The following is a 57,671-nucleotide window of genomic DNA, read 5'->3' as shown; positions in this document are numbered from 1 at the left end:
AGCATAGATCAGCCCGCCAAATCCACCCGTTCAGCTCGTCCGATTAACTCAATGCCCCTCAAGGAACGCCGCTGCCTGATCCAGCAACAGCATGGGATTTTCGGCCTTGTGTATATCAACCGACAGCAACTGACGGAAACGCCGTGCGCCGGGGAAACCCAAACCAAGCCCGAGCATGTGCCGAGTGACATGGTGCATGTTGCCACCGCTGGCAATATGCGCCGCAATGTAAGGCCGCATCGACTCCAACGCATCGTAACGACTGATAACCGGCGCAGTGCTGTCGAACAACTGCTGATCAACATGCGCCAACAGATACGGGTTGTGATAAGCCTCACGCCCCAGCATGACGCCGTCGAAGGTCTGCAAATGCTCGCCGCACTGGTCCAGCGTCTTGATGCCGCCGTTGAGTACAATCTCCAGGTCAGGAAAGTCAGACTTCAGTTGCGCGACCACGTCATAACGCAGCGGCGGAATATCGCGGTTTTCCTTAGGCGACAGGCCCTCCAGAATCGCGATGCGCGCGTGAACCGTAAAACTCTCGCAACCGGCCTCATGAACCTTGCCGACGAAATCAGACAACTCGGCGTAGCTGTCACGGCCGTTAATGCCGATCCGGTGCTTGACCGTGACCGGGATACCGACCGCATCGCGCATCGCCTTCACACAATCAGCCACCAACTGCGGATGCGCCATCAAGCATGCGCCGATCATGTTGTTCTGCACCCGGTCGCTTGGGCAACCGACGTTCAGATTGACCTCGTCGTAGCCCGCCTCCTCAGCCAACCGGGAACAGGCAGCCAAGTCCGCCGCCGTGCTGCCGCCCAGCTGCAACGCCAACGGGTGCTCGGTCTCGTCATGGCGCAAGAACCGCTCACGGTCGCCGTGCAGCAAGGCACCGGTGGTGACCATTTCGGTGTACAGCAAGGCATGCTTTGAGAGCTTGCGCATGAAGTAGCGACAATGGTGGTCGGTCCAGTCCATCATCGGTGCAACAGAGAAGCGTCGGGACAGCGAAAACGCTGATTTTTCAATGTCTGCGGGGGTATCTCGTTTTTCACTGATCATAATTACTGGTCTTTTATACAGCCATTTTTACCCGTTTTTGCTTGTTTTTCATGGGCTTTTGCTACAATGTAGCAAATCGATTATGAAATGTAGCAAATGAAATGGGCACGATCACAGCACGGAAACGCAAAGACAAAACCACTGGCTTCACTGCTCAGATTCGGATCAATAGGGTCGGTTTGCCAGTTTATCAGGAAACCCAAACCTTCGACCGTAAGCAGGTTGCCCAAGCCTGGATCAAGAAACGTGAAGCAGAGCTAACAGCACCCGGTGCGATCGAGCGCATAAACCGCAAAACCGTCAGCATCAAGCAGATGATCGACCGATACCTTGATGAGTACGAGAAGGTTCGCCCGCTGGGTAAGACCAAGCGGGCAACGCTTACGGCCATAAGCGAGAGCTGGCTGGGAGAGGTAGCCGATTCAGCATTGACCAGTCAGAAGCTGGTTGAGTATGCGCAGTGGAGAATGGCCAAGGAAGGCGGCGGAGTCCAGGCGCAAACCATAGGCAATGATCTGTCGCATCTGGGAGCGGTGTTGTCTATAGCAAAGCCAGCATGGGGGTATGAAGTCGCCCCTCACGCAATGTCGGATGCGCGGATCGTCCTGCGTAAGCTAGGCATGGTCAGCAAAAGCAAGGAGCGTACTCGGAGACCCACGAAAGACGAGCTCGATGCCCTTTTTACCCACTTTTTTGAGATGCAAATACGTAAGCCGTCCTCTATCAATATGCCTAAAGTATTGGGGTTCGCGATATTTGCCACGCGAAGGCAGGAAGAAATTACTCGTATTCGCTGGAACGATCTGGACGAAAAACGCCAGGCTGTGCTGGTCAGAGACATGAAAAATCCTGGACAGAAGATCGGCAACGACGTCTGGTGCCACCTTCCTGACGAAGCTTGGGCGATCCTGCAGAGTATGCCTAAAGGGTGCTCAGAGATTTTTCCCTATAACTCAGATTCGATCTCTGCCGCATTCACACGAGCTTGTAAGTATCTAGAGCTGAAAGATCTGCGCTTTCATGACATGCGACATGACGGAATAAGCAGACTTTTCGAGATGGACTGGGACATCCCTAGGGTATCGAGCGTCTCAGGCCATCGTGACTGGAATTCGCTACGCCGGTACACGCACCTGCGAGGACGAGGTGACCCCTACCAGGGCTGGGGGTGGCTCAAAAAGATTGTGAACGCAGAAGTTGACCTTGGCGTACGCGTAAAACAGCACTAGCACAGCAATAAACCTCGCGGCGACGTTCCCCCGGCGAACCAAAAAAAATTGAAGAAAGACTTTTATTTTAAAAGTCTTTTTAATCTTGCGTAAATTTGGCTTAACTATAACGCGATTCACGCAGTTAAAAGCGCTACACCTCATTTGTCCTGAGAATGGAATCCCTCCAAGTAGGAACCATGGCATCAGTTGGCAGAGATGAAATCAGCATATTCACTTTTCCTCTGACCATAAACGTCAAGCAAAGCTCGACCAATTTACTGATGCGCTTTTCAAACTTAACCTAACTGACTATATTGTGCAGCCTAGCTCCTTAGCACCTTCGCTGAAACTAGGCTGCAGCATATATTAACTTACGTGATCTACAACATTCTCATGGGAATTAATCCCAATCAAATCTATCAGCTGAGAATCTGTCATATTACTACCGTCTGAAAACTGAATCTGCTTAACACCATTGTTAGGATAAAGAAGACTGTAGTCCAGCACGACCTGATCTCCTTCGATGCCGTCGGTAATCACCATACTATTGCCGGATGGAGTGGTTGTAACCGTCAATGACGCCGCTGTGATACCGGCGCCGAACTTCAGAACGGGCACCTCACCGGCGGCATATGCGTTATCTATCTCCAGGTAGCCATAACCAGCATTGTAGATAAAGGTGTCATTGCCACCGCCACCGTGGATCACATCCTGGCCGCCCATGCCATCAAAGGTCTGGGCGCGAGCCGATCCATTCAGCGTGTCATTCCCAAAGGTCCCGGTCGAATTCTTGATCTCCAGCAGCTGATCCTTCATCGTGACAAGATCCTCAAACGCCAAGGAGCTGCCGTCAGAGAACTCAGCTTTCTTAACACCATAGTTAGGGTAAAGAAGACTGTAGTCCAGCACGACCTGATCCCCTTCGATGCCGTCGGTGATTATCAGACTGTTACCGGATGGGGTGGTTGTAACCGTCAATGACGCCGCGGTGATACCGACGCCGAACTTCAGAATAGGTGCCTCGCCGGCGGAATATGCGTTATCTATCTCAAGGTAGCCATAACCGGCATTGAAGATAAAGGTGTCATTGCCACCGCCACCGTGGATCACATCCTGGCCGCCCTTGCCATCAAAGGTCTGGGCGCGGGCCGATCCGTTCAGCGTGTCATTCCCAAGGGTCCCGGTCGAATTCTTGATTTCCAGCAGCTGATCCTTCATCGTGACAAGATCCTCAAACGCCAAGGAGCTGCCGTCAGAGAACTCAGCTTTCTTAACACCATAGTTAGGGTAAAGAAGACTATAGTCCAGCACGACCTGATCCCCTTCTATGCCGTCGGTGATTATCAGACTATTGCCGGATGGGGTGGTTGTAACCGTCAATGACGCCGCCGTGATACCGGTGCCGAACTTCAGAATAGGTACCTCCCCGGCGGCATATGCGTTATCTATCTCCAGGTAGCCATAACCAGCATTGTAGATAAAGGTGTCATTGCCACCGCCACCGTGGATCACATCCTGGCCGCCCTTGCCGTCAAAGGTCTGAGCGCGAGCCGATCCGTTCAGCGTGTCATTCCCAAGGGTCCCGGTCGAATTCTTGAGCTCCAGTAACTGATCCTTCATCTCGACCAGATCCTCAAATGCCAAAGAGCTGCCGTCAGAGAACTGGACCTTTTTTACACCATAGTTAGAGTTAAGAAGGCTATAGTCCAATACGATCTGATCCCCTTCGATGCCGTCGGTGATTATTAGACTATTGCCGGATGGAGTGGTTGTAACCGTCAATGACGCACCCGTGATACCGGGGCCAAACTTAAGTATCGGAACATCACCCACCAAATAAGAGTTGTCAATCTCTAAATAACCATAACCACCATTATAAATAAATACATCATTTCCACCATCGCCTTTAACTGTATCACCACCACCACCACCATCAAAAACTACATCTTTATTGCCACTTGAAATAAGCTCGCTCTTTGCGCTACCAAAAACCCATTGATCAGCTGTTGCAACGAGAAAGTCAAAGCCATTACCATCACGACTTCCTGCAGACCTGAAACCATCCACAAGTAACTCTCCTGATCTGCCAGACGCTCCAAGCGCATGATAGAGTACAGTTAAAAAGTCATACGCTTCATCTGGATTTTTCTCATATATTTTTTGTACCTCCGATACTGCTGAGTCTACATTAAACGCGGCACCATCAACGCCAAAGCCCACCGAAACATCAGAAATTATTTTCAAGTAATCTTTTTTCTGCAGTATTAGCGCATCCGCAACATAACTCTTTAACGAAGAGTACATCTCCTCTAGCACAACAGCTGAGTTCAAAGCAGGATTATTTGTTGAAGCGTTATCTCCATACTTTTGAAAGAATTTTTCACCTAGAAAAAACTCTATAGAGCTTAATTTTCTAGCATCAAAAAAACCTCCACGACTGCCAGGATCTATGTTTGCACTTCCTGTCCATGAAAAAACAATATCATCAACAACCGACATACTGCCAGAGGTAGTAGAATCACTGTAAAACTTATCGACTAATAGCGCAAGACCACCACTAGAATCCAGCGCCATAGCTTGATGCAAGTCATGCGCAAAACCAAGGCCTTTAACGTTCGGAAGCCCTGCTATGTACTCATTAATAATAACGGGATCTTTCTCTACCGAATCCACAAAATTAGTAGCAAACCAAACATCATCTATAGCCAAAACCGAACCGTCAACCTTAGTATAACTACCCAGTTGCCTATGATCATTACCACCAGCATCTAAATTAGAAGAAACCTTATAATCAACATTTATACTCGCAACACCTACATCATACAATTTGTGGATTTCAGAAGCCTCAGAAATACCGTTAGAATTTGAGTCTATCCAGACACCAACCTTACTAAACAAACTGTCACTTGAACTGAAAACCCCATCGCCATTTGAGTCTAATTCTTTTAAGGCCTCAAATCCATTTGAAGCTCTGGCCCCGCCGACCAAAACCATTTGGTCACCGAAAAGCTCTTTACCATTATCGATTACTCCATTTTCATTCCTATCCCAAACCAATAGACCATCAGCTCCGGCAATCCATCCTGTCGCTTCGGCACGATTATCTGCGTTATGGTCGAAATGAGTACCTGAAGATACTGAAGTAGTGCTTACTCCATCTCCGTTCAGATCCAAGATTAAAGGCGAAGATGTATCTGAGGCACCATCAAACTTTTCTTGCAGCCCCTGGTAAAAGCCTTGAAACTTACTTCCAAGATCCTCAGCAATTTTACTTAAAAACTCTCCAGCATCTGATACTTGCTTTACTACTTGATCATACGCATCGCCTAAGGCCTTAGAAATATCATCCTGAAAGTAGTCCAAGGCTTTACCAATTGCCGCTAGGGACAACCCCAGACCTAGCGCCAACGGACCAAACGTAGCCCCGCCTATACCTGCAAGAACAACTCCAGTACCTAGAGTTGCCATAACAGCAAAACTTGATGCAATTCCTATTATGCCAGATGCCAACCCTAAAATTTGACTTGGCTGAATATTTCCTGACTCAGCAGCCTCGCCAAGCACCGCCACAGCGGTGGACGCTTGCCCAAGAGTTGCGGGCACACCCAAAATCGGATGCTTTGTAAGAAGTGAAACCACAGCTTTAGTCCCTGTCGCGGCTAAAGCTAACGTTTGCACATCAGTCATAGACGCGATGTTTTCGGAAGTACTTTTATATGTTGACTCAAGGGCATCATATACCGCCTGAGCGTCATCAACGCCCTTGCCGAACATGAAAGGATCAACAGTAATATTAACGTTTTGTTCTGATGCCATATCAACACTCCCTATAATAATTTTTTAACTTTTTCGCGCAACATATATCATCACAAGCAGCCCAACACCAACAACTACAAGAAAAAACTTCAGCACATAAAAACCCACGCCAAGGGGTTCCCCCTTTGACTCTTTTTCATTTTCATGCAACTGCATCAACAACCCCACCCCCACAAGAAGCGCGAGAAATATCGCCATCACATTACCGCCTCACATTAGTTTTCTTAAAAGCAACTATCAAACTGCAATCAGCCTAAAACATTTCCAAATACCAAGCCATAAAACAAGAAGCTACAGAGCTCGCACCTAAAGCGCAGCAGCCCGAGAACATCAAAGGTTTTTTTGACATTCAATATTTCGGAAAGCATATTACTTACAGAGACAAAAAGTAAATGGCACTACCTATAGATTTTGGTCATATTTTCTTTTTAGTAGCATTTGAGCGTCCGGAGCTGAACGAGCCTTTTGGTAGCTCTGGCTCATCATTTGCCGACGCATAGCAAAATCTGGATGAGTGACACGCTTCCCTTCTTTAGCGTCCTCTTTCCCTAAGGTGACGCTGTATCGCGTCGTCCAAAACCACCTTGAAGAATTCGTCCGTCAGTTCAAATGGGCACTCAGCTCGCGCCAGGTATTTGAGTGGCAGAAGATGACCCGCCCCGAAACCCTCACCGACATCCAGCGCGCCGCTCGGTTCTTCTACCTGCAGCACCACGCCTTTGCAGGGAAGGTCAGCGGGCAGACTTTCGGGACTGCAACGACGGGTCCAGCAATCAATCTGCTGCGGATCGAGGAAAACCTTTCCGCAGCCTGGCAGCGTTTGTCAGGTACGTACGTGGAAAACCTTCCGTGGCTTGAGTGCGCCGAGCGCTACGACCGGCCTCAAACGTTTCATTACATGGACCCGCCTTACTGGCAAACGGCAGGGTACGGTGTTGACTATCCTTTCGAGAATTATGAGCGGATGGCTGATTTCATGCGGACGTGCAAAGGGAAAGTGATGGTCAGCATCAACGATCACCCTGACATACGCAGAGTATTCGAAGAATTTCATTTTGAAACGGTTGACATTAGGTACACCTCCTCAAACCAGCGGCGGGGACGGACCGATGTGGTAGGCGAACTAGTTATCATGAATTGGGAGCCGAAAGCTTTAGGTGGTTTGTTCTGACCAACGGTGTAGAAGTGGGTATCAGGTATTACTTGGCCATTACAGTTTAAGGCGTAGTTGTGATCGGCAGGAAGCCGTAGGCTGAGTTCTAGGCTCATACCAAGCTGTACCACTGTGCGAGTTTTTGGGATTTGAGTGTGTTCGCGAAACTGTTAAGCCAATGTTTTTATTGATTTTTATACTCTATGCAATACTGGTAACCCCTCAAGCAGTGGTGGAGTTGTTGTCGCTTCACATTCGTCAGCTAGGCGAATTCATGGGTGATCTTTTCATGGCTTCGCAGCCGGTCGCTGCGGAGAGGCTAACGTGGGGTACTGGATCAGTTCAATACGCTTTAGGGAAGGTCTGAAGTAGCCGGATGTTTTCCGGCTACCGAGTCCTCAGCACTTTTCAAAAAACGATGCATGTCGAAATTTGCTCAATTATCTTCGCTTTTCAGCTCTTTCGGCCGCTGCAAAGCCTTTTGCGGTAACCATTTCCTGCATTACACGCGCACCTCTCCTGCGCTCGCCAACAAATGTCGGCGGGCCATCCACAGGTTTGACAGGGCGAACAACGTCACCATCTGCGCGGTGTTCTTGGCCAAGCCCCCGAAAGCGCACTTTTTCATAGCCAAACTGGCGTTTGATGACCCGAAACGGATGCTCGACCTTGGCGCGAACCTGAGCCTTGGCCTTCTCGATTTTGCGGATCGCCTTGTACAAAACACTGCGTTTTCCGTGCTTTTTGTAAGTGCTGCGGCGGGCGGCAATCTGCCAAATGACCTTGCGCCCAGCATGTTCTTCGCGCTTCTCAACCCCGGTGTAACCTGCGTCGGCGCAGACTACGTTTTCCTCGCCGTGTAGCAGTTTGGCAACCTGCGTGACGTCTGCCACATTGGCCGCTGTTACTACCACGCTGTGCACCAGGCCTGACTCGTCGTCGGCGCCGATGTGAGCCTTGGCGCCGAAATAGTACTGGTTACCTTTCTTGGTTTGATGCATCTCAGGATCGCGTTTGCCATCCTTGCTCTTGGTCAAACTGGGCGCGTGGATCAGCGTGGCATCGACGATGGTGCCTTGACGCAACGACAAGCCACGGTCGCCCAGATAACCATTAATGACGCCGAGAATCCCGGTCGCCAACTCGTGCTTTTCCAGCAGACGACGGAAGTTGAGAATGGTGGTTTCGTCTGGAATTCGCTCCAGGCTCAGGCCTGAAAACTGACGCAGGATGGTCGTCTCATACAGCGCTTCTTCCATCGCCGGATCGCTGTAGCCGAACCAGTTCTGCATCAGATGAACACGCAGCATCGCCATCAGTGGGTAGGCGGGCCGGCCACCTTCTCCTTTTGGATAATAGGGCTCAATCAGGGCAATCAAACCTTTCCAGGGCACCACCTGATCCATCTCGATCAGGAACAATTCCTTACGGGTCTGCTTGCGCTTGCCGGCATACTCGGCGTCGGCGAAGGTCATCTGTTTCATCATCGAAAAGCTCGGCGACTGGTGTCCGGAGATTTTGCCAAATCAGGAAGTCTTTTTCAGAGTTTCCCCAACAGAGCTCATCGTGGGTTTTCTGCTTGGAACCATTCCCTTTCTGGAGTATTCAAGCACGGAAAAAGAAATTGAAGATGCCTTCTCTATGCTCTTGGCACCCGAAGTATTGATAAAGCATTATTTCATACTTTTAATCCCCTACTTTTTGGTGTGCGCTTTAAAATTCGTGCTGCGTTTTAGGTCAGACGCCGCGGTGGAAAGATTCCGATTCATCTACAAGGTTTTTGCAGAAGTTGGCGCAAGCTTTTTGACAATGCTAAGGACAGGACTGGGCGCACTCATGGGCTTTTACGCAGTCGTTTTGTTTAAAAACACCGTTCAACTTTTGCCTAACCAGCACGTCGAGGTTATTGGTTATATCATCATGACGTTAATGTTTAGCGGTGCGCTTTCCATAGTTCATGATTTTTTGGCAGCTGCGGAAAAAAATATCGACAATAAAAACCCGATCACATTGGGCAGTCGTTTGAAATACTGAGTCATGCTTGCCACGAAAGCTTCAGTGGCGCGACGAATAGGCATCTGAAAGACGCTCATTGAAAGACGACGAATAAAAAATGGCGCATTTGCATCGCCGTAGCGTGTGGGTCCATACAAGGACCTTCACGCACAGACGCGCCGCTGGAGTAGTAAGCACTTGGAAGGCAGCTACCATTAAGGCAGTGGCACAGGAAGCAAAAAACAAGTCGGCAGAAACCATTCTTCTCATCAGCCGACGCACGTACGACAAAGTGAATAAAAGCATTTCATATGCGCTGCCTTTTGCCTGCTCAACCTTTGTAATTCCCTTCAACTTTTTAATCCTGCCCATTGTGAAAGGTACTCACATTGCGCTCTCAGGGAGTCGCCATGAACACTACTCAAGCATTCAGAAAACCACATGAACGCGATGAGTTATTCGTCATGCCCAATGCGTGGTGTGAGGGAAGCGTGCTGCCAGTTAGGCAGTCCATGCGCCTAATGCCTATTTTATCGTCACAGCCAGGACAGACTATCTGCTTGGAGCGCATGAGTATTCGTTGAGTGAGGTTGTTACACTTATTTGGCTTGGAGAACACCTGGCTTTGCAAAACTGCACAGGTGGTAACTAACACGGTAAGCGCACTCCATCTGTCGAGGGCTCACTCCGCATTCAACGGAATAAACACAGCAAACGTAGTTCCCAGATCCGCTTTTGACGTCACTTCAATACGCCCGCCATGGGCATCGACGATCTTGGCGACGATGAACAAGCCAAGCCCAAGGCTTGAGTAGGGACCGTTGTCAGTCATTTTCTCGGGCGAGTAGCGATCCATCGGGTTGAAGATAAAAGGAAGCACGTCTTCGGGAATTGGACTGCCTGTGTTGTGCACGGTGAACTGAAGCGTGCCGTCAGACGCTGCCAGCGTTACCTCAACAGGGTCGCGGCTGTTGCCGTGTTGTATGGCATTGCCAATGAGGTTCGAGAAGACCTGCTCCAGGCGATCACCATCAAAATTGCCAATGACCGGATCGTTAGAGGTCAGGTGAATATCTGCCTCTGGATTGACCGTACGCGATTCGTCAACGATGCGAGCACAGACGGGCTGGATGTCTGTCTGAGTCTTTTTCAACGGAATGCCGGGACCGATCTGTGACCGTGTGAAGTCGAGCAGATCGCCAACGATCTGATTGGCTCGTTTCACGCTTGAGTAGATCCTTGATGCCACCTTGGTCGGCCGCGCGCCCAGGTCATTGGTACGCAACAGCACGTCTGCACCCAGCAATATGGCACTTAACGGTGTGCGCAAGTCGTGCCCGAGGATACCCAGAAAGATATTGCGCGAGGCCTGAACCGCACCGGTATAGCTGGAGATGGATTCCGCGAGAGCCTGATCTATTGCTTCGTTGAAGCGGATCATGTCCTCCATCTGCTGCTGGGTGTCCGAGGTCGCGCGCATCATCCATTGTTTTATCACGCTCGCGCGTAACGCTCGAAACTCGGAGACCACCTGATCAATGGTGAAACCTGACATCAAACGAGTGATCGCATGGCTTTTCGCAGCGGTCTCTTCTTGCGATACGACCTGGCCCTGAGATTTTTCGACCTGTTGCTGCGATGACTGATCAGTCCTCAAATCGGTGGCAATGGCTCGAAGCATCTGCTCGGCGTGATCTCTGAGCTCCTTGGTATCCAGAGGCTCGCCGAGCGTGGACATGGTGCGCGCGAAGTCGGTCCACTCCAGTACAATAGGCTCGATGTTCTCAAGGATGAAGCCCGATAACCGCATAGCAATTAAAACCCGAAAATGAACCCCGCGAATTGCAGATTCGTGGGGCGAGTTAAACACCAATTCCGATCAAAAAGACGGATACATTTGTTAAATGAATTTCACGCAGACCAGGAAAATATCGAGGCCCGGAGCTAATCGGAAAGCGCTTGTAAACGAGCCTGAACTGCGTCGTCAAAAATGATGTAGAGCGCCTCGGCATCGGCGGGACGCAGTTTTCTGCTTGTCTCAAGACCGTGAATGTATTCGATCTGCAACGCCCCTTCGGCCTCCACGTCAGCGCGGGTGCTAGTTGCCTCGAGCGCTCTTACCAGATCACTGATAGCCCCCTGGACAGCCTTGGGGAGCCGTAACTGGTCAAGTTGTTCCTGCATTCGCTCAATTTCCGGGTTAAACCATAGGGTCGGCAGCAGATCACGGTGAAGCGTGCAATGCAAGGCCATGAGCCCGCTCATCGATGAGCTGAAGAGGCGGTGCGCCCTTCAAGAAGGTTTTTCAGGCTGTAGGTCACCACACCCAGAATGATCAGGTCGTCATGGTCAGTGACATGCAGTGGTGGATAGTCCGGGTGTTCGGACTTGAGGATCACGACGTCGCCACGCATGTGCAAACGCCGACACATCTGCCTTGCGTTGAGTGATGCGACGACGATGTCACCGTGCTCGGCGTACTGACTGCGGTCGACAACCAGCATGTCACCGGTGCGCATGCCGCCTCCCTGCATCCCCTCATCCTCGACCCTGGCCAGATAAACGTGCGGCTCACGGACCTCACAAAGCTCTGCGATAGAGACATGCTTCTCGACCACTGGCGACCTGGAACCGACGGATGACAAGGATAGCAAAGGGAGCTTGATGCCCCCTGCCGACAAGGGGCCAAGGAATGTGACACTCATGGGACGAGCCTTTTATGATTAACTGTATACATATACAGTTAATCGTTTATCAGGGGCCAGGTCAATCTCCACGACCTGACACATCGACAAATGGTGTGGACTCAACCCGATGCACGGTCAATGCTCGCGTACTGTCACGGCGCTTTGTCTTGCGACAACCGGGTAATCAGCGCCACTGTCAGGTAAAGCCTGGGCGCGATGCTCGACAGTTCGATGTACTCATCGTCCGCATGCAAGCCGGCCCCGACAACGCCCATGGTTTCCAGCACGGCAGGCTTTGCGCTGCCCGGTACGTAGGCGTAGCCCGCATCGGTGCCGAAGCGCATGGCGATCGGCTCGATACTGCGACCTATTTTTTCATAGAGCGCCTGCGCGGTTTTCGCCAGTTGCTCGGAACCAGGGTTCCTGGCCAGTGGCGGACGGCCTTTCTCCATGCGCAAGGTCACTTCGGTGCCATCAACGAGGGTTTTCTTCACAATCCGCTGACCGTCAGCGAGCACCCTGTCGCTCTCGCTCAGATCGGAGTAGCGCATGTCCGCCTCGGCCGAAGCGCTGGACGGGATGATGTTGCGCTTCTCACCGCCTTTGACAAGCGTCCAGTTGACGGTCGTACCCTTGCCCGGATCGCCAAGGTCCTTGAGCTGCAGCAGTTGGTGCGCCAGCTCGATGGCCGCGTTGCGCCCGGCTTCAGGGGCCGAGCCTGCGTGTGACGACTTGCCTTTGACGTCGAGGAGCAAGCCATTGATGCCATTGGTGGCGACAGTCACGGCGTCTTTGTCAGGCGGCTCATAGGAAAACACGTAGTCATGCTGGCGAGCGAGTTCGGCTATGACTTTCTTCGACCCGCTGGAGCCGGTCTCCTCGTCCGGGTTGAAAAGCACGGTGAGCGTGCCGAAATCCTTGAAATTCTGGTCCTGCAGCAGTTGCAGCGAATGCAGAATCATCGCAACACCGCCCTTCGCATCTGCCACACCGGGGCCATAGGCGCGTTCGCCGTCGAGCCTGAACGGGCGTTTCGCGGCAGTGCCCGGCCCGAAGACTGTGTCGTAGTGGACCATCAACAGAAAGGACCGGCTGCCATTACCTTTGAACCTGCCGACGATGTTGTCACCCGCAGAAGGGTCTGCCGGCGTGGTGGAAACTTCGGCACCCAATGCCTTGAGACGCTCCACCAGCATCGCGCTGACTGTTTTCAGTCCGGGTGCCTGACCAGTGCCCGTATCGATATCCACGAGTTGCCGGACGGTTTTGAGGTAGGACTGTTGTTCGGCCTGGGCTTTTTTCAGTAACAGATCAGATGGCAGCTCGGCGGCGATGACGCCCATGGAAAACAATGAAAAGCCGATTGCGGCAGTGATGGGGAAACGTCGTGAATGCATGCTGGTTCCTTCAGATCATCGCGAGTTGAACAGCATCTTTACCCCAATGCACTGCTCGACGCCACAAGCGAGTCTCATCAGACAAATATGTATGAGAATGTAACTGATAGTGATTAGCATTTAATAAAATGTGAAAAATTTGTTAGTCTCGCCCTCCGCTGCCGTCTGTCACGACCTGCCAGCCAGCACATCATCATCCAGGTGTCCCGCCACGTCCCAGTTCCTGCAGGAATTACCCCAATGCTTCGTCCGCTTCTACCTTCGTTGGCCAGCCTTGTGACTCTCGGTCTGTCGGCCGCCGCTCTGGCCAGTCCCGTTCAACTCGATCTGCCTGCACAGGCGCTTTCCAGATCGCTCGCACAGCTGAGCCAAGCGAGCGGTATGCAGATATCAGTGGATGACAAATTGATTGCAAGCAAGCAGGCTCCAGCCATTAGCGGCAGCCTGGAACCGGCTCAGGCATTGAATCAGCTACTGTTGGGCAGCGGCCTAGATACGCAGGTACAGGGCAATGCTGTGAGGGTGTTCCAGCCATCGAGCGGTGGCTCGATGACGCTGGGCAACGTGGACATCAGCGCTCAGGCGGGCATTGCAGGAATGGCCGCCACAGAAGGCAGCGGTTCGTACACCACGGGCTCGATGAGCAGCGCGACCGGGTTGCCCCTTTCGATTCGCGAGACGCCGCAGTCGGTAAGCGTGATCACTCGCCAGCGAATTGAAGATCAGGGCATGAACGACCTCAATGATGTCGTCAAATATGCACCCGGCGTGACACTGCGCAAATTCGGCTCGGACCGTCAGCAGTTTCTGGCGCGCGGCTTTACCATCGACAACCTGATGTATGACGGTCTGCCGACCATCGTCAGCACCTTTACACTGGACACCATCTCCGGTGCTGACCTGGCCTTGTACGACCGCGTTGAAGTGGTACGCGGCGCTACGGGGCTGATGACCGGTGCAGGCAGCCCCTCGGCGACACTGAATCTGATTCGCAAGCGCCCTACTGCTACCCCGCAAGTCAGCGTGACCACCAGCGCCGGGAGCTGGGACCGCTACCGTACCGAGGTGGACGCGTCGAACAGGCTCAACGATTCCGGTACGTTACGTGGCCGGGTGGTGGCAGCCTATGAAACGGGCAACAGTTTTGTCGATGAGCGCGATAAAGAGCGTCAGACGTTCTATGGCGTTCTGGAAGCCGACCTTAACGAGTCGACCACCTGGACCATCGGGGCCTCGAAGCAGCGCGATGATGCAACGTCGGACTGGGGCAGCCTGCCATCCGGCCCTAACGGTGAAAACCTTCACCTGCCACGTTCCACCTTCCTCAGTAACGACTGGGCGTATTGGGACAGGGAAAACGTCAGTGTTTTCACGGACCTGACTCATCGCTTCGACAACGGCTGGAGCAGCAAACTGGCGGCGACCAGAATCTGGGCTGAATCCGACATGTACTCCAACTACCTGACCGCCAGTGGCACCGGTTACGGCCAGGCGGCTGGCGAGTACGACACCACAGACGTGCAGACCAGTCTGGATGGTTCGCTGTCCGGTCCATTCCAGCTGTTTGGCCGGCAGCACGAGCTGATGCTCGGCGTCAGTCGGCGCGAAGAAAAGTTTGACCAGAAAGGCGGCTTTTACGGCTCCACACCGGTCGATATCTACACCTTCAACCCCAATCTCATTGCAAAACCGGACCCTGCCACGCGTACCGCTTACGTCAATCAGAACACCGCCACCGAGGAAGGCGTCTACGCCGCCGCACGTTTCAACCCGATTGATCCAATGCACGTTATCGTCGGCAGCCGGGTAAGCTGGTACGACTATCAGAATCGTTCGGCCAGCAATGGTGACTACAAAGTCATTCGCGAGGTCACGCCTTATGCCGGCATCGTCTATGACCTGAACGATACCTACTCGGCCTACGCAAGCTATACCGAGATCTTCAAGCCGCAGAACCAGCTGGACGTGGGAGGCGGCGTGCTGGACCCGATGACGGGCGAAAGTTACGAAATCGGCCTGAAAGGCGAATACTTCGACGGTGGTCTGAACGCATCGCTGGCAGTCTTCGACATGACCCAGGAAAACCGCGCGTACGCCATCGTCAATCCGCCAGTCACTTGCCAGCAGCAGAATCGCGTCTGCTACGAAGCAGCCGGTGAAGTGCGCAGCCGAGGGATCGACGCAGAAATCAGCGGCCAACTGACACCTGACTGGCAAGCGTCGGCCTCCTACACACTGGTGCTAAGCCAGTACGTCAAGGACCGGACCAATGACAAGGGCGACCTGTTTGCGCCCAATCAACCGAAACATCTGTTCAAGGCAGCAACGTCCTATCACCTGCCCGGCAACCTGAACAAATGGCGCGTGGGTGCCGACGTTCTGGCGCAAAGCGAGACGTACAACCGGGTCGGCACCGGTCACTCCGAGCAGGAGGCCTATGCGGTTGTGGGACTGATGGCAGGCTACCGCTTCGACGAGCACTGGGACGCGCGGGTCAACCTCAACAACGTATTCGACGAAAAATACTGGCAGGGCATTCCCTTGGCGACCGGTAGCGGCGTTTACGGTGACCCGCGCAACCTGATGGTCTCGCTGAAGTGGTCGCTCTGACTCTTGCACGCTGCAAGCTACCTGATAGCCGTTAAATTCACATCAAGGGAACAAGCAGTGCGTGCGAGGCTCAAAAACAGTCTCGACAAAGGTATTCACGACAATGCCGTCCCTCAGGGCCTATCATCGGCAGCAGGAAACGCTGCGGCCTTGAGTGGTCGGCAGCGCTCGGGTAATGTCATCCAACCGCACAGGACAGAGCACGCTCATGACTTCCAAGCTGGATCAACTCAAGAAATTCACTACCGTTGTTGCTGACACCGGCGACTTCGGCGCAATCAAAAGCCTCGAACCAGAGGACGCGACCACCAACCCTTCGCTGCTGCTCAAGGCCGCATCCGACGTAAACAACGCTCAGATGCTCGCCGACGCATTCAGCGGTGCCAAGGGTGACATCGGCCTGGCCTGCGACCGCTTTGCAGTCGCCATTGGTCAGGAAATTCTCAAGGTCGTCCCGGGCCGCGTATCCACTGAAGTCGACGCACGCCTCTCTTTCGACACCAATGCCTTGATCGAGCGCAGCGAGCGCTTGATCGGCCTTTACGATGCCGCCGGCATCAAACGTGATCGGGTGCTGATCAAGCTGGCAGCCACGTGGGAAGGTATCCGTGCCGCTGAGAAGCTAGAGAAGGACGGCATTCAGACCAATCTGACGTTGCTGTTCTCCTTCGCCCAGGCAATTGCCTGTGCCGAGGCTGGCGTGTTCCTGATTTCGCCGTTCGTGGGCCGTATCTACGACTGGTACAAGAAATCTTCAGGCACCGACTACGTAGGCGCAGAGGATCCGGGTGTGCAGTCCGTGACGCGCATCTACAACTATTACAAGGCCAACGACTTCAAGACCGTGGTCATGGGGGCAAGCTTCCGCAATCTGAACCAGATCGAACAGCTGGCGGGCTGTGATCGCCTGACCATCAGCACCGACCTGCTCAAGAAACTGGCTGAAGATACCGGTACGCTGGAACGCAAGCTTGCACCGGGCAATGCCGGTGAGGCTCGTCAGAGCCTGACCGAGAGCCAGTTCCGCTGGGCCTCCAATGAAGATGCCATGGCCACTGAAAAACTGGCTGAAGGCATTCGTCAGTTCGCTCGCGATCAGGAAAAGCTGGAAGCGCTGCTCTCCGCAAAAGCCTGATAACGAAAAAGGGCGACACCTTAACGGGTGTCGCCCTTTTTGCTGCCTGTCGTTCAGTGATCAGAAGGACAGACGCCAATGGTGCCTAGCGCTGACCTTCCAGTGCATTGACCAGATCATGGAATGCTTCACGATTCGAGTCGTTAAGGCCCATGAGGATCTTGTGCGCCTCAAGTACCTTGGCCTTGACCACTTCCTCGCACTGATCCTGCGAAGGCAGGTCAGTCAGGCTCTCAGGCCGCGGCAGGGGCCGGTCAACGATGTTGAACACCTGATCAAAGCCCATCGACTGCAACAGGCGCGTGATGTCCTCGTGAGTGGTCACGAGAGTCGGCAACAGTCCGACCTTCTGGCGCGACAGGATCGAAAGTTTGGCCAGCAAGCCAAGCGTTGTGCTGTCAATGCTGCGCGTCTCGGTAAGATCGATGACCACCGCCGAGAAATTCAACGCAGTGAAGATACGCTCGATAGTCGCATCCAGGGCCGAACACAGCGTCAACCGCACTTCACCCACGAACTTGAGAACGAAGGTGCCTTCCTGCTCGGCGAACTGGATTCTACCGGTACTCATTCAAGATTCCTGCTTAACACTAACAAGGCGATATCATCCGGCATCTCCCCTAGCGTTGCCAATTCAAAAACCCGCTGCAAGCCATCCAGGCTGCCGCCAGCCGTCTTGACCAACTCGGGAAGGACGGCTTCTTTCTCTTTGAGTGTATCACCGGGCAACAGATCCAGTATGCCATCAGACAACATGGTCAGACTGAAGGATGCTGGCAGGTCGATTTCGTGATCCTGATAGGTCGCTTCGTTAAACAAACCGACCGGAAGCCCGCGGCCTTCCAGATACCGCGCCTGCCCTTCGGAATACAACACCGGCAGTGGCAGATGACCACCCACGGCATACGTCAGTTTACCTGACTCTTCATCAATAACACCGCCGACCATCGTAACGTGCTTGCCCAGCTTGCAACTGATAAGCCCGCGGTTGATATGCCCCAGCACATCAGACGGTTTGAATTCCGGCAGCGTTCCGCCGCGCCTGGACTCAAACAGCAGCCGCGTGGTCATGAACTTCAGCAGCACCGTGATGAATGCCGATGACGCACCGTGACCTGAAACATCTGCCAGGTAGAAGGCAACACGCCGTTCGTCGACCCTGAAGTAATCGACAAAATCGCCGGACAGGTACAACGACGGAATGATCTGATGCGCAAACTTGAATTCGTCAATCGACCACGGGGTGATCGGCAACATGTTCATCTGCACTTGCCGACCGGCATCCTGATCTTCCTGCAACAGGTGAAGACTGGCTTCGAGTTCGCGATTGGCCTTTTCCAGCTTTTCGCGGTAGACCTGGTTTTCAGTGAGAAGACGAGCCCTGTCCAGCGCCCGACGCACTGAATGCTCCAGCACGGCAAGATCTTCAAGGGGCTTGATCAGATAATCGGCAGCGCCGAGGCGCAAGGCCTCTACCGCATCGCTCATAACGCCCGCACCGGATACAACGATGACAGGCGTCTGCGGAGCAATGGCGGTGACCTGACGGATCAGCTCAAGACCGCCCATCTGAGGCATGCGTAGATCGCAGACCACCAGATCGGGGTTCTCTTGCTCGAACATCTGAATTCCCTGCAAGCCATTACTCGCTTGCAGAACGCTGAAGCCACTGTCTTCAAGGTAGGCGGCAAGGCTCGCGCGCACTACGTCGTCGTCATCGATAATCAGCAGCTTGGCACTGGTTTTTGGCATGGGGGCAAACGGCGCCAGATCAGGTTGGCGTAGGCGGCCCGGTGTTTCCGGAACCAGCTTACTGGATTCGCTTCTAGCCTCTCCGTAATAACACGCGACAACTGGATGTGCGTGGCGTGTCTCAGAGGTGCCCTTCAAGGCGCAGACGGTACTCCCATCCGACGGGTGTTTCAAGCATGCTCCTATCCTCACTTTGCGCTCTTTACATCGCAAATCACCCGGAGTTATAAGAACTCACAAATCAGCAACTAAAACGAAGGACTGTACATGAGTGGAAATGATCGCAACTACGAGGAAAAGCGGGATTACATCCGCATGCGCGTCGAAGCAGACGTCAACCTGATCCACGCGGGCCAGGTGATTCCCGCCGTATGCATTGACCTTTCCAGCTCAGGCATGCAGGTCCAGGCACCACGCTCATTCCAGGTCGGGGACAAGCTTAGCGTGAGCATCGACTCTGATCATCCTGCGCTCAAGGGACTTGAGGCCGAAACCGAGGTGGTGTGGGTCAATGACGAAGAAGGCGGCGGACAGAAACTGGGGCTTTCCATCGTCTCGATGCGCTGACTGCAGGCGGAATTACTTCACACTTTCAAAAAATAATAAAGGCGACCCAGGGTCGCCTTTATTGATTCACGCAGAGGTAAAGTGTCGATTAAAAATCGTCTTCGACCTTTCCGTCCTTGACCTTGAACTCGCGGTTCTGCAGGTAAGCGTTACGGATGAACGTGTAACGATCACCGCTGACCATACGCTCGGCAGACAGCAGGCTGGCACGCGTATCGATGAGGTTGACGCCCAGCGCCGTGTTACGGGTCGGCACATGATCGATGTAGCGGTACGGAGACGTGTAGGTGTCCGGGTATTTGGCGAAGGCATCACGCACGGTGCTTGGACCCAGCAGCGGAATCACCACGAACGGGCCGCTCGGCACACCCCAGTAGCCCAGTGTCTGGCCAAAATCTTCATCGTTGCGTTGCAGGCCCATGCGGGTACCCACGTCAATGAAACCCAGCAGCCCGAACGTGGTGTTGACGATCAGGCGCGCAGTGTCGACACCGGCCGCTTCAGGCTTGGCTTGCAGCACGTTGTTCGCCAGGTTGCCGACATCGCCGATGTTGTTGAAGAAGTTATGGATACCGTCTTCGACAAATTGTGGCGCGATGTACTGATAACCCTTAGCCAGCGGCTTGAGCGTATAAGCGTCGAGGGTATCGTTGAAGCTGAAAATGGAGCGGTTGATGCCTTCCCACGGGTCATCTTCGGCGGCCTGAACGGCTACCGGCACCAGCGCAATGCCGGCACAGAGGGACAATTGCAGCAAACGCTTGATAAAGCCTGCACCGGTCACGGGCATAGCTGACACTCCTGATCGAGATATCGAAATAATGACGCGGGTGCTACGCCCCACACGCTAGGACAGGGAGTATAAAGCCTTCTGTCATGAATAAGGCAGGTCTGTCAGCAAAGGGTTCCGGATAAACCCCGTCATCGCACATTCATCGAAGTGTCACAAAATACCGGTAGCGTTTCTGGATATTTCAGAGAGTTCCTCATGCTCGCGCCGGTCCTCACGCCTCTGCCAACCTTCCCCGCCCTGCTGTTCGGCCTTAGCGGCTGTCTGGTGGACTTCGGTGCACAGGCCGCGACCTCGCTTGCACCAGGCCATGAGCACACACAGCTCACACCTGGCGCAACGGATATTCTGCGAACTCTACGTGATCAGGGAATGCCTTGCGCCTGGCTTGACGAGCTGCCTGAAACCGTCAGCGCTACTCTGGCTGAGCCAGTAAGTGACTGGATGATTCCCGCCCCTCGCCCAACCGCCAAATGGCCCGCCCCGGATGCTTGCTGGATGGCGCTGATGGCCCTGAAGGTCAGCCAGCTGGATGGCTGCGTGCTGATCAGCGGCGACCCGCGCTTGCTACAGTCAGGGCTGAATGCCGGGCTGTGGACCATTGGCCTGGCGTCTTGCGGGCCACTGTGCGGACTTTCGCCTTCGCAATGGCAGGCACTGAGTGACGCCGAACGCGAGCAGCGACGCGCGCAGGCCACGCTCAAACTCTATTCGCTGGGAGTACACTCGGTCATTGATCACCTTGGCGATCTGGAGTCCTGCCTGGCCGATATCGCATTACGCCGCAGCAAAGGTGAAAAACCCTGATACACATGCAGCCAGGCACTGACTGGATTAGTCTGGAGTGATCATGGACCTTTAGCTCTTCGGCGAAGTCCATGAGACAGACTTATCAATCAAGGAGCACGTCATGCCCGCCCGCGAACTGCAAGAACAACTCAACACCCTGCGCGAGCAACTGGAGCATAACCCCCCGCTTTCGGAGTCTGAGCGGGAAAACCTGCACGAACTCATGCAACAAATTGAAACTAAAATTCAGCTGGAACACGCCACCCATGAACAGGACAGCAGTCTGGCTGACGGCGTGAACCTGGCCGTCGAGCGTTTCGAGCTGGAGCATCCGACCATCGCTGGCACCTTGCGCAACATCGTGCAGACGCTGGGCAATATCGGAGTCTGATTAGGGAATGCCGCTCTGCTGGCTCTGCGTCCGGCCGCTGATGCATTGTGAGGCGTAGAGTTGTGACGCAGAGCGTCACCCAACGCATGCCGACGCGGAGCGTCGGCACGATAATCCTGAACCTGGAAATATCAGTCAGTGGGTAACGACGCGCTGCATCGGCACTGATGGACACAGACAACTATCGTTCCACACGCTCCGCGTGGAAATGCCGTTGCGGACGCTCTGCGTCCACGCCCTGAGCACCAGATGATACTACTGCCGCGCCAGCCTGCGATTGTTCACGTCCAGCGTTTCTGTGCTGCGATACGGGTTGATATCCAGACCACCGCGGCGCACGTAGCGTGCGTAAACCGTCAGTTTTTCCGGTTTGAGCAAACGCTGCAGGTCGAGGAAGATTCTTTCCACACACTGCTCGTGAAAGTCCGAATGCTGGCGGAAGCTGACGATGTAAGCCAGCAGGCTGCTGTGATCCAGCGCCGCCCCGCGATACTCGACCACCACACTGCCCCAGTCGGGCTGACTGGTAACCGGACAGTTCGATTTGAGCAAATGACTGTGCACGCTTTCTTCGATAATTTGCGACTCATCGCAGCGCAGCAGCTCTGGCTGAGGGCGATCGTAGCTACTGACCGTGATATCCAGATCGTCGATGCAAACGCCCGGCATAGTCGCCACACCCTCCCCCTCAATGTCGCTCAGGCTGCGAATGCGCACGCCAACCGGCTTTCCGGCCGCAGTTGACAGATCCTGTTCGAGGGTTGTCTGCACCTGCTCAACGGTAGCGAAGGCGGTCTGATTCAACGAGTTGAGGTACAGCTTGAAGGACTTCGATTCGATGATGTTCGGCGAATCGGCCGGAATGCTGAACTCGGCAATGGCCACCACCGGCTTGCCGGATGGCAGCAACCAGGACAACTCGTAACAATTCCAGAAATCGACACCCAGATAAGGCAGCGTCTGAGCCGTCAGCCCAAGCTCGGCCCACTTTGCAGCACGGGGGATCGGGAACAACAGAGAAGGCGTATAGGTGGCGATGTACTCACTGGACTTGCCCAGCGGCGAGTGTTCGGCTGCGGGATGCATGGCGATACCTGGATCATGAATTAACGCGGCGAGTTTATAGCGTTTGCGACGGGCTTTCAGCGAAAATCCGCTTCAGCCCGCAGCCGTCGCGGGCCGCAATGCGGCCTCGGCGAGGACACTCGGTTCTGATCACTCATAACGCAATGCATGCGCAGGCTGGATCTGCGCGGCGCGCCAGGCTGGGTAGATCGTGGCCAGAAAGCTCAGGATAAACCCGGCACTGCAGATCAGCAGCACATCGCCGCCCTGCAATTGGGAAGGCAGGTTGCTGATGAAGTACACGTCGGAACTGAAGATGTGCTGACCACTGACCCGCTCGACCCAACCGACCAGACTGCTGACGTTCAGCGCGGCAATAATGCCCAGCACGCCGCCGATCAGGGTGCCTACAATACCGATCACCGTGCCCTGGACCATGAAGATCGCCATGATTTGCCGGGGCGTGGCGCCGATGGTACGCAGAATGGCGATGTCCGCGCCCTTGTCATTGACCACCATGATCAGCGTGGCAATGATGTTGAACGCCGCAACCGCAACGATCATCAGCAGCAAAAGGCCGATCATGGTCTTTTCCATTTTCATGGCGCTGAACAGGCTGCCCTGAGTGTGGGTCCAGTCATCGGCGTGATACCCGGCACCCAGACCGGCAGCAATGGCTGTGGACACCTGAGGCGCCTTGTACAGGTCCTTGAGCGCCAGCCGCACGCCTTGAACCTGATTGGGTTGCCAGCGTTGCATCTGCGCGGCGTCGGCAATGTTTATCAAGCCCATCGATCCATCCAGCTCGGCACCGACCTTGAAAATACCCACGACGGTCAGACGTTGCAGGCGCGGCGTGATGCCGCCCGGCGCACTGCTGACTTCCGGTACGATCAGGGTCAGCTTGTCGCCGATGCTCAAGCGAAAGCGACGCGCGGTTATATCGCCAAGTACCACACCAAATTCGCCCGGCTTCAGGTCTTCAAGACTTCCACGCGTAATGTGTTGAGTGACGATCGACACCTCATGCTCCAGCGCAGGGTCAACGCCGCTGATCTGGATCGGCTGCATCGAGCCCTTGTAGGACAGCATGCCTTCCATGTCGGTAAACGGTACAGCAGCGGTGACTTCAGGATTTTTCAACGCTGCGTCGGCCAGCGGTTTCCAGTCATCCACCGGTGTGGCACCGGCGATAACCGCATGCGGCACCATGCCCAGGATTCGCGAACTCATTTCCCGCTGGAAACCGTTCATGACCGACAGCACCACGATCATCGCCAGCACACCGAGTGCCAGCCCGATCATCGAAGTCATCGAAATGAACGAGATGAAGCTTTTGCGGCGTTTGGCGCGGGTATAGCGCATGCCGATGAAGATGGGTAACGGTCTGAACATTCGCGAAGCACCGTGGGAAAAAACACCGTATAAAAAACGTAGAACCCGACGCGATGAGTTGCGCCGGGCCGGGTCAATCAGGCCTCGACGAGGCGGCCGTCTTCCAGACGCAGGACGCGGTCCATCTGCCTGGCGAGGCTCATGTCGTGGGTCACGATCAGAAACGCCGTACGCGATGAAGTGCTCAACTCACGCATCAGGTCCTGAATGCCCTGCGCGGTGTGGTGATCGAGGTTGCCGGTCGGCTCGTCAAGCATCACCAGACCGGGCTGATTGATCAGCGCACGAGCAATGGCCACACGCTGCCGCTCGCCACCGGAAAGCTCCGAAGGCTTGTGCGCAAGACGATGGCCTAGGCCGACACGTTCGAGCAACGCGGTGGAGCGTTTACGGGCCTCGGGTATCGCCGTCCGACCGATCAGCAAGGGCATGCAGACGTTTTCCAGCGCCGTGAATTCGGGCAGCAAATGGTGGAACTGGTAGACAAAACCCAATGCCCGGTTACGCAGCAAGCCACGCGCCTTTTCGCCCAGCGCCGACAATTCTTCGCCCGCCAGCCAGACACTGCCTTCGGAAGGTGTGTCCAGGCCGCCGAGAAGATTGAGCAAAGTACTTTTGCCCGACCCCGAACTGCCGACAATAGCCACCCGCTCACCGGGATGCAGCTCCAGTTGCAGACCGGACAACACCACGACCGACTCCGGGCCTTCCTCGTAGGATTTACCCAGGTTGCGGCAACTCAATACTGCTTTATCAGACATGCCCGACTCACTCATAACGTAACGCCTCCGCCGGCTGGGTGCGCGCAGCACGCCAGGCGGGATACAGGGTGGCGAGGAAACTCAGGACCAACGCCGCACCGCAGACCTGGAATACGTCCTGGGCCATCAGTTGCGAAGGCAGGTAATCAATGAAATAGACGTCGGCGTTGAGAAACTTGTGGCCGATCAGCCCTTCCAGCGCAGCGATGGCAGCACTGACGTTAAGCGCTGCAAGGATGCCCAGCGCAGCACCAATCAGCGTACCGACCACCCCGATCACCGTGCCCTGCACCATGAAGATCGCCATGATCTGCCGCGGTGTCGCGCCCAGTGTGCGCAAAATGGCGATATCGCCCTTCTTGTCATTGACCACCATCACCAGCGTGGAAATGATGTTGAATGCCGCAACGGCCACAATCAGCAACAGCAACAGGCCAATCATGGCTTTTTCCATGCGGATGGCCTGATAGAGGTTGCCGTGGGTGCGTGTCCAGTCACGGGAATAGAAATTGTTTTCGCCCAGTTTCTGGGCGATTTCCCACGAAGTGCGCGGCGCTGCAAACAGATCGTCGAACTTGAGCCGCAGGCCCTGCACCTGATTGGGCTTCCAGCGGTGCAGACGGGCCAGGTCATCGAGGTTGGTCAGCCCCAGAAAGCCGTCGATTTCGCCAGCGCCGACATGAAAGATACCGGTCACCTCGAAACGCTTCATGCGCGGGAACATGCCAGCAGGTGTGACAGTCACCTCAGGCGCGACAAAGGTCAGCTTGTCGCCGACCACGACGCCCAGTTTGGCAGCCGCCTTGTCGCCGATCATGATGCCGAAACTGCCGGGAGACAGGCTGTCGAGCTGGCCCTGCTTGATGAAGTGGTCAATGATCGAGACCTTGCGCTCCTCGGCCGGGTCGATGCCATTGAGCAGCACCTTCTGAACCTTGCCGTCGTGGGTCAGCAAACCCTGCATTTGTGTGAATGGCGCAACGGCCAGCACCTGCGGGTTTTCCTGAACCTTCGCGGCCAGGCCACGCCAGTCGGTGATCGGGTCAGCCGATTCGATGGTCGCGTGCGGCACCATGCCCAGCACGCGGGTACGCATTTCGTGATCGAAGCCATTCATCACCGATAACACGACTATCATCACTACCACGCCAAGGGCGAGGCCGATCATGGACGTCAGGGAGATGAACGAAACAAAATGGTTGCGTCGCTTGGCACGTGTGTAGCGCGTACCGATAAATACAAAAAGAGGTCTGAACATGTAGGAATTTGTTCGCAGGAATGAGGACGTCCATGTGGCGGGCCTTGACGTGCAGCTTTACACTCGAAACTCTCAGACCACCGCCGCTAGCTTGGGTTCGCCATGTCGACATTAGATGAAGCAGGACGCCGCGAATACTACCGTATCGACGACAGCGTCGCACTGGAAATTAACCCCCTGTCTGGTGCCGACCAGGCAAGTCAGGACGCCATGCAGGACACGTCGACACTGTTCGACCTGCTCAGCGAGCTGCACGTCAGCGAGTTCGAATCACAGCATTTGATGCGCCAACTCGACGAGCGCGACCGGGTGCTGAACAGTTTTCTCAAGTCGTTGAGCAAGCGCATCGACCTGCTGGGCGAAGTGGTTGCACACACGGCACTGGGCAAACTGGGCGCTCCACAGCCGGTAAAACTGTCCGAAGGCGGCATTCAATTCAATTCACAACAAGGTTTTGCCGTGGGCGAACAGCTGTCGATCAAGATGGTGCTGATGCCCCAGGCGGCAGGTCTGATGCTGCGCGCCAGGGTCAGCCAGTGCGATGCACGGGCAGATGGTGGTTTTGACATCAGCACCGACTTCGTCAACCTGCCGGACGCTCAACGTCAATTGCTCGCACGGCACGTGTTGCAGCGTCAGGCTCAGCATCGACGCCAGGCCCTTGAACAGGGTCAGCCATCCGGCAATTGAGCTTCCGGTATATCTCTTTTCACCTCATCATTTTCATATCAGCAGTGGGTGCCTTAACGGCCAGGAGTAAACGTGACCTTTATCTACGGCCACCGCGGCGCCAAGGGCGAAGCACCGGAAAACACCCTGGTCAGCTTCCAGGAATGCATCAAGCACGGCGTGCGCCGCTGTGAACTGGACCTGCATCTTTCACTGGACGGAGAGTTGATGGTCATTCACGACCCGACCCTCAAGCGCACCACCGACCGACGCGGCAAGGTCAATGAGCATCTGGCCGCCGACCTGGTGACCTATGACGCGCGCAAAGGTGGCCCCGGCTGGGTCTCGCCCTGCCCGATTCCGCGTCTTGAAGAGTTGTTCGAGCAATGCGATTTCGAGCACTGGCAACTGGAAGTCAAAAGCGCTTCACGCACCCGCGCCGCCAACACCGTTCTGGCCATTCGTGAAATGGCTCAGCGTCATGGCTTGCTCGACAAGGTCACCATCACTTCCAGCTCTCGTGAAGTGTTGCGCGCCGCCCTCGACCTGACGCCGGACATCTCGCGCGGACTGGTGGCCGAGTACGCCTGGCTCGACCCGTTAAAGGTCGCGCAAAGCTACGGCTGTGAAATTCTGGCATTGAACTGGACACTGTGTACCCCGGAGCGCCTGCAGAAAGCACAGCGTCAGGGCCTGCATGTGTCAGTGTGGACAGTCAACGAGCCTGCACTGATGCGCAGGCTCGCTGATTTCGGCGTCGACAGCCTGATTACAGACTTTCCCGGTTTGGCCACCGCCACGCTCGGGAGTCGCTGAAATCGGTCTCCCCGGCCGGCTCAGGCCACCGGCCGGAGTCGCTTAAAAAAGCCGGTTGAGGCCGTCGTATGCCGCTACCCGATAGGCTTCGGCCATGGTCGGGTAGTTGAACGTGGTATTGACGAAGTACTTCATGGTGTTCGCTTCACCCGGCTGACTCATGATCGCCTGACCGATGTGCACGATCTCGGACGCCTGGTCACCGAAGCAATGCACGCCCAGCACTTCCAGCGTCTCGCGGTGGAACAGGATCTTCAGCATCCCGACCCGCTCACCGGAAATCTGCGCACGGGCCATGCCCTTGAAGAACGCCTTGCCCACTTCGTACGGCACCTTGGCCTGGGTCAGCTCGTGCTCGTTCTTGCCGATCGAGCTGATCTCGGGAATGGTATAGATCCCGGTCGGTACGTCGTTGACATAGCGCCAGCTGCCGTTGTCGACCATGCTGCCAGCCGCCGAGCGGCCCTGATCGTAGGCAGCGCTTGCCAGACTTGGCCAGCCGATAACGTCGCCTGCGCCATAGACATTGGAAACGCTGGTGCGATAGTTCTCGTCCACCTCGATCTGGCCACGACCGTTGGCCTTGAGACCAATATTTTCCAGCCCCAGCTTGTCGGTGTTGCCGGCACGGCCATTGCACCACAGCAACGCATCTGCCTTGATTTTCTTGCCGGACTTGAGGTGCAGGATAACGCCGTTATCCAGGCCTTCGACCCTCTCGTATTCTTCGTTGTGGCGAACCATCACGTTGTTGTTGCTGAAGTGATAACTCAATGCCTGAGAGATTTCCGAATCCAGGAAGCTCAGCAACTGGTCACGGTTGTCCACCAGCTCGACCAGAACACCCAGACCGCTGAAGATCGAGGCGTATTCACAGCCGATCACGCCCGCTCCATAAATGATCAGCTTGCGCGGGGTATGGCCCAGGCTGAGGATGGTGTCGCTGTCGTAGATGCGCTTGTGACTGAAATCGATGTCGGCCGGACGATAGGGGCGCGAACCGGTGGCGATGATGATCTGGTTGGCCACCAGCTTTTCGACTACGCCGTTGGAGCAGACCACGTTGACACTGGTCTCGTCGGCAAAACTGCCGGTGCCGAAGAATACGTCGACGCGGTTTCGGGCGTAGTAACTGGTGCGCGAGGCCACTTGCTTGGAGATGACCATTTCGGCGTTTTTCAACACATCCGGAAACGAAAACCAGCGCGGCTCGCCGATGGCACGGAACATGGGATTGGTGTTGAACTGAATGATCTGCTTGACCGAGTGACGCAGAGCCTTGGACGGAATGGTGCCCAAATGGGTGCAGTTACCGCCCACTTGCCGACGGCTGTCGACCATGGCGACCTTGCGCCCCGCCTTGGCGGCGTTCATTGCCGCGCCTTCTCCGGCAGGGCCGGAACCCAGTACCACTACGTCGTAGTTGTAGACAGCCATGCGTACTCCTTTAAACAGACCGAGGCGCCACTCTGGCATCTCTGGCTAAATCACGCGGCGCAGTCTAGCGCTGCACCGAGGCGGCGAACATTAACCCTTGGTCGCGTCGAAGGCCAATTTTTGTCTGTGCAAGGTGGCAATTGACCGGAAGTTCCGGCCTCTTGACTTACCGTGGCTGCTCCACTGCCAGACGATCAAACGACGCGTTGCTGCGGATGATAAAGCGCTTATCGGCACGAATCACAAAAAAAGCAGGGATTTTATGTTCTTGCGCATAATTCCAGCCGCGCCGCGGGCCGAGAATCAACAGCAGTGAGGAGAGGCCGTCAGCCATCAGCGCCGAGGGATGAATGACCGTCACCGACGCCAGGCTGTGGCTGATCGGCTTACCGGTCAAGGCATCGAGCGTATCGGAAATGCGCCACCCGTCATGGTCGGTGTAACGACGATAGTCGCCCGACGTAGATACGGCGTAGCCCTTCAGCGGAAATACTTTTTGCGTGACATTGCCATCGTCGAGCGGCGCGTCCAGCGTTACTCGCCAGGGCGAACCGTCGGGCTTGAGCCCGCTGACTTTCAGTTCACCCGTGGCTTGCACCAGATAATCGTGCAACCCCAGCTTTTCCATGCGCTCACTGATGCGATCTACCGCATAACCGGCGGCAATACTGTTGAGGTCCACTTGCACAGCGGCGCTTTTGCACAACTGTTGCCCGACAACGCGCAGATCGCGATAGCCCACCGTTGCCCGGGCGCGGGACAACTGGCGCACCAGCGGCATTTGCTCAAACAGTGCATGAGCGCCCAGCCCCCACAGGTCCATCAGCGGCTTCACCGTCAGGTCGAAAGCACCATCACTGTCCCGTGACAGTTGTTCGCCAACACTGATCAGTTTCAAAACCGGTTCGGGCATGGTCTGGCAGCTATTGGCAGGCAATGCATTGAAAAGCTCGATATCCGAGTCACTGCGCCAAAGCGACATCTGTTGATCGACTTCAGCCAGAATCGATTCGATCTGCGGGCGCACGACTGCAGGCTCAGGCTGCCCGGAGGCGCGCACGTACACCACTGAATAATGACTGCCCATGGCCGGCCCGCCAAAGCTTTCCAGCTTGCGTTCCTGACCGCAACCACCGCACCCCAGCAGCACCAGGCACACTGCAACCCTGCAAAACCCACGCAAACTGATGCCCCGCACTAAAAAAACCTTTCAGAGTGACTTGCCATCATTGGCAGGCAAGACAGAAACCTTCCGTAGCGGCCCGCTCGGACTAGGGCCGGCTTCACCCACATGAGGCCGACCAAAGCATTGAGTGGTCAGTGTCGGGCTTATGGTTCCCATGCGGCATGCCTGTTCATCCGGTTTCATCTGGTTGATAAGCCGTGCACGCATCGACCGGCTATACCTGTCAAGCGTCTGTTAAGTAATAGCAAATCGCCGAAACGGTTGTCTTTGAGCCCTGTTACACATACTGTTACAAATGTGCATCGCCAGTCGCACATACGTAATGGCGATGTAAACGGGATAAAAAAACGACAACGGACTCCAAGCCGACGAGCCTGAGCGAGTAACTAAATGGCCTCCACAACAAGTAAGGGCAAAGCGATCTTTCGCGTTGTCAGCGGTAACTTCCTCGAGATGTTCGATTTCATGGTCTACGGTTTTTACGCCACGGCCATTGCCAAGACATTTTTCCCATCCGACAGCGCATTCGCTTCGTTGATGCTGTCGCTGGCGACCTTCGGCGCAGGCTTCCTGATGCGACCTTTGGGCGCGATCTTTCTCGGTGCCTATATCGACCGTCACGGACGTCGCAAGGGCCTGATTATCACCCTCGCGATGATGGCAATGGGCACTTTGCTGATTGCCTGTGTGCCGGGTTACGCCACTCTGGGCGTTGTTGCACCGCTGCTGGTGCTGCTCGGTCGCCTGCTGCAAGGCTTCTCGGCTGGCGTCGAGCTGGGTGGTGTTTCGGTGTACCTCGCTGAAATCTCGACACCAGGTCGCAAAGGCTTCTTCGTCAGTTGGCAGTCCGCCAGCCAACAGGCTGCAGTGGTATTCGCCGGTTTGCTGGGCGTTGGTCTGAACCACTGGCTGAGCCCGGAGCAAATGGGCGAATGGGGCTGGCGCGTGCCGTTCCTGATCGGCTGCCTGATTGTGCCGGCGATCTTCATCATCCGCCGTTCGCTGGAAGAGTCACCAGAGTTCGAAGCCCGCACGCACCGCCCGACGCTGCGTGAAGTGGTACGCTCCATCAGCCAGAACTTTGGCCTGGTGCTGGGCGGCATGGCGCTGGTAGTGATGACCACGGTGTCGTTCTACCTGATTACCGCCTATACCCCGACCTTCGGCAAGAACGAACTGAACCTGACTGATCTGGAAAGCTTGCTGGTGACCGTCTGCGTCGGCGTGTCCAACTTCATCTGGCTGCCGATCATGGGCTCGTTCTCGGATCGTATCGGCCGCAAGCCGCTGTTGATTGCAGCGACCGTGCTGGCCATCGCCACCGCCTACCCTGCGCTGTCGTGGTTGGTAGAGCACCCAAGCTTCAGCCACCTGCTGATGGTCGAGCTGTGGTTCTCGTTCCTGTACGGTTCCTACAACGGCGCAATGGTCGTGGCGCTGACCGAGATCATGCCGGTCGAAGTCCGCACCACCGGCTTCTCGCTGGCCTACAGCCTGGCGACCGCAACCTTTGGTGGCTTCACCCCGGCGGCCTGTACTTACCTGATTCACGAATTGGGTAACAAGGCAGCGCCCGGTATCTGGCTGACGGGTGCCGCTGTGCTGGGTCTGGTTGCTACGCTGGTGCTGTTCCGCAAAGGCGGGCAGAAGCTGGAAGCGCCCGGAGCACCTGCAACCGCCTGATTCATCGCTTGATCGATCAGATAGCTGTAACGGCTAAAAGCAAAAACCCCGGCACGAGTTGATCTCGGCCGGGGTTTTGCTTTTTCAGACAGCGCGCCTCCAGGGTCGAAAGCCAAGCCAGAGCAGCACCCCGGGCAATTGCAACGCAATCATTAAACCCAGCGACCACTGATAGGCCTCAAGCGGATGACCGGCACCCTGCGCAACCGGCCACAGGTTGAGCACCACTCCCATCAGCCACTGGAGCAAGAACGCGAGCACAAACACCACCAGATTGAAGGAAGAGCTGACCCTGCCCGCCAGCTCCGGTGCCACCGATTGCGCCACAATGGCGTAGTTCATGGTGGTCGACGTGCCGAAGAAGCTGAAGCCCATCGCAACAATATAGGGTGACACCGGTAGACCACTGGCCATCAGCATCTGGAAGCCGATGAAGATCACCATCCCTGCACCACAGACCATGATCGGCTGTACACCGAACCTGCGCAGATAATCAGTGATCGTGCCGAACGTCAGAGACCCTGCCACCATCGCGATGGCGCCGAACAGCAGTACATTGGCCATGCCTGAATCGCTCAGCCCGGCCATGTCACGCAACCACGGTCCCATCCACAGCGACAGTACCGACATGTAGATGGCGTGCGAAAACACTGAATACAACGCCAGACGCCAGAACGTCCAGGAAGAGTAAAGTTTGCCGACTGCGGCAAACATATCGCTATAGCGGGTGTTTCTGGTCTCGTAGGCTTTGGGAACACTGAGGTGTATGACCACGGCCACACAAAAGGTCAGCAGTGCCAGCATCAGAAACGCTTCTCGCCAGGTCAGCCAGCTCAGCAACGCATGCAAAGGCGTGGTCGACGCCATCGCGCCCAGCCCGCCAATCGACAGCAGGCAGGCAGTACTCAGTGGCAAACGCTCGACCGGCAACCAGATGGCACATGCCTTGATCGCACTCATCAGCGAACCCGCCACGCCCAGACCAATCAGACCCCGCCCGATCAACAACCCTGTCTCGGTGCTGGAAATACTGAAGATGACCGAACCGGCGACTGCAAACAACAGCATCGGCGCCTGCACGCTGCGCGGGCCGTAACGATCAAGCATGACGCCGAGGGGAATCTGTGCGGCAGCGAAGGTCAGAAAATACACGCCAGTCAACAACCCCAGGCTGCTCGCGGGCAAACTCAGGTCGGCCTGCAGATCGACATAGATCACCGCATTGACGGTACGAAACAGGTAGGAAACGAAATGCCCCAGACCAAAGGGGACGAAAATCGTCAGAAACAGAAAAAAGAAGCTGCTTTTGAGGTGTTGCTGCGATCCGTCCATGGCCGAACTGCTCATCCTTGGCTACTCCGTCATCCACAAGGGCTGTGCCTGACAGGTTCTCATGACACGCAACAAAACAAAACGGGCCGAAGCCTGCATGCGCAGGGTTCGGCCCGTTTATTTGCTGCCCGGTCAGACCGGGCAGTTCAAACGTTCAACATTTACTGCGGAAAGGCAGGCGGATTGACGTCTGCCATGTCTTCCATCACGCGAACCACCTGGTGGCTGTAGCCGAATTCGTTGTCGTACCAGACGTACAGCACAACGCGGTTATCGTTGACGATGGTGGCTTCGGCATCCACAACACCGGCGTGACGCGAGCCGACGAAGTCAGTGGACACCACTTCCTGCGAGTTCACAAAGTCGATCTGCTTGTGCAGGTCCGAGTGCAGCGCCATGTAGCGCAGGTACTCGTTCATTTCTTCGCGGGTGGTCGGCTTCTCGAGGTTGAGGTTGAGAATGGCCATGGACACGTTCGGCGTTGGAACGCGGATCGCGTTACCGGTCAGCTTGCCGGCCAGTTCAGGCAGTGCCTTGGCAGCAGCGGTGGCGGCACCGGTTTCGGTGATCACCATGTTCAACGCAGCGCTGCGACCACGACGGTCACCCTTGTGGAAGTTGTCGATCAGGTTCTGGTCGTTAGTGTACGAGTGAACCGTTTCAACGTGACCATTGGTGATGCCGAACTTGTCGTTGACAGCCTTGAGCACCGGCACGATGGCGTTGGTGGTGCAGGATGCCGCGGACACTATCTTGTCGTCCGCCGTGATTTCACCGTGGTTGATACCGTGCACGATGTTCTTCAGCTTGCCTTTGCCCGGCGCGGTCAATACCACGCGGTCGACGCCAGGGCAGGCCAGATGCTGACCCAGACCGTCGGCATCACGCCATACACCGGTGTTGTCCACCAGCAGAGCGTCCTTGATACCGTATTGGGTGTAATCCACCTCGGACGGGTTCTTGGCGTAGATGACCTGAATCAGGTTACCGTTGGCAGTGATGGTGCTGTTGGCTTCATCAATGGTGATGGTGCCATCGAACGGACCATGTACCGAGTCACGACGCAGCAGGCTGGCACGCTTGACCAGATCGTTTTCCGCGCCTTTGCGGACCACGATGGCACGCAGACGCAGACCGTCGCCACCACCGGTCTTCTCGATCAGAATCCGCGCCAGCAGGCGACCGATACGACCGAAACCGTAAAGCACGACATCGGTGCCCTTGCGCGGGCTGGTGCCCTGCTGACCCACTACACTGGCCAGCTCCTCACGTACGAACTGCTCGGGCGTGCGGCCGTTGCCTTCAGTCTTGAACTTAACGGCCAGCTTGCCCAGGTCCACCGAAGCGGCACCCAGTTTGAGCTCGCTCATCGCTTTTACAAGCGGGAACGTCTCGTGTACGGACAACTCAACCGCATCGGACTGACGATGACGCGCAAAGCGGTGAGCTTTGAGAATCGCGATGACTGAACGGTTGATCAGGCTGCGGCCATAGATCGAACTCACCACATTATTATTGCGGTAGAGCTGACCGATGAGCGGGATCATCGCTTCGGCGAGAGCTTCACGATCGATCCATTCACCAAGACACTGGTCGGGCTTCTGAGTCACGGGAACCTTCCACATGTAGGGGCTGAAAAAAGGGGCTACATTATGACCGCGCCTTTGTTTATGAGCAATGCGCGACTGTCATATCGATGGGCACTACATAATTTTCGCCCGTAAATACGCGGTAACACTCTGGAAAACTGACAGCCACCACCTTCCCCCGTTACAATCGCCGCCCCTGTTGCAACGCCTGGAGCCCGACCTTCCCGTGCCAGTTCTGCGTCTACCGCATCTTTCTGCCGCTGCAGGCAAACAACACTGGGGCAATCTTCCCGGTGCCGCACTGAGCCTGGCCATTGCCGAGGCCGCCAGCGCAGCCAAGCGCTTTACCCTGCTACTGACCGCCGACAGCCAGAGCGCCGAGCGGCTGGAGCAGGAGCTGAAATTTTTCGCGCCCACGCTGCCGGTTCTGCACTTCCCGGACTGGGAAACCCTGCCCTACGACCTGTTTTCGCCGCACCAGGACATCATTTCCCAGCGCATCGCCAGCCTTTATCGCCTGCCGGAGCTGGAGCATGGCGTTTTGGTAGTACCGATCACGACCGCCCTACACAGACTCGCGCCGACCAAATTCCTGCTCGGCAGCAGCCTGGTGCTGGATGTCGGCCAGAAGCTTGATGTGGAGGCCATGCGCACGCGCCTGGAAGCCAGCGGCTATCGCTACGTGGACACGGTTTACGAGCACGGCGAGTTCACCGTGCGCGGCGCATTGATCGACCTGTTCCCGATGGGCAGCAAGCTGCCGTTCCGTATTGACCTGTTCGACGATGAAATCGAAACCCTGCGCACCTTCGATCCGGACACGCAGCGTTCCATCGACAAGGTCGAGTCGGTGCGCCTGTTGCCTGCTCGTGAGTTCCCGCTACAAAAAGAAGAAGTCACGCGCTTCAAGGCACGCTTTCGCGAGCGTTTCGATGTGGACTTCCGGCGCAGCCCGATTTTCCAGGACTTGAGCAGCGGCATCACGCCTGCCGGTATCGAGTACTACATTCCATTGTTCTTCGAAGAAACCTCGACGCTGTTCGATTATCTGCCGCAGGACACTCAGGTGTTTTCCCTGCCGGGTATCGAGCAGGCCGCAGAGAATTTCTGGAACGACGTGCGCAACCGTTATGAAGAACGCCGCGTCGACCCTGCACGGCCACTGCTGCCACCGGCCGAGCTATTCCTGCCGGTGGAAGACTGCTTTGCACGCTTGAAAAACTGGCCGCGCGTGGTGGCCAGCCAGCAGGATGTCGATGCCGGAGCCGGACGCGAACGCTTCCCGGCCCAGACCCTGCCGGATCTGTCCATTGAAGCCAAGGCCAGTCAGCCATTGGCGGCATTGTCGACATTTCTTGATGACTTCCCCGGTCGCGTGCTGTTTACCGCCGAGTCCGCCGGTCGCCGTGAAGTGCTGCTGGAACTGCTTGAACGCCTGAAGCTGCGGCCGAAAACGGTTGACAGCTGGCAGGACTTCGTCGATGGCAAGGACAGGCTGGCAATCACCATCGCCCCGCTGGACGACGGCCTGCTGCTGGAGCAACCGGCACTGGCGCTGGTCGCTGAAAGCCCGCTGTTCGGCCAGCGGGTCATGCAGCGCCGCCGTCGCGAAAAGCGCACCGATGGCGGCAATAACGACGCTGTCATCAAAAACCTTACCGAACTGCGTGAAGGCGCGCCGGTGGTGCACATCGACCATGGCGTTGGCCGCTATCTGGGGCTGGCGACACTGGAAGTCGAAAATCAGGTCGCCGAATTCCTGATGCTGGCCTACGCCGAGGACGCCAAGCTGTACGTCCCGGTCGCCAACCTGCACCTGATTGCCCGCTACACCGGCAGCGACGACGAGAGCGCGCCGCTGCACCGCCTGGGCTCGGAAACCTGGCAGAAAGCCAAGCGCAAGGCGGCTGAACAGGTTCGCGACGTGGCTGCCGAACTGCTGGATATCTACGCACGCCGGGCAGCCCGCGAAGGTTATGCCTTCGCCGACCCGAAAGCCGACTACGCCACTTTCAGCGCGGGCTTCCCGTTCGAAGAAACGCCGGATCAGCAGACCACCATCGAGGCCGTGCGCGCCGACATGCTGGCACCCAAACCGATGGATCGCCTGGTGTGTGGCGACGTGGGCTTCGGCAAGACCGAAGTGGCCATGCGCGCCGCCTTCATTGCCGTGCACGGCGGGCGTCAGGTGGCCATTCTGGTGCCGACCACCCTGCTCGCCCAGCAGCACTACAACAGCTTCCGCGACCGTTTCGCAGACTGGCCGGTGACGGTCGAAGTGATGAGCCGCTTCAAGTCGGCCAAGGAAGTCAGTGCCGCTGTTGCCGATCTGGCCGAGGGCAAGATCGACATCGTCATCGGTACGCACAAGCTGTTGCAGGATGACGTCAAGATCAAGAATCTCGGTCTGGTGATCATCGACGAAGAGCACCGCTTCGGTGTCCGCCAGAAAGAACAGCTCAAGGCACTGCGCAGCGAGGTCGACATTCTGACCCTCACCGCAACGCCGATTCCGCGAACCCTGAACATGGCCGTGTCGGGCATGCGTGATCTGTCGATCATCGCCACGCCACCGGCGCGCAGGCTGTCGGTACGCACCTTCGTCATGGAGCAGAACAAGCCGACCATCAAGGAAGCCCTGCTGCGCGAGTTGCTGCGCGGCGGCCAGGTCTACTACCTGCACAACGACGTCAAAACCATCGAGAAATGCGCGGCGGATCTGGCCGAACTGGTGCCGGAAGCCCGTATCGGCATCGGCCACGGGCAGATGCGCGAGCGCGAACTCGAACAGGTGATGAGCGATTTCTACCACAAGCGCTTCAATGTGCTGATCGCCTCGACCATCATCGAGACCGGCATCGACGTGCCGAGCGCCAACACCATCATCATCGAGCGTGCCGACAAGTTCGGCCTGGCCCAGTTGCACCAGTTGCGCGGCCGCGTCGGGCGTAGTCACCACCAGGCCTATGCCTACCTGCTGACCCCGCCGCGCAAGCAAATCACCCCCGACGCGGAAAAGCGTCTGGAAGCGATTGCCAATACCCAGGACCTTGGCGCGGGCTTCGTGCTCGCCACCAATGACCTGGAGATCCGAGGCGCAGGCGAACTGCTCGGGGACGGCCAGAGCGGTCAGATCCAGGCCGTGGGTTTTACCCTGTACATGGAAATGCTCGAGCGCGCGGTCAAGTCGATTCGCAAGGGCGAACAGCCCAATCTCGATCAACCATTGGGCGGCGGACCGGAAATCAACCTGCGTGTACCGGCATTGATCCCCGAAGCCTACCTGCCGGATGTACACACCCGCCTGATTCTCTACAAACGCATCGCCAACGCGGCAGACGAAGAGGCGTTGAAAGACTTGCAGGTAGAAATGATCGACCGCTTCGGCCTGTTGCCGGAGCCGACCAAGAACCTGGTGCGCATCACGCTGCTCAAACTGCACGCCGAACAGCTGGGTATCAAGAAAATCGACGGCGGCCCGCAAGGTGGACGCATCGAATTCGCGACCGAGACTCCAGTTGATCCGCTGACCCTGATCAAGCTGATCCAGAGCCAGCCCAACCGTTACAAGTTCGAAGGTGCCACGCTGTTCAAATTCCTGGTGCCCATGGAGCGCCCGGAAGAGCGTTTCAATACCATCGAAGCGCTGCTTGAGCGCCTGACCCCGAAAACTGCTTGAAGGATTCACGCATGCGTCTGTTTCGTTCATTGATCCTGCTGCTGACGCTGATCGCGCCGACCGCGTTCGCCGACGGCTTGTATCAGGTCGAGATTCTGCTGTTTCGCCAGAACGGCGAACCCGCCTCGACCCGTCAGCTTGTCCCGGAAAACTGGGACAAGGACGCGCAGAAGATCGCCGCGACCGATGAACGAAGCCCCGCCCTCAATGATCTGGCCAGCAAACTGCAGGGCAGTGGCAATTACCAGGTGCTGATGCAGCGCGCCTGGCAGCAGAGCATCGGCACCGAGCCGGGCAAGGTTGCCGTCACCAGTGGTGACGAGCGGCTTGGGCACTTCCCTATCGAGGGCACCGTGAGTCTGGCGATGGCACGTTTTACCGATATTGGTGCACAATTCTGGGTCAACCAGCTGGACCCGCATGGTGTGGTCATCAGCAGTGAACGATTGAAGCAGACCGCCAGGGTAAAAAACGGTGAGCTGACCTATCTGGACAATGGCAACCTCGCGTTGCTGATCAAAGTTTCTCCTCTTTGATCTTTACGTACGCAAGGGACGCCAAGGCGCCCCCTTTCTTTTTGAGCATCGCTGCGGCGTAGGGCTTTTTAAAACTTGTCGTCCATTCTCGAAAAAGTCCTGGCTGCGGCCTGGACAGACCTATTCCACGAGCGAACGCTCGAGCGAGGGCGCGACTACGCCCGGCAAAAACGCATCGTGCTGGAAGACTCCAGCCCGCAGATCATCCGCACCGCCTGTCGGGGCTCGGGCCTGGAAATCTATACCCAGACACTGCTGTTCAAGGACCCCGATCGCTACAAGAATTACCTGACCTGCAAATGCACCTGCCCGGTTCGCAACGATTGCAAACATTGCGTGGCTGCCCTGCTGTTTCTGCAGGACCCGCAAAACCGTCCGTTGCTGCAGGCCGCACTGGCCTCGCACCAGCAAGAACCGGAAAAGCCCGTAGAGCAAAAACCCAGGCTGCCGGAGCGCCTGATCGATGACCTGCAGCCACGGCCCAGGCTGATTCTGGCCAGCATCGAGTTCAGTGCCTACGAGCCGCGCAACGGGCGCATGCAGCGGCACATTCAGCACCGTGCCGCGCTCGCCTTTGCCTACGGCAAGCATTACGCGGTCGGCACCACCAACGTCAGCATTCTGGTCAGCTCGCTGGGCAGCGATCTGGTGAATCAGAAAAGCGACATCATCGAACACACCGATACCGAAACCCTGCGCATCCGTCGTCAGGGCGAACGGGAGCGGCAGTTGCGTCAGGAACTGGCCGACCTGGGCTTCAAGGTCGCCACCCGGCAAAGCAAGGCGTTGCCCGACAGCGCCGGCGACATGTACGAACTGCCCAACGACAAGGCCTGGCTGCACTTTGTCCTCGATGACCTGCCGCGACTGCGCGAGCAAGGCTGGGAAATCGACATTCAGGACGAGTTCGGTTTCGACGTCACGCCGGTGGAAGACTGGTACGCGGTCATCGACGAAGAGAACGAACGCGACTGGTTCGACCTGGAACTGGGCATCATCGTCAACGGCGAACGCCTGAGCCTGCTGCCGATCCTGATCAACCTGATTCGCAGCCACCCCGAACTGATGAGCCCGTCGGCCGTGGCCAAGCGCGGCGACGAAGAACAGCTGCTGGTGCAGCTCAACCACTTCACCCAGAGCGGCGGCAGCCCGGTGCAGATCGCCCTGCCCTACGGCCGACTCAAGCCGGTACTGGCAACGCTGGGCGATTTCTACTGGCGGCAGGAGGGCAACAACGCGCTGCGCATGAGTAAAGCCGATGCCGCGCGCCTTACCCAGCTCGAAGACCTGCCGCTGACCTGGCAGGGTGGCGACCGTCTGCGCCACTTTGCCGAACGCCTGATCAACATCAAGGACGCGCCGGTCAGCCTGCCCGATGGCCTTAACGCCACACTGCGCCCTTATCAGCTGGAAGGCCTGAGCTGGATGCAGTCGCTGCGCGAGCTGGAAGTCGGCGGCGTGCTGGCTGATGACATGGGGCTGGGCAAAACGCTGCAGACCCTGGCTCACCTGTTGATGGAAAAACAGGCCGGACGCCTCGACCGCCCCGCACTGGCCGTCATGCCGACCAGCCTGATACCCAACTGGCTGGATGAAGCCGAGCACTTCACCCCGGACCTCAAGGTGCTGGCCCTGTATGGCGCCAATCGTCATCAGGACGCTGGCAACCTGCAGGATTACGACCTGATCCTCACCACTTACGCATTGCTGCCACGGGACCTGGAACTGCTCGAAAAACAGCCCTTCCACGTGCTGATTCTCGATGAAGCGCAGTACATCAAGAACCCCAACAGCAAGGCCGCCCAGGCCGCACGCAACCTCAACGCACGTCAGCGCCTGTGCCTGAGCGGTACGCCACTGGAAAACCACCTGGGCGAGCTGTGGTCACTGTTCCACTTCCTGATGCCCGGCTGGCTGGGCAACAGCAAGGAATTCAACAGCAATTACCGCACCGCCATCGAAAAGCATGGCAACCAGGACCGCCTCCACCACCTCAATGCGCGTATCAAGCCGTTTCTGCTGCGTCGCACCAAGGAGCAAGTGGCCACCGAGCTGCCACCCAAGACCGAGATCATCCACTGGGTCGACCTTAACGATGCCCAGCGCGACGTGTACGAAACCGTACGCCTGGCGATGGACAAGAAGGTCAGGGACGAAATCACCCGCAAAGGCGTGGCACGCAGCCAGATAATCATTCTCGAAGCGTTGCTCAAGCTGCGCCAGGTGTGCTGTGACCTGCGTCTGGTCAATCAGGACATGCCGGTCAACAGCAAACAGGGCACTTCAGGCAAGCTCAACAGCCTGATGGAGATGTTCGAAGAACTGCTGGCCGAAGGTCGCAAGATTCTGTTGTTCTCGCAGTTCACTTCGATGCTCAGCCTGATCGAGGAAGAGCTCAAGCAACGCGGCATCGCCTACGCGCTGCTGACCGGCTCGACCCGGGATCGGCGCACGCCGATTCATGACTTCCAGAGCGGCAAGCTGCCGATCTTCCTGATCAGCCTGAAAGCTGGCGGCACCGGCCTCAACCTGACGGCCGCCGATACCGTAATCCACTATGACCCGTGGTGGAACCCGGCAGCGGAGAATCAAGCGACCGACCGTGCTTATCGTATCGGTCAGGACAAGCCGGTGTTCGTCTACAAGATGATCGCGCGCGGCACCGTGGAAGAGAAAATCCAGCGCCTGCAACGGGAAAAGTCAGCGCTGGCAGCCGGTGTGCTTGATGGCCGCACAACCGGCGACTGGAAACTGCGCGACGAAGACCTTCAGGCCCTGTTTGCCCCGCTTCCCGCAGCCCCGAAGAAAACCCGCAAGTAAACCCGTCCGGCGCTATTCGACAGCAATATGCTGAAGGATCTGCGCCGTGGACAAGACCGTAGCGTATTCACCGTGCAGGTTGGCCAGCGACATCGCGTGCACATCTTCGGCACTGCGCGGCGTGCCGAAGAAGTCTGCTTGATCAAAGGTAAAGCAGGCGTCATGCGCGACCATCACGTTAAAGCCAAGATTGCCTCCACTGCGCGCGGTGGACTCGACGGAATTGTTGGTGATCACACCGACAATCACCACCTGCCCGATCCCGTCCGAGCGTAACCACATCTCCAGAAACGACCCGCAAAACGCGTCAGGCACCTGCTTGCTCAACTCCCGCTCATCGGCGTGCGGCAAGAACGCTGACTGGTACTCGACCCCCGACTGCTCCGGCCAGAACACTGATTGCGGCGACGTCGAGAAATGCCGAACGTGAATCACCGGACGCCCGGATTGTCGCCAGGCACCCAGCAGCGCGCCTATATTCGCCTCGGCTTGCGGATTGTTACGCCGCCCCAGCCTGGGATGATTGATCCCCTGCTGCATGTCGATCAGGATCAGCGCGCTGTTGCCTTGAATATCCATGATGAATCAGTCCGAACTTTTGGTTCAGCAGGACTATCGCAATCAAGGTCTATTCTGGTCTCAATCGTCGACAGGCTCAGGCTTGTCCGAGACCCGCCCTCCAAGGAGAACATCATGATCGAACACCTTAAACTCGCTGGCAAAGTAGCGCTCGTGCAGGGCGGCTCCCGAGGCATCGGTGCAGCCATCGTCCAGCGGCTGGCTAAAGAAGGCGCCGCCGTGGCATTTACCTACGTCAGCTCCGAGGTCAACGCTCTGGAGATTCAGGACAGCATCGTCGCCAATGGCGGCCGGGCCCTGGCCATTCGCGCAGACAGCGCCGATGAGAAAGCCATTCGCCAGGCCGTGCAGACCACCGCCGAAACCCTTGGCAGGCTGGATATCCTGGTCAACAACGCCGGCATTCTGGCCATTGCGCCACTCAATGAATTCAGCATGCAGGACTTCGACAAAACCCTGGCGATCAACGTGCGTAGCGTGTTCATCGCCAGCCAGGAAGCCGCTCGGCACATGGAAGAAGGCGGCCGCATCATCAACATTGGCAGCACCAACGCCGACCGCATGCCCTTTGCGGGCGGTGCCACGTACGCCATGAGCAAATCGGCGCTGATCGGCCTGACCAAGGGCATGGCCCGCGACCTCGGCCCGCAGGGCATCACTGTCAACAACGTCCAGCCCGGCCCGGTGGACACCGACATGAACCCGGCACAGGGCGAATTCGCCGAAACCCTGAAAGCACTGATGGCCCTGCCCCGCTACGGCACAAGCGAAGAAATCGCCAGCTTCGTCGCCTACCTGGCAGGCCCGGAAGCCGGCTACATAACCGGTGCCAGCCTGACCATCGACGGCGGCTTCAGCGCCTGAACTTCACGAGACGAGCGGCGGTGCGCCTTAGCGCCGCACCGCCTTCTCGGGCTTTTCAGTGGCGCATAAGCGTTTATTTGCTTAACCGCATGAAAAATCTGAAAAAAAGTTTTGCGTTAGGAAAAGGTTTCGACTACATTAGCGCGCCTCGACAGACACAACGTTGTCGTCGAGATACGGTGAGGTGTCCGAGTGGCTTAAGGAGCACGCCTGGAAAGTGTGTATACAAGAAATTGTATCGAGGGTTCGAATCCCTCCTTCACCGCCATATTTGAAACACACAAAACCCCTGAATTCGCTGAAGAATTCAGGGGTTTTGTGGTTTCTGGGGTCTGAAAAAGTGATCGTTGGACGCTACATGATGGGACAGAGCTGGGACAGAGCAGAAATTAAGGGTGGCAATGCCAAGGACGTCGTACACGATGATGCGACGTGAAGATGCGACCGTGTGACCGCATCTTCACAGGCATGCACAGGCTTGAAGCACATGTTATTTTTACCGCACATAGCGTGTATCGTAAAAAACTCAACCTTCGCCGCCACCGCCGCACGAAATCAGTTCAATAAGTCCCATTTGATACCATTTATTCTGGCAACTCCACCCGTGTTCAAATGTAAACGCACTTGCAGTGCCGCTGAATGCAACGCCCAATGCGAGCGCCAAGGCGATTCCAATATTTCGCGAACGCACTTTCTTCATATTGTCTTTCATAAATGCTCCATAGTTTTAGCAGGTAATGCGAGCCTATAAAGGCTGCATGAACGTCACAATACCCTACCGACTTTAACGCTTCATTGTCGGCACTCAAGGTACATTGCCGCGGCCCTAAAACGTGACCAGGCAAACAGCGACCCTAAGTCAGCTGCATGAGTTTTGATTTAGAGATGCGCTTCTCTATGGCACATTTGAGTACTGAAACCCAATACGATCAATAGCACAAATGGGCTAATAGCCTCATGCCACAAGGTCAGGCAGCACACGCGTCCCGGTGTCAGAATATTTGTCGCCTCTCCGGTTTTTCCTAGGGTTTTTCTGAAAAGTACTAGATTGCCGTCAGAAATCGCGTCCACAAGCTTTTCTGATTGTCAGATCCTGTTTCTGCCGTCCTGGCTGCACTGCTTTGCGGATCTGGAAGATGACGTACTACGGCCCCGATGGATCGTTGATTTGCAGGGTGTATGCCCAATTTCGTAGTGCCTTGGTCTGGCTCACTTTGCACTTCGGTGAATCAGACCAAGGATCAATGCTGGCAGCTGCTTGGGCAGCCGATAACGGATCGGACAGAACGTGCGTGGTCGCTGGCTGATCGAATCAATAATCGGTTCGCCGGCAGGATGTTTCTCCGCGCTGTATTTGCGCGAAAAGCAGTGATATGAAAACGTGACGTGCACCGCCAAAGTTTCCTGGCCAGCCTACTGACGATTTCGAAGAAAAACGACATGTTCAAAAGAGTCGACCAAAAGCTGTCGGTCAGATGTGTCCAAGAAGTTGTTGACGACTTAAAAAGCGCTCAGGTGCAACCGACTAAAACGTCCAAGTTTGCACTAATTTAGACACCCTTTCCTTCCGAGGCCTATATCGGGCAGGTTCGAATCCCTGCTTCACCGCCATACTTGAAACACACAAAACCCCTGAACTCGTTGAAGAATTCAGGGGTCTTGTGGTTTCTGGGCCTGAAAAAAATGGTCGTGGGATCGATTGCTTAGCAGCAGGCCTCACACGCGGCACACCCCCTTTCTCCAATCCGGAACGGCCACCCAAACGCCCTGCAGGCGTTTTGATAGCGCAAGCTCACATCAGAAAATAAAGATTGAATCCTCACAAAAAATGTTATTTAAATAACAGAAAATAAAGGCCGCCGATGCTTCCGTCGGCGCTGGTGAGGTCAAAATAACAATGAGCAAGATTGCAGTCATCGGCAGCAACATGGTCGACCTGATCACTTACATCGAACGCATGCCCGCCCAAGGCGAAACGCTCGAAGCACCGCGCTTTGCCATGGGCTGCGGCGGCAAGGGTGCCAATCAGGCCGCGGCCGCTGCGCTGCTGGGTGCCGACGTGCTGATGCTCAGCAAGGTCGGCGACGATGCTTTCGCCGATACCACCCTGGCCAATTTTCAACGGCTGGGCATTGATACGCGCTTTGTCGAACGGGTGCCGGGCGTGTCGAGCGGCGTGGCGCCGATCTTCGTCCAGGAGAACTCCCACAACAGCATCCTCATCGTCAAAGGCGCCAATGCCCACCTGAGCCCGGCCGATATCGAGCGCGCCGAGGCGCAGCTGCGCGATTGCGCGTTGATTGTGCTGCAATTGGAAGTCGAGCTGGCGACCGTTTACCACGCCATCGCCTTCGCTCACCGGCATGCCATCCCGGTGCTGCTCAACCCCGCCCCAGCCTTGGCCGGCCTGAGCCGCGAGCACCTGGCGCAGCTGGATTTCCTGATCCCCAACGAGAGCGAACTGGCACTGATCAGCGGCCAGCCGGTCACGTGCGCCGAGGAAGCGGCTCAGGCTGCGCGCCAATTGGTCGCGCTGGGCGTACGCCACGTCATCGTCACCCTGGGCGAACAAGGGGCGCTGTACGTCGGCGCCGAAGGCGAGTGGCAGGTGCCAGGGGTCAAGGTTCAGGCGCGTGACACCACCGGTGCCGGTGACGCCTTCATTGGCTGCTTCGCCCGACACTGGAGCCAGGAAGGCAATATTCGCCAGGCCATGCAGCAGGCGGTGGCCTACTCCGCCTGCTCGGTCACCGGCCTTGGCACGCAATCTTCTTACCCCGATGCGTCCACGTTTGCGCGATTCCTTGATGCATCGGCCAACTGACACTCACCAGCATCTCGCGGAGAACAATAATGAATAAGCCTGCGCTGCAACAAACCCCGGACGGGTTCTACCTGAACCGCACGCCGTGGTTCGCCTTCCTCCTGCTCTGTAGCATCTTCGCCCTTTGGGCTGCGGCCGCGAGCATGAACGACGTGCTGATCGCGCACTTCAAGAAAGCCTTCATGCTCAGCGACTTCCAGACCGCTTTCGTCCAGTCGGCGTTCTACCTGGGCTACTTTTTCGTCGCCATTCCGGCGGCACTGGTGGTGCGCCGCTTCAGCTACAAGACCACCATCCTTATCGGCCTGATGCTGTACCTGTTCGGCTGCGCTCTGTTCTTTCCGGCGGCATCGACCGCCAAGTACGGCATGTTCCTGATGGCGCTGTTCGTCATCGCCGCCGGCCTGTCGTTTCTCGAGACCGCGTGCAACACCTATTCGACACTGATGGGGCCGCGGGAAACCGGCACACGGCGCCTGAACATCTCGCAGACCTTCCACCCGTTCGGCGCCATGACCGGCGTGTACGTCGGCAGCTTCGTGATGTTCAAGGACAGCGACGCCACCAGCGAACAGCTGGCCCAGATGAGCGCCAGTGAGGCAGCGGCGCAGCAATTGCAGATGATCCAGTCGACCCTGCTGCCGTACAAATGGATGATCGCGGTACTCATATTGATGTTCATTCTGATCGCCATCACCCGCTTCCCCGCGTGCAAGGGCAACGGCACCGTCAGCGAACCGCGGGCGAGTATTGGCCAGAGCCTTGGCCGTCTGCGGCGCAATCCGCGCTTCTGCTTCGGTGTACTGGCGCAGTTCCTCTACGTCGGCGCGCAGGTCGGGGTGTGGAGCTTCACTATTCGTCTGGCCATGCAAATGGGCGGCATGAACGAGCGTAGTGCCTCGTGGTTCCTGCTGACCACCTTTGCCGCCTATTTTATCGGCAAGATGATCGCCAACCTGCTGATGCGCAAAATGCACCCGGCCAAAGTCCTCGCGGTGTATGGCGTGCTGTGCATCGTGCTGCTGGCCTACACCATTCTGGTGCCGAACATCACCGCGGTGTATGCCGCCGTGGGGGTCAGTGTGTTTCTCGGGCCTTGCTGGCCGACCATCTATGGCCTGACCATCGACGGGCTCGGCGAGGACACCGGTGTCGGCGGCTCGTTGCTGGTGATGAGCATCGTCGGCGGTGGCGTGATGCCGATCTTCCAGGGCCTGCTCAGCGATGCCAATGGCGGCAACATGCAGATTGCCTATAGCGTGCCGCTGCTGTGCTTCGTGGTCATCGTGATGTACGCAATGCACTGCATGCGTCAGCCGCAACCGGTACTGGGTGGCTCGGCCACGGCGGTGGCACAATGATTAGCGAAACCTTGCGCCTGCCGCTCTACCCACAGCTCTGGGACCAAGCCAGCCGGCTGCTGCTCGAATCTGCGAATTTCAGCGTGCGTGCCTGGACCTACCCCAGCGGCGTCAAGGCGCTGTCACTGGAAAACAGCCGCGGCAAGCTGGTGATCCTGCCCTGGCAAGGGCAAATGATCTGGTCGGCCGAATTCGACGGCGTTGATTTGACCATGCTCAATATGTTCACCCAGCCGCGGCCCAGTGCCAGCGTGATCGGCACCTACGGCTGTTTCATGTTTCACAGCGGCCTGCTGCGCAACGGTTGCCCGGGGCCCGAGGATGATCATGCGCTGCACGGCGAAATGCCCTGCGCGCTGATGGACGATGCCTGGCTGCAAGCAGGCGAAGACGAGCACGGCGCTTATCTGCGCCTCGGCGGCGCTTGTGAATACGTGCAGGGCTTCGGCGACCATTACCGGGCCAGCCCAAGCGTGACCCTGCGCCCGGCCAGCGGGCTGTTCGAGATCGACATGCAGGTGGTCAATCTGGCCGGCAAGGCCATGGACCTGATGTACATGGCGCACATGAACTACGCCTACGTCGACGACGCCCTCCTCACCCAGCCGCTGGGCTGCGAGCGCACAAGGGTGCGCGCCAGCGTGCCGGCCCATGTGCGGCCGACGCCGGCCTGGAGCGCCTACATCGCCGAACTCAGCCAGGACCCGACTCGCCTCAAGGTGCTCGACTCTCCCGCGCTTTATGACCCTGAGATCGTCTGCTTCTTCGACGATGTGCGCAGCGACGCCCAAGGACAGGCGCACTTCTTCCTTGATCATCCCGACGGCGCGGCGTTTTACACCCGCTACAGCCCCCGGAAATTTGAACATGCCGCGCGCTGGATCCTGCATAACACCGATCAGCAGGTGGCGGCCTTCGTCTTGCCCGCCACCTGCGAACCGGAGGGCTACCGCGCTGAACTCGCCAAAGGCAACGTGCGCAGCCTTGCGCCCGGTGCCAGCGCCGAGTTCAGCGTGACCACAGGTTACCTGAGCGCAGCCGAACGCCGGGCGCTGCAACCGTGATGTCTCTAGATTACAAGCTGCGCCCCGCCAGCCTCGATGGCCTCGCGGTAGCTACGCGGGATTTTCTTGTCGCTGACCACGCAATGGAAATCGCTCAAGGCACCGAAGTGTGCAGTGCGAACGGCGTCGAATTTGGAATGATCAGCCAGCAGCAGGCTTTGCCGGGCCTGGCGCATGACCTTCTGCTTGACCTCCACCTCGTGAAAATTGAAGCAGGTGACGCCGCAGTCCAGGCTGACCCCGGCCGCCGAGACAAAGGCCCAGGTCAGGCGCACGCCATCGAGGATGCTGGTTTCGGCGTGGCTCTCGAACACCTGGTTCTTGCGGTGGAATACACCGCCGCACAGGACGATGCTGCAGTTGGGTTTCTGCTGCAGCTTGAGCAGCACGTTGAGCGAGTTGCACACCGCGGTGAACTCAAGCTCGTCGGGGATGAAGTCGACCACGAAAGGGATCGTCGTGCCACAGTCGAAAAAAACCGTGTCGCCGGGACTGATGAAAGCGGCGGCCAGCTTGCCGATGCGGCGCTTCTCCTCGACATGGCGGGTGTCCTGCTCGCTGACCCGGTAATCCCCCGGTTCAGGATCATCGTGGGCACGGGTGATGTAGCCGCCCAACAGACTTAACTGCCCGGGGTGTCGGCTGAGGTCGCGACGCAAGGTCATTTCGGACACCTCGAGCAGCGCCGCCATCTCCCGCAGATGGATGGCTTTCTGATCCTGGAGGGCCTGTTGAATCTGTTTGATGCGGTCGGTTTTCTTGACGTCCACGGGCATCCCGGCAATCCGTTGTTGGTGTCGCTAGAGTAACACCAAGTGTTAATTTTATAACTTACGGGTATCCACCCAAGTATTTTTAATGATGACAGGAATCCTTTGATGAATTCACTCGAACCCGCTGCACTGGCCCAGGCCATCGATCACACCTTGCTGACCGCGGATGCCAGCCGAGAGCAGATTGCCACACTTTGCGCCGAAGCCCGGGAACACGGCTTCTACTCGGTGTGCGTGAACTCCAGCCAGGTGCCTTTTGCCGCTCGACAACTGGCCGGGTCTGCCGTGAAGGTCTGTGCGGTGGTGGGCTTTCCGCTGGGTGCCGGGCTGAGTGCCAGCAAAGCGTCGGAAGCAACCCTGACGATCGCCGCCGGAGCTCAGGAAATCGACATGGTGCTGAACATCGGCTGGCTCAAGGACGGCCTGTTCGATGAGGTCCGCGATGATATCGCCGCGGTGTTGCAGGCCTGTGGCAAGGTGCCGCTCAAAGTGATCCTGGAAACCTGCCTGCTCGATGAAGCGCAGAAGGTGCGCGCCTGCGAGATCTGCCGCGAACTGGGCGTGGCATTCGTCAAGACCTCCACCGGCTTCAGCCGCAGTGGCGCGACGCTTGAGGATGTGGCACTGATGCGCCGCGTAGTAGGCCCCGATATCGGCGTCAAGGCGTCTGGCGGCGTGCGCGACGTGGCCACGGCCAGAGCGATGATCGAAGCCGGCGCAACACGCCTGGGCACCAGTTCCGGGATTGCGATCGTGACAGGCGCAGGTACGGGGGCAGGCTATTGAGTCTGCGGGCTTTGAACATCAAAGCCCGCTGCACTTAGCTCAGATCGATCACGCCGGTCATGGCCGTGAAATGGCTTTGCTTGTGCTGAACCTTGTCGAGAACCTGCGCTGGGGTTGACTCACGGAATACCACCATGTGCCCGACGTCCTTACCGCCCTCGGTCACGCGTTCGATATCGTTGATCATCCAGGTGGTCAGCTCTTCGGCCGTAATGCCCAGTTCGGCCGCTACTCGCTGGTGAAGACGCTCGGCGTCGTGTTGATTGAGTTGATCGCTGTTCATGGGGCTGGCTCCTTCAAAGGGTGTTAAGTTCAGTCCCCGTGAGGGCTTCACAGTTCAGTCGGTTTTGAGCGGGATGGGAACGATCTGTCATTTCGGCTTTGCACCAGGCTCCCGACACTCCGGGTATTTGCATATTTATCTTGCGCCGGGAGGCTTCAGGGAGGCTGTAAACCGAGAAAGCAATCAGCCGGAAGACCATCTTAATTCCATGACTGCGATACTGACTCATGGCCGGTCAACTTCAGCTACAGGCAATGTCAGCTTTGGATCGTTTGTGGCCCCTCGCGACATGCAGTAATCGGTCAAAAGCGGCCTACCGTTGAGCGCGGTTCCTCCCCCGCTTGAGCACCAGCAGATGAATACAGCCGTTAGCCCCTCGAAGGCTAGGCGCGTTGCTACTCCATCCTCAGCCCTGGCATCCTGAGTAGCCTCTGCACTGACGCCAACCAGTCGCGAGCTAATATGGTAAACAAGACGAAGGGCTGTCCTTTATTACCAAACGCTATCATGAATAACGGAAGTTCAACCATGAATGAAGAGTGGATTCTCCAAACCAAGGAAACTCGCAGAGTATTTTCTAGCGCGGCATGGGTTCCTTTGAGAGCGTCTGTAGAAGACAAGAACGGAGATTTGAAAGAGATAGGTCATGTCAGTGAGTATTTTGGATGTGGCTCCGTTGCATTCCCGCCAGAACATCGAGTTTTTGCCGAAGAACGCCTTGGCTGGAGCGACATAGGAATAGGGCACACGGTCGCCCCGTATGCGTACGAAGATGGATATTATTCGTCAATCGATCAATATCAGTATAACGATAAAGAGCCAATAGGCTTTAACTTAGTTTACGTGCAGCCGCAGCCCGTCATAGGTGGCAATAAATGGATATTGAGTCCGGACCTCATCGTGGCCCTAGGCCTCATCAAAGAAGGTGCTAATTGGGTTAGACCTGAAGAAAACTTCGTAGTAGTAGCTCGCGAAACCTTCGACACGAACGGCGAACATCGTCTTATTGAAATAAAAAGAGAGTTTCTAATTGATTATTTGGCAGCTAGAAATTTGTCGCTTCGTCTATCGTATTATCGACAGAGAGTGGAAAATGTCGCCGCTTTACAGAACAGTGTTTATTCAAATTTGCAAACACGAAGCGAGGAAAGAGATAACGGTAGGTTCGAGCTAATCGTTAGGGATCTCAATGACGTGTTTGGGGGAAGCTGGGCGGTGTTTCGTGCGTGGAGGACGGACGTCGATGAGGAAGAAGACGCTCCGGTCATGGGGCCTGAAAATGATACGAACACAGGCCATGAAAGCTCCAATGGGCAACGTGGAGGCTATGCAGGTGTTCGGGTCGAGGGCGAGTTTTGGCGGGAGGAGTGGGTTGACCACCAATCAAAAAGCCAGCGCGTTCGTGGAGATACTGATCAGAACCTCCCTCAATTCATCGTGGAAACTGATGGGACTCGAATGCCATCACGGGCACTTAGGAACGAGGACATCGGTCGTTGGTTATGGTTTCGGGCGAGCGTTGTCACTGAGCTTCTGACTAATCGCGGCTTTAAGTTGACCTGGTACACTGGCGAAACTGGGGCCATTCAGTCCACATCAGGGTATAAAACTCACTTTGGGATCAATAGCTCTGACCTGCTTACTGTCTACGCCTATGACATCGCACGCTTGGCCTCGTGGGAACAACATATTTGGGCAGCATATAACACTGCTCCAGAAGGGAAAGTCTCAAGCGAGTTGCTAGAATCGCAGGTGAAGGCAAAACCAGCATCTACACATGCGGTTGAAGAACTATTCTTTGGAAGCATGAGGCTTCTAGAAGATGGGTTTCGGGAAAAATACAATATATCCTTATTCACCCATAACATTGATGATACCGAGGCAGGGCAACAAATATCTAGATTTGCGAGCAAGGATAGACCAACTCTACTCAGATTGGCCAAAGATATTATCCGAACATTCTCGGACAGACTCAACATACGCGAACTACGCAAGCTTTCTACACACGCGGAGAAAGATAAGCTTGGCTCGAATAAACTGCTACAAAGTATTCTGGCTCAGAGTATTGGAATCGACGGCGCCCAACGGGTGTTTGCTGAAATTGCCGGTGCTTATGGCATGCGAGTGGGAGATGCGCATCCTACTGGTTCGAAGGTTACAGATGCGATCCAGCTCGCGGGCGTTAATGAAGATAACTCGCCCTTGCGGCAAGGAGAGCAGCTCATTCACAACGTCGGGCGGTCGATTTGGTATACAGCAAAATACTTGTTCGGTGAGCCGGATGGTCAAGACGAGTAGCGGTCAAGGACGCTGGTACGATTATTTCTTCACCTCGGCTCGCCTGGCACTCGTCCGCTAAGCCGCTCGCCAGTTAAGCGCAGCGGCTTAGCGCGCAGCGATGGCAATGCCAACGCTGCGCTGGTCGAAAACTGCCTTTTATGACTGTCGGCTTCTGGCCGACTCCGGCCCATCCTGAAGGTAGGGGTCAACGTTCGTTGGGGTGGCGATTGGAAAGGGAATGGAAGATCGAAAGACGAGAGGTATTTAGATCTTCTTCGCTTCGAGCTTCGAGCTTCGATGAGATCGCTGTGAACAGTCGCCGTTTCTCGTCAAACCGGGGTCAGCTTGGACCGGTGCTCAGTCCCTATGCGTTCTAACACCTTGTTTGCCTACGTGAGCAACTGGCCGATAAAGAATGGCATCAGCGGAAGAATCATAGAAAGATTGGTAAAATGTGAATTCTTCACGGTTTCTTGTCTGACACATCCTCTCTATCATTTCGATAAGCCTATACTTGTCTGAATCAGCGGTTTTTATCCCGAATATAATACCGTCCAGATCATCAAAGGTATACCGAAGCTTTCTATCATCTTCGTTAATATAGGAGTTAAACTGAGACTTTAGAATTAGCCTGTACTCTTGCTCATTCGACCAGTGCCTTGTTTTTACCGTAAGGCTTTTAAAATTGTCTCTGTGATAATTAGCATGCCATTGCGGTTGGTTCTCGAAAACATCCATTTTTCGCGAACTTACATTTCCGCTTTTATCGGTATACCATTTATCTATAACTTCTTGAGCGCCATATCCAGCTAGGCTACAAAAGAAATCAAGATCAGGGCTTTTTTCTGTATAGGAGACTTTACTGAAGTGAAATTTGGTTTGAGTCCACCACTTTATGCCCTGCTTTAATCCGGGCTTCATGAGCGAGATTCCAGGCTGCCCTTCATCATTGTTCACTTTAAATTTAAGACAAACGCCCTGATGGTTATTGCCATACGTACCCCAGATTGCCGAGTTCTCACAATTCTCCATGAAACAGCTTACAAACCATTCAGAAGTTGTGAGTTTGATCCTGGAGGCCAAAAACTCTTCCGGAAAATCTATGCAAAGCCTTGTCCAATTTTTGGGCTCGCCTATTTTCGACCTAGCATAACCTTTTACCAGATCATCACTTCTTAAAAATGCCAATGCAGAACTATCGAATTCAGCCTCTAACAGCTCATCACCTAGGCCTTCGAAATAGTTTAGAAGATTGGTTGAAACTGTCAGCAACTCCTCATGCAATGCGCCATTTATACCGTAGCCTTTTTCAATAAGTTTGCAGGACACTAACACTTCAGAAATAATATGCATTGCAAAGGACTGAATCGACCGCAGGTGCAGCATTAGCTCATTCTGATTTACTTCTCGCTCTTTAAATGCCAAAACTGCGATATGTCTCTTTACATTTGGAGAGTCAAAAAATCTCGATATAAGATCGGCAATCTCTTTGTAGTTTTTAGGCGGCACTGCTTGAACTTCATAATTTGGATATATCGGAAAATCTAAAGCTTCAAACTCATCAGTAAAGTATTGAGTATTTCGAATGAGTAAGCAGTCCATGAAATGCTGGAAGAAATTCTCCCATACGACCGAATCCCCTTTCCATATGACCTCTCGGTGTCCTTCCAGTGGGTCGTTGAGCTTTTCCGGTGGCGAGAAATAGATATAGCACCCCTCCAGCTCGCTTTCTCTGTTACCGCCAAGCAGGCTACTGACAGGGCGAAACCTATAAAGATGATTGAGCACTACTGTCACTCCAGGTCTGTTTGAGCTTCCGTTTGTCACAATGCTGGGCATCTACGCTTCGATCTGACCCGGCACCGCAAGTCATACCACCAAGGTTACGTCATTTAAGGTCCGCTTTTGTCCGATTGCAGCCCCTTCAAGCCCAAATCTAATTCAACGATTCATAGCTTGGCATACGCAGCTTCAAAATCACGGAGCGCTTGGTTTACCTTGTATCGAAGCATCAGCGAAGCGAAAAGCTTTACCATTGCCTCGAACAAGACATGTCCTGATTGAATCTCACACTGACCGACGCAACCCTCGGAATACTCCCTAGGCTCATAGGCATAGATAGTGTAAAAACCCTGCCGGACTCACGATTCAGTCCTGCCGAGATACGAGTGACAGAACTCTCTGTCACGTTTAAGTCAGGACGCGAAAACTCCAAGACATCATCGAATGGAATGAACATAGCTGAGGCAGACATAACAAATAGACTCGCGATATCCAACACCTCTTCAACTTTTTCAATCTCAGGAGTCGCATACTCGTGCTCAAGAATATTTCGTATATCGACGACTTTACGCAACAGACTCGGTGCCAATAATCCAAGCGCCCTTAGCCGTTCGATCTTCTTTGGCACGTTCCATCGAAGTGACGAGTAACCAAAAGAGATCAACAACTGATCAAACTGACAGACAATGGCGCGTTTTGCATTGGTCGTTGTATTGACGAGAGCCGCCAACCCGCCCCGTTCAAAATCGTCTTCCGCCAAGGTCAAAAATTCGACAGGTGAGGTTTTCAACTCTGTCATTTCAAAACCACCACCGCCTAACGCGACTCCACATTTGCTCATATCAAATCCATGAGCAAGGCAAAACTCTTTGATATCCATCTCACGCCCCTGTGTATTGGCGGCCAACAGGTGTTCGGTTAAAAATAGCGTATCAGCGATAACACAGAAAATGTCTGCTGTCGCTAGTGATCAGCATCGAAGTCCCCTCACCCTGCTGCCAATGCACCGCTAAGCCGACCGCTATCGACCCAAAGCGGACCCAGTGGCTTTCGTCATGTTTGACTGTGTATGCTCGCCTTTCGCGACGTCATGAGCGTCTGGCACATAGCCGCCAATTCTGGGATAGCCGCAGCCAGCGTGGACAACACCTGATACATCTCCTGGGCATCTGGAAATGGATATACATCCAGGCTCATGGCAATCCTAAGCTTGCGCGGGTCGAGCTGTTCTCTAAGCCACGTCTCGACCTCACGCGTCATTGCCGCGCCGTTATCGTTTGTTTGCCAAGCCAATAAATTGAACAGTTCGGCAACCAGCTCTTCGGGCACTGTTCGGGGTATATTCGCGAACAGGCGATTAGATAGGTCAAGCTCGCCAAATACGCTTACCACGTCCTGCACCGCGTCAAACGCCTGGGTGTACTCGGCGGCATTGCGCTCAATATTAATGATGTCGAGCGCTTGTTTTAGCGATGGGTGCATCTGGTCATTCCATGGTGTTGCAGGGGGGGGTTAATCATACGGGCATGTAGACCCAACGCATCGTCAGCGCGCATAGCAACGGTGTGGCAACGTCTCACAGCTTAGAAGCGAGCGTTCAGAACGAAAAGAAATATCTTTTTACCTGTTACAAGCGTCCGCTTCTGGCCGATAGCGATCAGTCGCCACCGGCAGATTCAAGCCCAAGCGGAAACGCCTGCGACCCGACGCAATACCCTGGACATTACACGGCGATGTAGAATCATTCCTCGCCAACCAGCCGCCGGCGAAGAACGCCGCACAGGCCTTTTCTAAATCCATGCGGGTGAGCTTTTTGAAATCCTCCCAGCGTAACTCACAAACGGCAACGCCTCTGCGGCTGTATGAACTGAGGTAAAGACGGGCATTACTGCTGGTGCCGTGATTGCAGTTTCCATCATTTTTGAGGACCCATGTGCAAATGCGGCTCCTGCCATTGGGCGCCGGTGGTTGTGCATCATATTGGTATTCGAACCGCGAGCACCGGGGCTTTCGTTATGTGAGGGAATCCAACCTCAGGCCCGACTCAAGGTTCGTTTCCCTGGAAAGCATCAAGTCATTGTCTTGGTGATGGACTCGCGAGGGTAAACGCTCCGGTATCGCACCACGCCATTGACGATTACTTGAGCCCCCTCCTTCACCGTCATATCAATACAACGCAAAGCCCCTGAATTCTGAAAGCAATTCAGGGGCTTTGCGGTTTCTGACGTTTCAAAAATCGGCTGTCAGACGCCGCATGGGCGAATGACCAAGATAAGCCTGGAAACGATAGGACGTTCTGAATGCAATCAAACAATCCCAATCAAAATCCGATCCCAGTCCCTACGCCAACCGCCTCATGGACAAATCCATCAACCCCATCAGATCCCTCTGCTCTCTCAGCGAAAGCACCAGCCGCGCGATGGATCGGCTGCTCTCTACCTCGGACAAGGACAGCCCCTTTACATACAGCTGGATATCACCTGACTCGGGGTGGAGAAGCTTCACTGAAAAGGTTTCATCCAGCGCGACGACGCACTCGCACTTTGACGGCAGAAAGGCCGTTTCAAGAACGCGTTGAATATCGGGTTTTGAAAACATGGTGCGTCCTCTGCAAAGGGCTGAATCGTGATGTAAAGAGTAGACGAGTTTTAGGTGAATAGGTTTCCGACCTGCGCAACTGCTGCACACGGCGCGGCGGACTTTTTGTGGCGACTGCCCGGGACTGTTTTTTCTGATCAAGGTAACTGCCTGCAACGCATCACGCTGTCTGGTCTAAAGTACCCTCTTCTGAACTCCCCGAGCGTCGACCGACATGAATGAACGCGCACGTGAACTGGCGTCTCGTCTGATTCGCAATTTCAATAAGGCCCCACTCCAACATGAGGTTCGTGAACCTCTCTATGAAAGCTCGGCAGCCCGTTTGGGCGCGGGCACGGCAGCGCAAAAGCTCGGGGCCTCGATTGATGTCGTCGCGCCGGGCAAGCGCTCGTGCCCTTATCACTTTCATCATGCGCAGGAAGAGATGTTCGTGATCATTGAGGGCGAAGGCAGTTTGCGTGTCGCAGGCGAGATGCTGCCGATCCGGACGGGTGACATCGTGTTTATCCCGGCGGGCTCCGAATACCCTCATCAGATAATCAACACCTCGCAGGCGCCGCTGAAGTACCTGTCGATCAGCACCCGGGAAACGCCGGAGGTCTGTGAATACCCCGACTCGGGGAAGTACCAGGCGATGGTTTCAGTGCAGGGAACCCGGGTGTTTACCGCTAACCAGCGGACCACTGAAAACCTCGATTACTGGGAAGGCGAGCCCTGATTTCAATTGTTCATAAATTGTATCCGGCAGTTCACGCTTTTTTCACGTTCGCGGGTTTATTGTTAACTCAATTCCCAGCAAGACCTTAAGCCCGCTACCCCCCATCGCGGGCTTTTCTTTGTCTGCGATTTGAGCATGCAGCGTCTGGCATGGGTCAAGAGACATCAGGGAC

Annotated in this window: 47 protein-coding genes, 1 tRNA gene and 1 pseudogene; 22 read left to right on the top strand and 27 right to left on the bottom strand. The window is 55.8% G+C overall.

All coding sequences use genetic code 11. The features are described from left to right. Positions 1–48: 48 nt before the first annotated feature. Positions 49–1,068: a tRNA dihydrouridine(20/20a) synthase DusA gene (gene dusA / locus RYC18_RS20945; RefSeq protein ID WP_316886697.1), complete on the bottom strand. Its 1,020-nt coding sequence runs from the start codon at positions 1,066–1,068 to the stop codon at positions 49–51. A gap of 101 nt (positions 1,069–1,169) precedes the next feature. Here dusA and RYC18_RS20940 point away from each other — a divergent pair, with 101 nt between their 5' ends. Continuing rightward, positions 1,170–2,297, top strand: a complete 1,128-nt coding sequence (locus RYC18_RS20940; protein WP_316886696.1) for a tyrosine-type recombinase/integrase — start codon at positions 1,170–1,172, stop codon at positions 2,295–2,297. Between the two features lie 348 nt (positions 2,298–2,645). On the opposite strand, the gene RYC18_RS20935 is transcribed toward RYC18_RS20940, so the two are convergent. Next, positions 2,646–6,095 carry a hypothetical protein gene (locus RYC18_RS20935; RefSeq protein ID WP_316886695.1) on the bottom strand — a complete coding sequence of 1,150 codons (3,450 nt, stop codon included), beginning with the start codon at positions 6,093–6,095 and terminating at the stop codon, positions 2,646–2,648. 24 nt (positions 6,096–6,119) lie between these two features. After that, the gene (locus RYC18_RS20930; RefSeq protein WP_155007597.1) at positions 6,120–6,293 is read right to left on the bottom strand and encodes a hypothetical protein; all 174 of its coding nucleotides are present in this window, start codon (positions 6,291–6,293) and stop codon (positions 6,120–6,122) included. Positions 6,294–6,648: 355 nt separating this feature from the next. Between RYC18_RS20930 and RYC18_RS20925 the strand changes: the two are divergent. Then, positions 6,649–7,266, top strand: a pseudogene (locus RYC18_RS20925) (DNA adenine methylase); the annotation flags it as partial. 484 nt (positions 7,267–7,750) lie between these two features. On the opposite strand, the gene RYC18_RS20920 reads toward RYC18_RS20925, so the two are convergent. Continuing rightward, positions 7,751–8,732 (bottom strand): IS5-like element ISPsy2 family transposase gene (locus RYC18_RS20920; protein WP_316886851.1). Its coding sequence is split into 2 segments (ribosomal slippage): positions 7,751–7,855 and positions 7,857–8,732, totalling 981 coding nucleotides; the frame shifts between segments, so codons are not numbered across the junction. Between the two features lie 82 nt (positions 8,733–8,814). On the opposite strand from RYC18_RS20920, the gene RYC18_RS20915 reads away from it, so the two are divergent. Beyond that, a complete protein-coding gene (locus RYC18_RS20915) occupies positions 8,815–9,282 on the top strand; it encodes a hypothetical protein (protein ID WP_316886694.1) in 468 nt (155 codons plus the stop codon). A 643-nt stretch (positions 9,283–9,925) separates the two neighbouring features. Here RYC18_RS20915 and RYC18_RS20910 read toward each other — a convergent pair. From RYC18_RS20910 to RYC18_RS20895, 4 genes are all read right to left on the bottom strand, one after another. After that, positions 9,926–11,053, bottom strand: a complete 1,128-nt coding sequence (locus RYC18_RS20910; protein ID WP_054076441.1) for a sensor histidine kinase — start codon at positions 11,051–11,053, stop codon at positions 9,926–9,928. A 134-nt stretch (positions 11,054–11,187) separates the two neighbouring features. Next, complete coding sequence (locus RYC18_RS20905) at positions 11,188–11,427, bottom strand: hypothetical protein (RefSeq protein WP_002552903.1); 240 nt, start codon at positions 11,425–11,427, stop codon at positions 11,188–11,190. A 77-nt stretch (positions 11,428–11,504) separates the two neighbouring features. Next, positions 11,505–11,948 carry a LexA family protein gene (locus RYC18_RS20900; RefSeq protein ID WP_029241055.1) on the bottom strand — a complete coding sequence of 148 codons (444 nt, stop codon included), beginning with the start codon at positions 11,946–11,948 and terminating at the stop codon, positions 11,505–11,507. 134 nt (positions 11,949–12,082) lie between these two features. Beyond that, on the bottom strand, positions 12,083–13,327 hold the full coding sequence (locus RYC18_RS20895) for a M20/M25/M40 family metallo-hydrolase (RefSeq protein WP_316886693.1): 1,245 nt from the start codon (positions 13,325–13,327) through the stop codon (positions 12,083–12,085). A 240-nt stretch (positions 13,328–13,567) separates the two neighbouring features. On the opposite strand from RYC18_RS20895, the gene RYC18_RS20890 reads away from it, so the two are divergent. Together RYC18_RS20890 and tal are read left to right on the top strand one after the other, a co-directional pair. Further along, a complete protein-coding gene (locus tag RYC18_RS20890; RefSeq protein ID WP_316886692.1) occupies positions 13,568–15,937 on the top strand; it encodes a TonB-dependent siderophore receptor in 2,370 nt (789 codons plus the stop codon). 208 nt (positions 15,938–16,145) lie between these two features. Further along, complete coding sequence (gene tal / locus RYC18_RS20885) at positions 16,146–17,072, top strand: transaldolase (protein ID WP_004659848.1); 927 nt, start codon at positions 16,146–16,148, stop codon at positions 17,070–17,072. A gap of 85 nt (positions 17,073–17,157) precedes the next feature. Here the strand turns inward: tal and rssC are convergent, their stop codons facing one another. Both rssC and rssB read right to left on the bottom strand, forming a co-directional pair. After that, on the bottom strand, positions 17,158–17,643 hold the full coding sequence (gene rssC / locus RYC18_RS20880; RefSeq protein ID WP_002552898.1) for an anti-sigma factor antagonist RssC: 486 nt from the start codon (positions 17,641–17,643) through the stop codon (positions 17,158–17,160). Next, positions 17,640–18,824 carry a two-component system response regulator RssB gene (gene rssB / locus RYC18_RS20875; protein WP_002552897.1) on the bottom strand — a complete coding sequence of 395 codons (1,185 nt, stop codon included), beginning with the start codon at positions 18,822–18,824 and terminating at the stop codon, positions 17,640–17,642. The genes rssC and rssB overlap by 4 nt, the downstream gene beginning before the upstream one ends. A gap of 267 nt (positions 18,825–19,091) precedes the next feature. On the opposite strand from rssB, the gene RYC18_RS20870 reads away from it, so the two are divergent. Then, entirely contained in the window at positions 19,092–19,391 is a 300-nt protein-coding gene (locus tag RYC18_RS20870; protein ID WP_002552896.1) for a PilZ domain-containing protein, read from the top strand. 88 nt (positions 19,392–19,479) lie between these two features. Here the strand turns inward: RYC18_RS20870 and RYC18_RS20865 are convergent, their stop codons facing one another. Continuing rightward, positions 19,480–20,181, bottom strand: a complete 702-nt coding sequence (locus RYC18_RS20865; RefSeq protein ID WP_004659844.1) for a VacJ family lipoprotein — start codon at positions 20,179–20,181, stop codon at positions 19,480–19,482. Between the two features lie 198 nt (positions 20,182–20,379). On the opposite strand from RYC18_RS20865, the gene RYC18_RS20860 reads away from it, so the two are divergent. Then, the gene (locus tag RYC18_RS20860) at positions 20,380–20,988 is read left to right on the top strand and encodes a hypothetical protein (protein ID WP_005744386.1); all 609 of its coding nucleotides are present in this window, start codon (positions 20,380–20,382) and stop codon (positions 20,986–20,988) included. A gap of 103 nt (positions 20,989–21,091) precedes the next feature. Next, on the top strand, positions 21,092–21,361 hold the full coding sequence (locus tag RYC18_RS20855) for a DUF4404 family protein (protein WP_005744385.1): 270 nt from the start codon (positions 21,092–21,094) through the stop codon (positions 21,359–21,361). Between the two features lie 255 nt (positions 21,362–21,616). Here the strand turns inward: RYC18_RS20855 and queF are convergent, their stop codons facing one another. The 4 genes from queF to RYC18_RS20835 all read right to left on the bottom strand — a co-directional run bounded on the left by queF (position 21,617) and on the right by RYC18_RS20835 (position 25,840). Then, positions 21,617–22,447, bottom strand: a complete 831-nt coding sequence (gene queF / locus RYC18_RS20850; RefSeq protein WP_316886691.1) for an NADPH-dependent 7-cyano-7-deazaguanine reductase QueF — start codon at positions 22,445–22,447, stop codon at positions 21,617–21,619. A gap of 129 nt (positions 22,448–22,576) precedes the next feature. Next, positions 22,577–23,821, bottom strand: coding sequence for a lipoprotein-releasing ABC transporter permease subunit (locus RYC18_RS20845; RefSeq protein ID WP_005744382.1), 1,245 nt, complete (start codon positions 23,819–23,821; stop codon positions 22,577–22,579). Between the two features lie 77 nt (positions 23,822–23,898). Beyond that, the gene (lolD, locus tag RYC18_RS20840) at positions 23,899–24,582 is read right to left on the bottom strand and encodes a lipoprotein-releasing ABC transporter ATP-binding protein LolD (protein WP_011168252.1); all 684 of its coding nucleotides are present in this window, start codon (positions 24,580–24,582) and stop codon (positions 23,899–23,901) included. A gap of 7 nt (positions 24,583–24,589) precedes the next feature. Further along, positions 24,590–25,840, bottom strand: coding sequence for a lipoprotein-releasing ABC transporter permease subunit (locus RYC18_RS20835; RefSeq protein ID WP_004659831.1), 1,251 nt, complete (start codon positions 25,838–25,840; stop codon positions 24,590–24,592). Between the two features lie 102 nt (positions 25,841–25,942). On the opposite strand from RYC18_RS20835, the gene RYC18_RS20830 reads away from it, so the two are divergent. Further along, positions 25,943–26,530 carry a PilZ domain-containing protein gene (locus RYC18_RS20830; RefSeq protein ID WP_002552888.1) on the top strand — a complete coding sequence of 196 codons (588 nt, stop codon included), beginning with the start codon at positions 25,943–25,945 and terminating at the stop codon, positions 26,528–26,530. Positions 26,531–26,602: 72 nt separating this feature from the next. Then, positions 26,603–27,325, top strand: a complete 723-nt coding sequence (locus tag RYC18_RS20825; protein ID WP_005744379.1) for a glycerophosphodiester phosphodiesterase — start codon at positions 26,603–26,605, stop codon at positions 27,323–27,325. A 42-nt stretch (positions 27,326–27,367) separates the two neighbouring features. On the opposite strand, the gene sthA is transcribed toward RYC18_RS20825, so the two are convergent. Then, a complete protein-coding gene (gene sthA, locus RYC18_RS20820) occupies positions 27,368–28,762 on the bottom strand; it encodes a Si-specific NAD(P)(+) transhydrogenase (protein WP_316886690.1) in 1,395 nt (464 codons plus the stop codon). A gap of 166 nt (positions 28,763–28,928) precedes the next feature. Then, positions 28,929–29,921 (bottom strand): FAD:protein FMN transferase, encoded by a 993-nt coding sequence (locus RYC18_RS20815; RefSeq protein ID WP_316886850.1) that lies wholly within the window; start codon positions 29,919–29,921, stop codon positions 28,929–28,931. 417 nt (positions 29,922–30,338) lie between these two features. Here RYC18_RS20815 and RYC18_RS20810 point away from each other — a divergent pair, with 417 nt between their 5' ends. After that, positions 30,339–31,631 (top strand): MFS transporter, encoded by a 1,293-nt coding sequence (locus RYC18_RS20810; protein ID WP_002552884.1) that lies wholly within the window; start codon positions 30,339–30,341, stop codon positions 31,629–31,631. 84 nt (positions 31,632–31,715) lie between these two features. Here RYC18_RS20810 and RYC18_RS20805 read toward each other — a convergent pair whose 3' ends face one another. Beyond that, the gene (locus RYC18_RS20805) at positions 31,716–32,978 is read right to left on the bottom strand and encodes an MFS transporter (protein WP_316886689.1); all 1,263 of its coding nucleotides are present in this window, start codon (positions 32,976–32,978) and stop codon (positions 31,716–31,718) included. 146 nt (positions 32,979–33,124) lie between these two features. Then, positions 33,125–34,588, bottom strand: a complete 1,464-nt coding sequence (locus RYC18_RS20800) for a glyceraldehyde-3-phosphate dehydrogenase (RefSeq protein WP_005734450.1) — start codon at positions 34,586–34,588, stop codon at positions 33,125–33,127. Positions 34,589–34,778: 190 nt separating this feature from the next. On the opposite strand from RYC18_RS20800, the gene mfd reads away from it, so the two are divergent. The 3 genes from mfd to RYC18_RS20785 all read left to right on the top strand — a co-directional run bounded on the left by mfd (position 34,779) and on the right by RYC18_RS20785 (position 41,587). Next, positions 34,779–38,231 carry a transcription-repair coupling factor gene (gene mfd, locus RYC18_RS20795; RefSeq protein ID WP_005734448.1) on the top strand — a complete coding sequence of 1,151 codons (3,453 nt, stop codon included), beginning with the start codon at positions 34,779–34,781 and terminating at the stop codon, positions 38,229–38,231. 11 nt (positions 38,232–38,242) lie between these two features. After that, complete coding sequence (locus RYC18_RS20790; RefSeq protein WP_004659810.1) at positions 38,243–38,767, top strand: CsiV family protein; 525 nt, start codon at positions 38,243–38,245, stop codon at positions 38,765–38,767. A 75-nt stretch (positions 38,768–38,842) separates the two neighbouring features. Continuing rightward, on the top strand, positions 38,843–41,587 hold the full coding sequence (locus RYC18_RS20785) for a DEAD/DEAH box helicase (protein WP_004664558.1): 2,745 nt from the start codon (positions 38,843–38,845) through the stop codon (positions 41,585–41,587). 12 nt (positions 41,588–41,599) lie between these two features. Here RYC18_RS20785 and RYC18_RS20780 read toward each other — a convergent pair whose 3' ends face one another. After that, positions 41,600–42,166 carry a cysteine hydrolase family protein gene (locus tag RYC18_RS20780; protein WP_005744371.1) on the bottom strand — a complete coding sequence of 189 codons (567 nt, stop codon included), beginning with the start codon at positions 42,164–42,166 and terminating at the stop codon, positions 41,600–41,602. 114 nt (positions 42,167–42,280) lie between these two features. Between RYC18_RS20780 and RYC18_RS20775 the strand changes: the two genes are divergently transcribed. Continuing rightward, entirely contained in the window at positions 42,281–43,030 is a 750-nt protein-coding gene (locus tag RYC18_RS20775) for a 3-oxoacyl-ACP reductase family protein (protein WP_005744370.1), read from the top strand. 178 nt (positions 43,031–43,208) lie between these two features. Then, positions 43,209–43,298: transfer RNA gene (locus RYC18_RS20770), tRNA-Ser, on the top strand. A gap of 258 nt (positions 43,299–43,556) precedes the next feature. Here the strand turns inward: RYC18_RS20770 and RYC18_RS20765 are convergent. Then, positions 43,557–43,742 (bottom strand): hypothetical protein, encoded by a 186-nt coding sequence (locus RYC18_RS20765; protein WP_004664555.1) that lies wholly within the window; start codon positions 43,740–43,742, stop codon positions 43,557–43,559. Positions 43,743–44,927: 1,185 nt separating this feature from the next. On the opposite strand from RYC18_RS20765, the gene rbsK reads away from it, so the two are divergent. The 3 genes from rbsK to RYC18_RS20750 are packed head-to-tail and all read left to right on the top strand — an operon-like array spanning position 44,928 to position 48,279. Next, positions 44,928–45,854 carry a ribokinase gene (gene rbsK / locus RYC18_RS20760; RefSeq protein ID WP_316886688.1) on the top strand — a complete coding sequence of 309 codons (927 nt, stop codon included), beginning with the start codon at positions 44,928–44,930 and terminating at the stop codon, positions 45,852–45,854. A 29-nt stretch (positions 45,855–45,883) separates the two neighbouring features. Then, complete coding sequence (fucP, locus tag RYC18_RS20755) at positions 45,884–47,215, top strand: L-fucose:H+ symporter permease (protein ID WP_316886687.1); 1,332 nt, start codon at positions 45,884–45,886, stop codon at positions 47,213–47,215. After that, a complete protein-coding gene (locus RYC18_RS20750) occupies positions 47,212–48,279 on the top strand; it encodes an aldose 1-epimerase family protein (protein ID WP_316886686.1) in 1,068 nt (355 codons plus the stop codon). The genes fucP and RYC18_RS20750 overlap by 4 nt, the downstream gene beginning before the upstream one ends. A gap of 5 nt (positions 48,280–48,284) precedes the next feature. On the opposite strand, the gene deoR is transcribed toward RYC18_RS20750, so the two are convergent. Beyond that, positions 48,285–49,055: a DNA-binding transcriptional repressor DeoR gene (gene deoR, locus RYC18_RS20745; protein ID WP_042916449.1), complete on the bottom strand. Its 771-nt coding sequence runs from the start codon at positions 49,053–49,055 to the stop codon at positions 48,285–48,287. 102 nt (positions 49,056–49,157) lie between these two features. Between deoR and deoC the strand changes: the two genes are divergently transcribed. Continuing rightward, positions 49,158–49,838 (top strand): deoxyribose-phosphate aldolase, encoded by a 681-nt coding sequence (deoC, locus tag RYC18_RS20740; RefSeq protein WP_005783012.1) that lies wholly within the window; start codon positions 49,158–49,160, stop codon positions 49,836–49,838. A gap of 34 nt (positions 49,839–49,872) precedes the next feature. Here the strand turns inward: deoC and RYC18_RS20735 are convergent, their stop codons facing one another. Then, complete coding sequence (locus tag RYC18_RS20735; protein ID WP_005748168.1) at positions 49,873–50,121, bottom strand: hypothetical protein; 249 nt, start codon at positions 50,119–50,121, stop codon at positions 49,873–49,875. A 528-nt stretch (positions 50,122–50,649) separates the two neighbouring features. Between RYC18_RS20735 and RYC18_RS20730 the strand changes: the two genes are divergently transcribed. After that, entirely contained in the window at positions 50,650–52,419 is a 1,770-nt protein-coding gene (locus RYC18_RS20730) for a hypothetical protein (RefSeq protein WP_316886685.1), read from the top strand. 339 nt (positions 52,420–52,758) lie between these two features. Here RYC18_RS20730 and RYC18_RS20725 read toward each other — a convergent pair whose 3' ends face one another. The 4 genes from RYC18_RS20725 to RYC18_RS20710 form a co-directional block, all read right to left on the bottom strand. Beyond that, the gene (locus RYC18_RS20725; RefSeq protein ID WP_316886684.1) at positions 52,759–54,189 is read right to left on the bottom strand and encodes a DUF2971 domain-containing protein; all 1,431 of its coding nucleotides are present in this window, start codon (positions 54,187–54,189) and stop codon (positions 52,759–52,761) included. A 241-nt stretch (positions 54,190–54,430) separates the two neighbouring features. Then, positions 54,431–55,063 (bottom strand): hypothetical protein, encoded by a 633-nt coding sequence (locus RYC18_RS20720; RefSeq protein ID WP_316886683.1) that lies wholly within the window; start codon positions 55,061–55,063, stop codon positions 54,431–54,433. Between the two features lie 173 nt (positions 55,064–55,236). Beyond that, positions 55,237–55,665: a hypothetical protein gene (locus RYC18_RS20715; RefSeq protein WP_316886682.1), complete on the bottom strand. Its 429-nt coding sequence runs from the start codon at positions 55,663–55,665 to the stop codon at positions 55,237–55,239. Positions 55,666–56,523: 858 nt separating this feature from the next. Continuing rightward, positions 56,524–56,781, bottom strand: coding sequence for a DUF1652 domain-containing protein (locus tag RYC18_RS20710; protein WP_004661336.1), 258 nt, complete (start codon positions 56,779–56,781; stop codon positions 56,524–56,526). A 214-nt stretch (positions 56,782–56,995) separates the two neighbouring features. On the opposite strand from RYC18_RS20710, the gene RYC18_RS20705 reads away from it, so the two are divergent. Next, positions 56,996–57,499: a cupin domain-containing protein gene (locus RYC18_RS20705; protein ID WP_316886681.1), complete on the top strand. Its 504-nt coding sequence runs from the start codon at positions 56,996–56,998 to the stop codon at positions 57,497–57,499. The last annotated feature ends 172 nt before the right edge of the window (positions 57,500–57,671 follow it).

The sequence above is a fragment of the Pseudomonas syringae group sp. 247E2 genome (assembly GCF_032587795.1).
Classification (GTDB): domain Bacteria; phylum Pseudomonadota; class Gammaproteobacteria; order Pseudomonadales; family Pseudomonadaceae; genus Aquipseudomonas; species Aquipseudomonas amygdali.
This window is presented reverse-complemented; position numbering and strand designations above follow the sequence as displayed.

Bases quoted from the DNA above. Each gene is read 5' to 3' on its own strand.
- RYC18_RS20910 (WP_054076441.1), bottom strand. From the start codon at position 11,053: ATGCGGTTATCGGGCTTCATCCTTGAGAACATCGAGCCTATTGTACTG.
- RYC18_RS20735 (WP_005748168.1), bottom strand. From the start codon at position 50,121: ATGAACAGCGATCAACTCAATCAACACGACGCCGAGCGTCTTCACCAG.
- RYC18_RS20810 (WP_002552884.1), top strand. From the start codon at position 30,339: ATGGCCTCCACAACAAGTAAGGGCAAAGCGATCTTTCGCGTTGTCAGC.
- RYC18_RS20705 (WP_316886681.1), top strand. From the start codon at position 56,996: ATGAATGAACGCGCACGTGAACTGGCGTCTCGTCTGATTCGCAATTTC.
- queF (WP_316886691.1), bottom strand. From the start codon at position 22,447: ATGCATCCCGCAGCCGAACACTCGCCGCTGGGCAAGTCCAGTGAGTAC.
- RYC18_RS20930 (WP_155007597.1), bottom strand. From the start codon at position 6,293: ATGGCGATATTTCTCGCGCTTCTTGTGGGGGTGGGGTTGTTGATGCAG.
- RYC18_RS20750 (WP_316886686.1), top strand. From the start codon at position 47,212: ATGATTAGCGAAACCTTGCGCCTGCCGCTCTACCCACAGCTCTGGGAC.
- dusA (WP_316886697.1), bottom strand. From the start codon at position 1,068: ATGATCAGTGAAAAACGAGATACCCCCGCAGACATTGAAAAATCAGCG.
- RYC18_RS20900 (WP_029241055.1), bottom strand. From the start codon at position 11,948: ATGAGTGTCACATTCCTTGGCCCCTTGTCGGCAGGGGGCATCAAGCTC.
- RYC18_RS20765 (WP_004664555.1), bottom strand. From the start codon at position 43,742: ATGAAAGACAATATGAAGAAAGTGCGTTCGCGAAATATTGGAATCGCC.
- RYC18_RS20935 (WP_316886695.1), bottom strand. From the start codon at position 6,095: ATGGCATCAGAACAAAACGTTAATATTACTGTTGATCCTTTCATGTTC.
- RYC18_RS20865 (WP_004659844.1), bottom strand. From the start codon at position 20,181: ATGCCCGTGACCGGTGCAGGCTTTATCAAGCGTTTGCTGCAATTGTCC.
- RYC18_RS20895 (WP_316886693.1), bottom strand. From the start codon at position 13,327: ATGCATTCACGACGTTTCCCCATCACTGCCGCAATCGGCTTTTCATTG.
- tal (WP_004659848.1), top strand. From the start codon at position 16,146: ATGACTTCCAAGCTGGATCAACTCAAGAAATTCACTACCGTTGTTGCT.
- RYC18_RS20720 (WP_316886683.1), bottom strand. From the start codon at position 55,063: ATGGATATCAAAGAGTTTTGCCTTGCTCATGGATTTGATATGAGCAAA.
- RYC18_RS20835 (WP_004659831.1), bottom strand. From the start codon at position 25,840: ATGTTCAGACCTCTTTTTGTATTTATCGGTACGCGCTACACACGTGCC.
- rssC (WP_002552898.1), bottom strand. From the start codon at position 17,643: ATGAGTACCGGTAGAATCCAGTTCGCCGAGCAGGAAGGCACCTTCGTT.
- lolD (WP_011168252.1), bottom strand. From the start codon at position 24,582: ATGTCTGATAAAGCAGTATTGAGTTGCCGCAACCTGGGTAAATCCTAC.
- RYC18_RS20890 (WP_316886692.1), top strand. From the start codon at position 13,568: ATGCTTCGTCCGCTTCTACCTTCGTTGGCCAGCCTTGTGACTCTCGGT.
- RYC18_RS20830 (WP_002552888.1), top strand. From the start codon at position 25,943: ATGTCGACATTAGATGAAGCAGGACGCCGCGAATACTACCGTATCGAC.
- RYC18_RS20715 (WP_316886682.1), bottom strand. From the start codon at position 55,665: ATGCACCCATCGCTAAAACAAGCGCTCGACATCATTAATATTGAGCGC.
- deoC (WP_005783012.1), top strand. From the start codon at position 49,158: ATGAATTCACTCGAACCCGCTGCACTGGCCCAGGCCATCGATCACACC.
- fucP (WP_316886687.1), top strand. From the start codon at position 45,884: ATGAATAAGCCTGCGCTGCAACAAACCCCGGACGGGTTCTACCTGAAC.
- deoR (WP_042916449.1), bottom strand. From the start codon at position 49,055: ATGCCCGTGGACGTCAAGAAAACCGACCGCATCAAACAGATTCAACAG.
- RYC18_RS20805 (WP_316886689.1), bottom strand. From the start codon at position 32,978: ATGAGCAGTTCGGCCATGGACGGATCGCAGCAACACCTCAAAAGCAGC.
- RYC18_RS20940 (WP_316886696.1), top strand. From the start codon at position 1,170: ATGGGCACGATCACAGCACGGAAACGCAAAGACAAAACCACTGGCTTC.
- RYC18_RS20710 (WP_004661336.1), bottom strand. From the start codon at position 56,781: ATGTTTTCAAAACCCGATATTCAACGCGTTCTTGAAACGGCCTTTCTG.
- rbsK (WP_316886688.1), top strand. From the start codon at position 44,928: ATGAGCAAGATTGCAGTCATCGGCAGCAACATGGTCGACCTGATCACT.
- rssB (WP_002552897.1), bottom strand. From the start codon at position 18,824: ATGCCAAAAACCAGTGCCAAGCTGCTGATTATCGATGACGACGACGTA.
- RYC18_RS20780 (WP_005744371.1), bottom strand. From the start codon at position 42,166: ATGGATATTCAAGGCAACAGCGCGCTGATCCTGATCGACATGCAGCAG.
- RYC18_RS20845 (WP_005744382.1), bottom strand. From the start codon at position 23,821: ATGTTCAGACCGTTACCCATCTTCATCGGCATGCGCTATACCCGCGCC.
- RYC18_RS20860 (WP_005744386.1), top strand. From the start codon at position 20,380: ATGCTCGCGCCGGTCCTCACGCCTCTGCCAACCTTCCCCGCCCTGCTG.
- RYC18_RS20775 (WP_005744370.1), top strand. From the start codon at position 42,281: ATGATCGAACACCTTAAACTCGCTGGCAAAGTAGCGCTCGTGCAGGGC.
- RYC18_RS20730 (WP_316886685.1), top strand. From the start codon at position 50,650: ATGAATGAAGAGTGGATTCTCCAAACCAAGGAAACTCGCAGAGTATTT.
- RYC18_RS20870 (WP_002552896.1), top strand. From the start codon at position 19,092: ATGAGTGGAAATGATCGCAACTACGAGGAAAAGCGGGATTACATCCGC.
- RYC18_RS20790 (WP_004659810.1), top strand. From the start codon at position 38,243: ATGCGTCTGTTTCGTTCATTGATCCTGCTGCTGACGCTGATCGCGCCG.
- sthA (WP_316886690.1), bottom strand. From the start codon at position 28,762: ATGGCTGTCTACAACTACGACGTAGTGGTACTGGGTTCCGGCCCTGCC.
- RYC18_RS20800 (WP_005734450.1), bottom strand. From the start codon at position 34,588: ATGTGGAAGGTTCCCGTGACTCAGAAGCCCGACCAGTGTCTTGGTGAA.
- RYC18_RS20905 (WP_002552903.1), bottom strand. From the start codon at position 11,427: ATGCAGGAACAACTTGACCAGTTACGGCTCCCCAAGGCTGTCCAGGGG.
- RYC18_RS20855 (WP_005744385.1), top strand. From the start codon at position 21,092: ATGCCCGCCCGCGAACTGCAAGAACAACTCAACACCCTGCGCGAGCAA.